53 protein-coding genes (2 of these 53 cut by a window edge) are annotated in these 57,671 nt (G+C 45.8%); 14 read left to right on the top strand and 39 right to left on the bottom strand.

Features of this window, described 5'->3' with window-relative positions:
• The 5 genes from AAC052_RS20575 to AAC052_RS20595 form a co-directional block, all read left to right on the top strand.
• A protein-coding gene (locus AAC052_RS20575; protein ID WP_339815305.1) for an FtsX-like permease family protein crosses the window boundary here: on the top strand, window positions 1-745 show its 3' portion. Its footprint begins 470 nt before the window's first position; 745 of the gene's 1,215 nt are visible here — the last part of the coding sequence; its start codon lies off the left edge, out of view; its stop codon occupies window positions 743-745.
• 16 nt (window positions 746-761) lie between these two features.
• The gene (locus AAC052_RS20580; protein ID WP_339815306.1) at window positions 762-1,973 is read left to right on the top strand and encodes an FtsX-like permease family protein; all 1,212 of its coding nucleotides are present in this window, start codon (window positions 762-764) and stop codon (window positions 1,971-1,973) included.
• Between the two features lie 19 nt (window positions 1,974-1,992).
• Window positions 1,993-2,676, top strand: a complete 684-nt coding sequence (locus AAC052_RS20585; RefSeq protein WP_317490864.1) for an ABC transporter ATP-binding protein — start codon at window positions 1,993-1,995, stop codon at window positions 2,674-2,676.
• Window positions 2,663-3,817 (top strand): hypothetical protein, encoded by a 1,155-nt coding sequence (locus AAC052_RS20590; RefSeq protein ID WP_339815307.1) that lies wholly within the window; start codon window positions 2,663-2,665, stop codon window positions 3,815-3,817. Before AAC052_RS20585 ends, AAC052_RS20590 begins: the two co-directional genes overlap by 14 nt.
• A 200-nt stretch (window positions 3,818-4,017) precedes the next feature.
• Window positions 4,018-5,355, top strand: a complete 1,338-nt coding sequence (locus AAC052_RS20595; RefSeq protein WP_317490866.1) for a YihY/virulence factor BrkB family protein — start codon at window positions 4,018-4,020, stop codon at window positions 5,353-5,355.
• On the opposite strand, the gene AAC052_RS20600 is transcribed toward AAC052_RS20595, so the two are convergent.
• The 3 genes from AAC052_RS20600 to AAC052_RS20610 form a co-directional block, all read right to left on the bottom strand.
• The gene (locus AAC052_RS20600) at window positions 5,346-6,389 is read right to left on the bottom strand and encodes a hypothetical protein (RefSeq protein WP_339815308.1); all 1,044 of its coding nucleotides are present in this window, start codon (window positions 6,387-6,389) and stop codon (window positions 5,346-5,348) included. The two genes, AAC052_RS20595 and AAC052_RS20600, sit on opposite strands and share 10 nt — an antisense overlap.
• Window positions 6,390-6,411: 22 nt before the next feature.
• Window positions 6,412-6,918 (bottom strand): thioesterase, encoded by a 507-nt coding sequence (locus AAC052_RS20605; protein WP_317490868.1) that lies wholly within the window; start codon window positions 6,916-6,918, stop codon window positions 6,412-6,414.
• 80 nt (window positions 6,919-6,998) lie between these two features.
• Window positions 6,999-8,822 (bottom strand): sodium/sugar symporter, encoded by a 1,824-nt coding sequence (locus AAC052_RS20610; protein WP_317490869.1) that lies wholly within the window; start codon window positions 8,820-8,822, stop codon window positions 6,999-7,001.
• Between the two features lie 605 nt (window positions 8,823-9,427).
• Between AAC052_RS20610 and AAC052_RS20615 the strand changes: the two genes are divergently transcribed.
• Window positions 9,428-10,021 carry a hypothetical protein gene (locus AAC052_RS20615; RefSeq protein WP_339815309.1) on the top strand — a complete coding sequence of 198 codons (594 nt, stop codon included), beginning with the start codon at window positions 9,428-9,430 and terminating at the stop codon, window positions 10,019-10,021.
• Between the two features lie 303 nt (window positions 10,022-10,324).
• Here the strand turns inward: AAC052_RS20615 and AAC052_RS20620 are convergent, their stop codons facing one another.
• The 3 genes from AAC052_RS20620 to AAC052_RS20630 are packed head-to-tail and all read right to left on the bottom strand — an operon-like array spanning window position 10,325 to window position 14,505.
• A complete protein-coding gene (locus AAC052_RS20620; protein ID WP_339815311.1) occupies window positions 10,325-11,824 on the bottom strand; it encodes a TolC family protein in 1,500 nt (499 codons plus the stop codon).
• The gene (locus AAC052_RS20625; protein WP_339815312.1) at window positions 11,817-13,157 is read right to left on the bottom strand and encodes an ABC transporter permease; all 1,341 of its coding nucleotides are present in this window, start codon (window positions 13,155-13,157) and stop codon (window positions 11,817-11,819) included. Before AAC052_RS20625 ends, AAC052_RS20620 begins: the two co-directional genes overlap by 8 nt.
• Window position 13,158: 1 nt before the next feature.
• Window positions 13,159-14,505, bottom strand: a complete 1,347-nt coding sequence (locus tag AAC052_RS20630; protein WP_317490876.1) for an efflux RND transporter periplasmic adaptor subunit — start codon at window positions 14,503-14,505, stop codon at window positions 13,159-13,161.
• A 309-nt stretch (window positions 14,506-14,814) separates the two neighbouring features.
• On the opposite strand from AAC052_RS20630, the gene AAC052_RS20635 reads away from it, so the two are divergent.
• Window positions 14,815-15,264: a DinB family protein gene (locus AAC052_RS20635; protein ID WP_317490877.1), complete on the top strand. Its 450-nt coding sequence runs from the start codon at window positions 14,815-14,817 to the stop codon at window positions 15,262-15,264.
• Between the two features lie 274 nt (window positions 15,265-15,538).
• On the opposite strand, the gene AAC052_RS20640 is transcribed toward AAC052_RS20635, so the two are convergent.
• A complete protein-coding gene (locus AAC052_RS20640; RefSeq protein ID WP_339815313.1) occupies window positions 15,539-17,461 on the bottom strand; it encodes a PAS domain-containing protein in 1,923 nt (640 codons plus the stop codon).
• A gap of 332 nt (window positions 17,462-17,793) precedes the next feature.
• Between AAC052_RS20640 and AAC052_RS20645 the strand changes: the two genes are divergently transcribed.
• From AAC052_RS20645 to AAC052_RS20660, 4 genes are all read left to right on the top strand, one after another.
• Window positions 17,794-18,717 carry an ATP-binding cassette domain-containing protein gene (locus AAC052_RS20645; protein ID WP_317490880.1) on the top strand — a complete coding sequence of 308 codons (924 nt, stop codon included), beginning with the start codon at window positions 17,794-17,796 and terminating at the stop codon, window positions 18,715-18,717.
• 103 nt (window positions 18,718-18,820) lie between these two features.
• Window positions 18,821-19,546 (top strand): ABC transporter permease, encoded by a 726-nt coding sequence (locus tag AAC052_RS20650; protein ID WP_317490881.1) that lies wholly within the window; start codon window positions 18,821-18,823, stop codon window positions 19,544-19,546.
• A 12-nt stretch (window positions 19,547-19,558) separates the two neighbouring features.
• Window positions 19,559-21,076 carry a Gldg family protein gene (locus tag AAC052_RS20655; RefSeq protein ID WP_339815314.1) on the top strand — a complete coding sequence of 506 codons (1,518 nt, stop codon included), beginning with the start codon at window positions 19,559-19,561 and terminating at the stop codon, window positions 21,074-21,076.
• A 47-nt stretch (window positions 21,077-21,123) separates the two neighbouring features.
• Window positions 21,124-22,032, top strand: a complete 909-nt coding sequence (locus AAC052_RS20660) for a DUF4340 domain-containing protein (RefSeq protein WP_339815315.1) — start codon at window positions 21,124-21,126, stop codon at window positions 22,030-22,032.
• Window positions 22,033-22,050: 18 nt separating this feature from the next.
• Here the strand turns inward: AAC052_RS20660 and AAC052_RS20665 are convergent, their stop codons facing one another.
• Window positions 22,051-23,661: a hypothetical protein gene (locus AAC052_RS20665; RefSeq protein ID WP_339815316.1), complete on the bottom strand. Its 1,611-nt coding sequence runs from the start codon at window positions 23,659-23,661 to the stop codon at window positions 22,051-22,053.
• Window positions 23,662-23,783: 122 nt separating this feature from the next.
• Between AAC052_RS20665 and AAC052_RS20670 the strand changes: the two genes are divergently transcribed.
• Window positions 23,784-24,818, top strand: a complete 1,035-nt coding sequence (locus tag AAC052_RS20670) for an endonuclease/exonuclease/phosphatase family protein (protein WP_339815317.1) — start codon at window positions 23,784-23,786, stop codon at window positions 24,816-24,818.
• Between the two features lie 12 nt (window positions 24,819-24,830).
• Here the strand turns inward: AAC052_RS20670 and AAC052_RS20675 are convergent, their stop codons facing one another.
• The 8 genes from AAC052_RS20675 to AAC052_RS20710 form a co-directional block, all read right to left on the bottom strand.
• Window positions 24,831-25,361, bottom strand: a complete 531-nt coding sequence (locus tag AAC052_RS20675; protein ID WP_317490886.1) for a hypothetical protein — start codon at window positions 25,359-25,361, stop codon at window positions 24,831-24,833.
• Between the two features lie 57 nt (window positions 25,362-25,418).
• A complete protein-coding gene (locus AAC052_RS20680; RefSeq protein WP_339815318.1) occupies window positions 25,419-25,913 on the bottom strand; it encodes a hypothetical protein in 495 nt (164 codons plus the stop codon).
• Window positions 25,913-26,995 carry an SGNH/GDSL hydrolase family protein gene (locus AAC052_RS20685; protein ID WP_339815319.1) on the bottom strand — a complete coding sequence of 361 codons (1,083 nt, stop codon included), beginning with the start codon at window positions 26,993-26,995 and terminating at the stop codon, window positions 25,913-25,915. The genes AAC052_RS20680 and AAC052_RS20685 overlap by 1 nt, the downstream gene beginning before the upstream one ends.
• 158 nt (window positions 26,996-27,153) lie before the next feature.
• Window positions 27,154-27,522, bottom strand: coding sequence for a DMT family protein (locus AAC052_RS20690; protein ID WP_317490889.1), 369 nt, complete (start codon window positions 27,520-27,522; stop codon window positions 27,154-27,156).
• A gap of 34 nt (window positions 27,523-27,556) precedes the next feature.
• On the bottom strand, window positions 27,557-28,039 hold the full coding sequence (locus AAC052_RS20695) for a TspO/MBR family protein (RefSeq protein WP_339815320.1): 483 nt from the start codon (window positions 28,037-28,039) through the stop codon (window positions 27,557-27,559).
• Window positions 28,040-28,077: 38 nt separating this feature from the next.
• A complete protein-coding gene (locus tag AAC052_RS20700; RefSeq protein ID WP_317490891.1) occupies window positions 28,078-28,638 on the bottom strand; it encodes a YceI family protein in 561 nt (186 codons plus the stop codon).
• Window positions 28,635-29,534, bottom strand: a complete 900-nt coding sequence (locus AAC052_RS20705) for a DUF5777 family beta-barrel protein (protein WP_339815321.1) — start codon at window positions 29,532-29,534, stop codon at window positions 28,635-28,637. Before AAC052_RS20705 ends, AAC052_RS20700 begins: the two co-directional genes overlap by 4 nt.
• A 9-nt stretch (window positions 29,535-29,543) precedes the next feature.
• Entirely contained in the window at window positions 29,544-29,930 is a 387-nt protein-coding gene (locus tag AAC052_RS20710) for a hypothetical protein (protein ID WP_339815322.1), read from the bottom strand.
• A 350-nt stretch (window positions 29,931-30,280) separates the two neighbouring features.
• On the opposite strand from AAC052_RS20710, the gene AAC052_RS20715 reads away from it, so the two are divergent.
• Window positions 30,281-31,870: a T9SS type A sorting domain-containing protein gene (locus AAC052_RS20715; protein ID WP_339815323.1), complete on the top strand. Its 1,590-nt coding sequence runs from the start codon at window positions 30,281-30,283 to the stop codon at window positions 31,868-31,870.
• A 61-nt stretch (window positions 31,871-31,931) separates the two neighbouring features.
• On the opposite strand, the gene AAC052_RS20720 is transcribed toward AAC052_RS20715, so the two are convergent.
• The 3 genes from AAC052_RS20720 to AAC052_RS20730 all read right to left on the bottom strand — a co-directional run bounded on the left by AAC052_RS20720 (window position 31,932) and on the right by AAC052_RS20730 (window position 35,574).
• Window positions 31,932-33,209, bottom strand: coding sequence for an amidohydrolase family protein (locus AAC052_RS20720; protein ID WP_339815324.1), 1,278 nt, complete (start codon window positions 33,207-33,209; stop codon window positions 31,932-31,934).
• Window positions 33,210-33,270: 61 nt separating this feature from the next.
• The gene (locus AAC052_RS20725) at window positions 33,271-34,857 is read right to left on the bottom strand and encodes a DUF6377 domain-containing protein (protein ID WP_339815325.1); all 1,587 of its coding nucleotides are present in this window, start codon (window positions 34,855-34,857) and stop codon (window positions 33,271-33,273) included.
• 270 nt (window positions 34,858-35,127) lie between these two features.
• A complete protein-coding gene (locus AAC052_RS20730) occupies window positions 35,128-35,574 on the bottom strand; it encodes a hypothetical protein (protein ID WP_317490900.1) in 447 nt (148 codons plus the stop codon).
• 725 nt (window positions 35,575-36,299) lie between these two features.
• Here AAC052_RS20730 and tnpA point away from each other — a divergent pair.
• Window positions 36,300-36,752 carry an IS200/IS605 family transposase gene (gene tnpA, locus AAC052_RS20735; protein ID WP_339815326.1) on the top strand — a complete coding sequence of 151 codons (453 nt, stop codon included), beginning with the start codon at window positions 36,300-36,302 and terminating at the stop codon, window positions 36,750-36,752.
• A gap of 302 nt (window positions 36,753-37,054) precedes the next feature.
• Here tnpA and AAC052_RS20740 read toward each other — a convergent pair whose 3' ends face one another.
• The 20 genes from AAC052_RS20740 to AAC052_RS20835 form a co-directional block, all read right to left on the bottom strand.
• The gene (locus AAC052_RS20740; RefSeq protein WP_339815327.1) at window positions 37,055-38,008 is read right to left on the bottom strand and encodes a glycosyl hydrolase family 18 protein; all 954 of its coding nucleotides are present in this window, start codon (window positions 38,006-38,008) and stop codon (window positions 37,055-37,057) included.
• A 111-nt stretch (window positions 38,009-38,119) separates the two neighbouring features.
• A complete protein-coding gene (locus AAC052_RS20745) occupies window positions 38,120-38,536 on the bottom strand; it encodes an SRPBCC domain-containing protein (RefSeq protein ID WP_339815329.1) in 417 nt (138 codons plus the stop codon).
• A 15-nt stretch (window positions 38,537-38,551) separates the two neighbouring features.
• On the bottom strand, window positions 38,552-38,974 hold the full coding sequence (locus tag AAC052_RS20750; protein ID WP_339815330.1) for an SRPBCC domain-containing protein: 423 nt from the start codon (window positions 38,972-38,974) through the stop codon (window positions 38,552-38,554).
• A gap of 44 nt (window positions 38,975-39,018) precedes the next feature.
• Window positions 39,019-39,723 (bottom strand): YafY family protein, encoded by a 705-nt coding sequence (locus AAC052_RS20755; protein ID WP_339815332.1) that lies wholly within the window; start codon window positions 39,721-39,723, stop codon window positions 39,019-39,021.
• A 76-nt stretch (window positions 39,724-39,799) separates the two neighbouring features.
• Window positions 39,800-41,452: a glucose-6-phosphate isomerase gene (gene pgi / locus AAC052_RS20760; protein ID WP_339815334.1), complete on the bottom strand. Its 1,653-nt coding sequence runs from the start codon at window positions 41,450-41,452 to the stop codon at window positions 39,800-39,802.
• 196 nt (window positions 41,453-41,648) lie between these two features.
• Entirely contained in the window at window positions 41,649-42,815 is a 1,167-nt protein-coding gene (locus AAC052_RS20765) for a histidinol-phosphate transaminase (RefSeq protein ID WP_339815335.1), read from the bottom strand.
• A gap of 223 nt (window positions 42,816-43,038) precedes the next feature.
• A complete protein-coding gene (locus AAC052_RS20770; protein WP_339815336.1) occupies window positions 43,039-44,466 on the bottom strand; it encodes an amidohydrolase in 1,428 nt (475 codons plus the stop codon).
• Window positions 44,467-45,037: 571 nt separating this feature from the next.
• Window positions 45,038-45,310, bottom strand: coding sequence for a YtxH domain-containing protein (locus AAC052_RS20775; RefSeq protein ID WP_317490908.1), 273 nt, complete (start codon window positions 45,308-45,310; stop codon window positions 45,038-45,040).
• 136 nt (window positions 45,311-45,446) lie between these two features.
• Window positions 45,447-47,966, bottom strand: coding sequence for an FtsX-like permease family protein (locus tag AAC052_RS20780; RefSeq protein WP_339815337.1), 2,520 nt, complete (start codon window positions 47,964-47,966; stop codon window positions 45,447-45,449).
• A 114-nt stretch (window positions 47,967-48,080) separates the two neighbouring features.
• On the bottom strand, window positions 48,081-49,310 hold the full coding sequence (locus tag AAC052_RS20785; RefSeq protein WP_339815338.1) for a DUF6596 domain-containing protein: 1,230 nt from the start codon (window positions 49,308-49,310) through the stop codon (window positions 48,081-48,083).
• Between the two features lie 84 nt (window positions 49,311-49,394).
• Window positions 49,395-49,748, bottom strand: coding sequence for a YciI family protein (locus AAC052_RS20790; RefSeq protein WP_317490911.1), 354 nt, complete (start codon window positions 49,746-49,748; stop codon window positions 49,395-49,397).
• Window positions 49,749-49,905: 157 nt separating this feature from the next.
• A complete protein-coding gene (locus AAC052_RS20795; protein ID WP_339815340.1) occupies window positions 49,906-50,577 on the bottom strand; it encodes a DUF4276 family protein in 672 nt (223 codons plus the stop codon).
• Complete coding sequence (locus AAC052_RS20800) at window positions 50,574-51,677, bottom strand: AAA family ATPase (protein WP_339815341.1); 1,104 nt, start codon at window positions 51,675-51,677, stop codon at window positions 50,574-50,576. Before AAC052_RS20800 ends, AAC052_RS20795 begins: the two co-directional genes overlap by 4 nt.
• A gap of 101 nt (window positions 51,678-51,778) precedes the next feature.
• Entirely contained in the window at window positions 51,779-52,138 is a 360-nt protein-coding gene (locus AAC052_RS20805) for a DHCW motif cupin fold protein (protein WP_339815342.1), read from the bottom strand.
• 4 nt (window positions 52,139-52,142) lie between these two features.
• Complete coding sequence (locus tag AAC052_RS20810) at window positions 52,143-52,439, bottom strand: RNA polymerase alpha subunit C-terminal domain-containing protein (RefSeq protein WP_317490913.1); 297 nt, start codon at window positions 52,437-52,439, stop codon at window positions 52,143-52,145.
• Window positions 52,440-52,505: 66 nt separating this feature from the next.
• Complete coding sequence (locus AAC052_RS20815) at window positions 52,506-52,736, bottom strand: DUF4177 domain-containing protein (protein WP_339815343.1); 231 nt, start codon at window positions 52,734-52,736, stop codon at window positions 52,506-52,508.
• Window position 52,737: 1 nt separating this feature from the next.
• Entirely contained in the window at window positions 52,738-53,829 is a 1,092-nt protein-coding gene (locus AAC052_RS20820; RefSeq protein ID WP_339815344.1) for a Gfo/Idh/MocA family oxidoreductase, read from the bottom strand.
• Window positions 53,826-54,743 (bottom strand): aldo/keto reductase, encoded by a 918-nt coding sequence (locus tag AAC052_RS20825; protein WP_339815345.1) that lies wholly within the window; start codon window positions 54,741-54,743, stop codon window positions 53,826-53,828. Before AAC052_RS20825 ends, AAC052_RS20820 begins: the two co-directional genes overlap by 4 nt.
• A gap of 148 nt (window positions 54,744-54,891) precedes the next feature.
• Window positions 54,892-57,330 carry an ABC transporter permease gene (locus AAC052_RS20830; RefSeq protein WP_339815346.1) on the bottom strand — a complete coding sequence of 813 codons (2,439 nt, stop codon included), beginning with the start codon at window positions 57,328-57,330 and terminating at the stop codon, window positions 54,892-54,894.
• A 167-nt stretch (window positions 57,331-57,497) separates the two neighbouring features.
• Window positions 57,498-57,671 carry the 3' portion of a carboxypeptidase-like regulatory domain-containing protein gene (locus AAC052_RS20835; protein ID WP_339815347.1) on the bottom strand. The gene runs 549 nt beyond the window's last position, so only the last 174 of its 723 coding nucleotides appear in the window; its start codon lies beyond the right edge, outside the window; its stop codon occupies window positions 57,498-57,500.

Genomic DNA, 57,671 nt, shown 5'->3' on the forward strand with positions numbered 1-57,671 from the left:
ACCTGGCGACACGCTTGTGCTGATTAGTCAGGGCTATCATGGGGCAAATGCAGCTGGCAAATACCGGATAGTAGGCACATTGAAGTTTCCGACACAGGAAATGAGTGCACAAGCCGCCTATATCATGCTTAGCGATGCTCAGTACTTTTTCAATATGCCCAACAGGGCTACATCCCTGGCTTTGCTGCTCGACAATTCCGAAGCAGTGCCGTTGGTGAAAGCTGACTTGACCTCTAAGCTTGACACGGCCGTGTATGAGGTGATGGACTGGAAAGAGCTGATGCCAGAGCTCGTTCAGAGCATTGAAGTTGATTACGCCAGCGGACGCATCATGTTATACGTGCTCTATGCTATCATCGCCTTTGGCATTTTCGGCACCTTTCTCATGATGACCAACGAACGGCAGTATGAATTTGGCGTCATGCTGTCAATTGGCATGAAACGCCGGCTGATGCAGGGAATGCTACTTTTGGAAATCATTATGCTGGCGGTGCTGGGTGTGGTAATGGGAATTATTGCGGCGAGCCCCATTCTGGCTTATTTCTATCTTAACCCCATTCATGTGGGTGGGGAGATGGCTCAGGCGTACGAGAAAATAGGGATGGAACCCATTCTGCCATTTTCGCTTGCGCCGGAGGTTTTTGTCAATCAGGCCCAGGTGGTGCTAGTGATGACGATTCTCATGGCGATCTATCCTCTTTGGATTGTAGGTAAGCTTAAGGTAATCAAGGCACTTCGCAGTTAACTTAAATTGAAGAAGTATGATTTTTAATATTTCATGGAAAAATATCTGGCGCAACAAACTCCGCAGCGGAGTGGTTATCGGTGCCATGATCCTGGGGGTGTGGGCACTGCTTTTTTTGTTTGCCTTTTCCGACAGCATCACCAACAATTTGGTCGGCAATTCAATCAAGTACGACTATAGCCATGTCCAGCTACACAACAAGGCCTACAAGAATGATCCGACTTTCAATAACAGCATAAATGGGCCAAACGAAGTAGAAACTGTGCTTGCTGGAATGCCGCAAGTGGCTTCGTACTCCGAAAGACTGATCGTTTCCGGCATAGTTGGTTCAGCTAATTCCACTCAGGGGGCGATGATTTATGGCATTGATCCGGAGGCTGAAGCGAGTGTCACTTACCTGGATGATCAGCTGGCCGAGGGCACTTATTTTACAGAAATAAAACGGAACCCAATTGTGTTGAGCCAGCACATGGCTGAGAAGTTAAAGGTAAGACTGGGCTCCAAGGTGGTGCTTACTTTTCAGGACAGTCACAACAATATCACGGCTGGCTCCTTCAGGATCGAGGGCATCATCAAAGCGAAATCGCCACGAATCAATGAGGGAGTGGTATTTGTGAGAAAGGGAGACCTCGAAAAGCTAACAGACTGGGTACAACCGCAAGAAATAGGGATAGTGCTTCAGGATATTCAGGAAGTGGAACTGGTGAAGGCTGCTTTACAAACTTCGCTGCCAGCCCTCGAGGTGGCTTCGTACAAAGACCTTGCCCCCGACCTGGAGGTGATGACCCAGCAAACAAAAATTTCCAAAACGGTGCTGATGGTTATCATTATGCTGGCGCTGGTTTTCGGCATCATCAACACCATGCTCATGGCTGTGCTTGAGCGAACCAAAGAAATAGGTATGCTCATGGCCATTGGGATGAAGCGTATTCGTGTGTTCACCATGATCATGACAGAGACAATTTTGATCTCACTGGCGGGTGCGCCGCTGGGAATGCTCATGGGGTATTTGACCATTGTTTACTTTAGCTCCCATGGGTTTGATTTCTCGGCCTACGCCGCTTCTTTCGAGCAGTATGGCATCGACTCAATTATTTACCTTTCTCTGGATGCCAGCAATTATTTCATGCTCGCTTTCACTGTGGTGATTACGGCGGTGCTTGGGGCTGTTTACCCGGCCCGCAAAGCCACGAAACTGAAACCAGTAGAAGCATTAAGAAAACTTTAACATTCAATTTTTTTTAGAAATGATAGTTATCAACGCTAAAAACATCAGCAAAACATATAACCCCGACAAGGTGCCGGTTCACGCTTTGAATCACGTAGATCTTGAAATAAAGAAGGGGGAGTTTACGGCTATTGTAGGTCCGTCGGGATCAGGTAAATCTACCCTACTTAACATCATTGGAGGGCTTGATGTGCCCACCGAAGGAACCATAGAGTTGGGAGGGGAGGATATTTCGAAATTCAGCGACAATGAGCTCATTGACTTCAGGTTACAGCACATCGGCTTTGTATTCCAGGCATACAACCTCATTCCGGTGCTTACGGCTGAGGAAAATGTAGAGTTCATTATGCTGCTGCAAAAGCAGACCGAGAAGGATAGAAAAGCAAGGACTGTGGAACTCTTAACAAAAGTTGGGCTGAAAGACCAAATGAACCGCCGACCCTCCGAACTTTCAGGTGGGCAGCAGCAGCGGGTGGCGGTTGCCAGGGCCTTGGCGTCGAGGCCCGAGTTCATTCTGGCCGATGAGCCAACGGCCAATCTTGACTCACACTCTACCGCTACTTTGCTCGACATGATGGCCAATATGAATGAGAAAGAGGGTGCCACCTTCGTTTTTTCTACCCACGACCAGCGAGTGATTGACAAAGCCAGACGGGTGATCACGCTTGAAGATGGAAAAATAGTTTCGGATGAAGTTCGCTAAGTACGCAGGGCTGGTTATTCTGCTGGCAGGTGGGTTTAGCTCGCAGGCTCAGGACGAAGCTCCCAAGTTAACTCTCAAGGGCTATGTGAAAGACTTATTTACCGCTAATTTCTCCACGCCCAACGACGCCAGGTTTGACAACCTTATTCACAACAGGCTCAACCTAAAGTGGTATCTGAATGAACACCTGACCGGTGCTTTGGAGGTGCGAAATCGCTTTTTTATTGGCAATAGCCTGGGCCTAATTCCTAACTACGGCTCCTATGTGGATGTAAACAACGACTACGTGGACATGTCGGTGCTGCCAATTAATAATGACAAAGCGGTGCTGCACATGATGATTGACCGTGCGTACCTGCAATGGAACAAAAACAACCTGGAGGTTACAGTCGGCCGACAGCGCATCAACTGGGGGCAAAACCTGGTCTGGAACCCCAACGATATTTTCAATGCCTACTCCTTCTTTGATTTCGACTATGAGGAAAGGCCTGGTAGCGATGCGTTGAGGGTGCAGTATTATACTGGGGTTGCTTCCAGCGTGGAGGGAACCATCAAAGCTGCGGATTCGTGGAGCAAAGTTGTAGCTGCTGGCATCTGGCGTACGAATAAATGGAACTACGATTTTCAAGGGTTTGCCGGAAAAATGAAAGAGCATGCTGTGGTGGGAGGCGGCTGGGCTGGCAGTATTAAAAATGCCGGATTCAAGGGTGAAATGACCTGGTTCAGTGAGGCGGCCGGGCGCAAGGCTCAGTTCATTACTTCAAGCTCAATCGACTACTCTTTTGCGAATTCATTCTATGTCAATGGTTCGTTCTTATTCAATTCGAGCGGTGTAAGCGAGCCCGATCAAAGTGCTTTGGGCGCCTTTTCACTTAATAAATTGGATGTGCGGAGCCTGTCTCCTTACCGGTGGTCGGTGTTCGGCCAGGCCAGCTATCCGTTCCATCCGCTGGTCAGTGGTGGTCTTTCTGTGATGGTTTTTCCGTCAGACATGGGATGTTTCACGAGCCCTTTTGTCACCTACTCAGTGGTTCCTAACCTTGACCTCGACCTGCTCGGTCAATTTTTTCTTGGCGACATAGGAGAGGGGTATACGCTGCTGGCCAAGGTAGCCTACACCCGTGTTAAATGGAGCTTTTAACCTTGCTGTAGGGGGTTCGGAGTTGAGGGATGTTTTAATAGTGTAAAGAGTAAGAATCGACGTAAAGAAAGTCAAATCTTTTGCCCAGGTATGAATTTATATTTGGGTTCAGGTACTAAGGAGCTTCGGCTCCTTTTTTTATTTCCTTTATTGAGTATTTTTATCTTTGCTCAAAATAGCCTAACCACTAAAGTCCTTTTATGGCGTCGTTGAAAGAGAAAATTACAAATATTACTCAATTCATAGAAACTGACATCTGGCGAATTAAACTTGATTCGCTTCCGAAAGGCAGAAGGTTTTTTTACCGACAGATTAGGGTACTTGTGCTGGCAGGCAAAGGATTTATAAGAGACGAGGTTGGCGTTAAATCCTCAGCGTTGACCTATTTCACTTTGCTGTCCATTGTTCCGGTTATTGCCCTTGCATTTGGCATTAGTAAAGGATTTGGGTTCGATATTCAAAATTCTATCAGCACGTTGCTGGCTGGGCAAGAGCAAGCGACTGAGTTTGCCTTTGAAGCAGCAGAAAATATGCTGAAAAACGCCAAAGGAGGAGTGGTGGCAGGGGTAGGTTTGATTGTGCTGCTTTACACGGTTTTACGGTTGCTTAATAGCGTAGAGGAGACTTTTAACGATATTTGGGAGATCAAAAAGCAGCGTTCTTTACAACGAAAGATATCCGAGTACACAGCCATACTGCTTATTTCGCCAATCCTGGTTTTCTTTTCCAGTTCTCTCACAGTTTTAGCCAGCTCTGAGGTGCAAACTCTCACTCAGCAGATTGAGCTTTTGGATTTGTTCGCCCCTCTTATCTTGTTTCTGCTTAAATTTTTGCCTTATACACTCATTTGGCTTCTATTAATTCTTCTTTACCTGATCATGCCTAATACCGGTGTAAAGGTAAAGTCGGCTGTTATCGCCGGCGTCGTTGCAGGAACTGCCTTTCAACTGCTTCAATGGGGGTATATAGAATTTCAGGTGGGTGTTTCAAAGTACAACGACATCTATGGTGGTTTAGCCGCCCTTCCTTTGTTTCTGATATGGGCCCAGGCCAGCTGGATGATTGTGTTGTTTGGAGCTGAGCTTTCATTTGCCCACCAAAATGCGGCGAGGTATGAATTCTCTAATGAGCATTTGCAACCTAGTACCCGTCACAAGGAATTCATTGCTCTGCTTGTTGTAAGGCTATTAATTCTCAGGTTTAAAAATGGAGAGCCAGGCCTCACGGTTGGGGAAATTACAGACAGATTGCTTGTTCCTTTCAGGTTTGCCAATGTGATTGTCAGAGAGTTAGTAGAGGTGAAAATCCTTTCTGAGATTAATAATGGAGAACGGGAAGACAGCACCTACCAGCCGGCAATGGACATTGATTTAATTACTGCCTATCTGGTGATTGACCGCCTTGAAAACAGAGGTCTGAACAATATCTGTATTCTCAATGATGATGAGGCTACACTTATGTTACAGACGATTGATACAATGGAAGCTGACATGGACAAGTCAATGGTGAACAGGCCCCTTGGCGAGCTTCATTTGTAGTATTCGTATTCCAGATAAGTACAGATGTAGTTGGGGTTTTGCTCCTGATTGAACTCGATCGCATCAAGAAGCTTTTTTTTGTCATAGGTGAATTCTCCACTTTGGGTGATGTTACCTGCCGCTGCCTTCATGTAATACGAAATCAATTTTCCGCTATCATTGAAATTCTCTTCATAGACCCGGGTGGTGTCTCCCGTGGTTTCATCGATATGGAAGTCTGAAATATGGCTGGGAGTTCCGTCGCCATAGAAGGAGTTGACCTTCTCCCTGATAACGAGCCGGTCTTTGTTCAGCAGGCGAGCATGGGCAATCTTGTTGTGCTTATTGTATTCGTACTCCATCGATACCTCGTCCTCAATAATGCTTGCAGTGGAGCTTGACATGTAGATGCGATCACCAAACTCATTGTACTGGATCACTTGGGTAGCCACTTCATCGCCCGACACCACATTAAACCGTGTAAACGTTTCTTCCTGCAACACCTCGTCTTTGTACGAGTAGGTGGCCACGGTGTGGGTTCTGTCCAGATTATCTCTTTCCTCTATTTTAATAGGGAAACCGTCAGGGTTCAGCGTGACAATCTTTCGCATTTCACTTCTTACCTGTCCGCTTTCAAGGAAGTCTGTTGTGAGCGTATCATACCCTAACTTGTCGTAATACTTAGTCTGAATGACAATATTGTTTAGGTTATACAGGTTTTGATAGGTTTTGTCACCTTCCGGTCCATAGAAATAGTGGGTTCTGCTTCTTAGCTCACCTGAATATTCATAGGCCGCCTGTTTCAGCAGCCTTCCTTCTTCGTCAAACTCCCTTTCTTCCAGCACCGTGCTGCGACTTCTGGGCTCTGTAGACTCACAGTCGTAAAGGTAGGTGGTGATTTTTCGAATATCCAGCGAGGCTATTTCCCTTTGATATTTCAGAACCTCCTTTTTCTCAGGAGAAAGCCTTGGATCAATCGCCTCATCACCCTGTGTGGAGAGGCCACCACAGGAGAATAAAAGTGGAAAGAGAACAAGCGGGAAAGAATGGCGCATTATGCTGGCTAACCTCATAAAATTACTTAGAACGTTGTTTAAAAGACCAGGTAAAGTGAAACACAGAAACGATTGTGCCGTCCGGCAAAGTGCCGGTGGTTTTGGCAGTCACAGTTTGAGGCTGCCCCGTGCTTATGGCTAGCTCAACTGCTTCAAATATTCTCTGACCATCCTCACAGGTGAAGGTGGTTTTTCCAGTCGCTCTTTTTGGGAATTCTGCTTTCAAATCAACAATTATGGTGGCCACACTCGGGCTCCTGTCCGTTATCGCCAAAAGGGCAATGGACGCTGTGGAAAGCTCTGCAGCCATGCTTTGAACAGCAAAATATATAGATTTGAAAGGGTTTTTGTTAAGCCATTTGAAAGGGATAGTAGTAACCGCCCTTTCTTTGCTCAGTTCCTTTAGTCTCATTCCGGCCATCCACCCTGCAGGGACGTTGCCAAATGTGTAGACCCAGAAAAGAAATGGGTTCAGCATCTTCTGTCTGAACTTTTCTTGTTTCTCCGTAAGTGTACTTGTGCTGCCCATGTTGCCTGCCTTTGAATGCAACCCAAATTAACAAAAAAGGCCCGGATATTTCCGAGCCTTCAGGTCTTATTGAGTGGGCACTACCACCATATAATGTAGATGAGAGTCACCAGCACAACGATGATGAGCGCCATGGTATTAAACTGTTTCGACGATCGATAAACCTTTTTAGATATATCAATGGCTTTTTTGTCGTAGTCTATTCCTTGAGACAGGAACAGTGCAACAGCCACAAACATCAGGCTCATCAGGTGAATAAGCGTTTTTCCGATATGAGTATCCATGCTCAGGATCGTTCCATCAAACATTTCGTGGTTTCCACCCTCCATAATGATAAAAAGGAAAAGGCAGCCAACAATGATGAGGAAATTCTGATTTCTCCATTTGAAGTCCGCTTTGTCGATCCACGAGATGATGATCATTGCAAAGCAAAGGACAATGAACACAAAACCCATGCGGTCAATAAATGGCACTTCGGGTACGAAGAAATAGAAAAAGGCATTGATAGGTATTGAAAGCACAGCGACCCACAGAGCTGCGTTGGAAGTTGACTTGCTCCAGAACATTCCAAATAGGAAGATGACAGTGACGGCGGGGGTCACAAAGCCCGAAAACTCCTGGATATACTGAAACATCTGATCGAAGCCTTCCAGTGCGGGCGTTACAAGGCACGCAATTGCCAAAGCAACGAAGCTGGTAATACGACCGATTTTCACAAGGTTGGTTTCAGTAGAATTCTTATTGATGAACTTATGGTAAATGTCCATCGTGAAAATCGTCGCCGTTGAGTTCATCATAGAAGCCAACGATGAAATAATGGCACCAATTAAAGCGGCAAATGTTACTCCCTTCAGTCCGGCTGGCACGAGAGACAACATAGCCGGATAAGACTTGTCAGGCTTCATGAGCCCGTCGCTCATCATAGCATTAATGATGTTGGCGTCTCCTGTTTTATCTACAAGGTAAAATGCTGCAACACCCGGGATCACCACAAAGATGGGCATGATCACTTTCAGGAAGGCTGCGAATGCCACGCCTTTACGTGCTTCAGTAAGGTTCTTGGCTGCAAGGGCTCTTTGGGTAATATACTGGTTGCATCCCCAATAGGCCAGGTTAGCAATCCACATGCCTCCGATAAGTACCGAAATTCCGGGCAAATCCATATAGGACGACTTGGATTCACCATTGATCATATAAGTGGAGTCCACATCAAAAACCATATCAAACTTACCAGGTACTTCCCTGATGAGGGTGAGGAAGCCACTAAAAGCACCTTCGCCGCCACTTACTAAATTAAGGGCGACTCCTGATACGAGAATACCACCGATGACAAGGAATATCACCTGAATAATGTCGGTGTAGGCTACGGCTTTTAATCCCCCGTAAATAGAATAAAGGAGAGCAAATGTGCCAAGACCCAGTATGCCATACAGGAATGGAATGCCAATAACAGTATTAAGTGCAAGCGCCCCCAGGAACATCACCGTTGTTAGGTTGACAAAAACATAGAGAAGGAGCCAGAATACAGCCAAACTAGTTCTTACCCTGCCATCATATCTCAGCAAAAGAAACTGAGGCATAGTGAAAATCTTCTTATTTAAATAGATGGGCAACAGGTATTTGGCCACCAGCAGCAGCGTTACTGCAGCCATTAATTCATAGGCTGCAATGGCCATTCCTATGGCAAACCCCGATCCGGACATACCAATGATTTGCTCTGCCGAAATGTTGGAGGCGATTAAAGAAGCGCCTATTGCATACCAGGGAAGTGATTTTCCTGCCAGGAAATAGTCGGTTGAATCTTGCTCAACGCCTTCCTTTTTTCTGGAGACCCACCAGGCAATGCCTATGATGATAAGAGCATAAATACAAAATACAACAATGTCAATTGACGAAAAGCTCATAACAGCAATGTGGTTTAAGTGGCTGGATTTTCACTAATTGGGCAGCATAATACGCATTTGCGGGCTTATCACAAAGCAACTTTAGTTTAAATAGGCGTTGGGAATGGACTGAAGCAGGATGGAAGACAACTTAGAATTATACAAGTTATTGATGTTAAGCCCGAAACACTGCAACTCACTTCAGGCGTCTTGAGCACTGTGAAAGCCAATTGTTGTATTGGGTTTCATGCGCCCCTTTGCTTCAGCTTGGGTAAAACACAGCCAAAAGTTCACCAAGGGTGTCCGTTTGTGACCACAAGTGTGTACGGATTTGAAAAAGGTTTACAATCGACATGAACGGGGTATTTCTTTTTTAAGTGGTGGAGAGGGTTTTTTTACTTCTTTTTTGTAACCCTCGGGGTGGTGGTTTATTATCAGCGCTTGAGGCGTAACGATTGTTTTTTTGAAAATGTATTAATAAACAATTGCTTCTATTGATAAGAAACTAATCCAGCTACCTTCTTTACTCCTTTGGTAGTTTTATTTTCAAAATATCTTTCACCTTTTCTCAGAACTTGGCCGAAACCTTGCCCGTACAACATCACAAGGTTTAAAACTCGAATATTATGAAAAAAGTTATGTCAACAGCAGCAATGCTGGTAATGGTTACCAGTATGGCTTTAGCTTCCAAAAATACTAATGAAGCTACTAAATCATCACAAGTAAAAATCACTCAAAGCACGGCGATGGGTATTTATAATCTGCGTTTCGACGCCGACAGCCCAGGCCAGGTAACAATCAAAATCGCCAACGAAAAAGGCAATACCCTGATGAAGGAAAAGATTGCTTACACTACTTCATTTGAGCGCCCCTACAATTTGCAGGATTTGCCCGACGGAACTTACCGTATGACGGTTGAGCGGGACGGCAAGGTGATTGAAGAAACTATTCAGCATGTGAAGAACAGGTCGGCAGTAAGGGCAATTTACGCCGTAGATGTTGAGGAGATATCAAGCGGCAAATATCAGTTGGTGGTGAAGAAGACAGGTCATCAGGCAGTAAAAGTTAAGATTGCTGACAAGAATGGGGTCATCTTCTTTAATGGCGCCATTGACGAGATGGGTAGCTTCAGCAAAACATTCGACCTAAGCAACATAGTTGCCAGCGACGTGAAGATGGAAGTTACGATGGGAGACAAAACAATTGTAAGGAGTTTATAATATTTTTCTTGATACTGGTGAAAGCCAGCTTACTTTAGCCACTCAAAAGCAAAGAATTTTTTTAACTGAAGATATTGCCGGAGGCGAAGGCCTCCGGTTTTTTATTTTACGTCAGGAGTGTATAGTAGTCTGTTCTCCTGAAAATCGTTTAAGCGTATATTTCGTCAAGTCATCAAAGGGCTTGACCGTAACTCGTTAGTGTGAGAGAAGGCCCGTATTTTGCGCTGCTGTGCTAACAGAATTTAACAACTGAGGCAACAATACTTGCTTCTCTGTCAGGATGAAAAAAATCACGTCTGCCTGTCAATATTCTGTTACCTCCTGCTCAAGCTCTGGATTGTAAAGAAGCGTTTTGTTTTCGAAATCGTACAAAGTCAACCTGCGAAGATCATAGTAAGCCCTCCAATAGGCTTGCAGAGCATCGGTGTAACTGCGGCGGGCAGTGTCCTTTTCCGTGAGTGCGATGTTCAGGTTGGTGATGTCAATCTTTCCGATCAGGTAACGATTTTGAGCCACATCATACCGCTTCTGTGCTACTTCAGCGGCTGTTTTGGTAATCTCCAACTGTAGCTGCAACATGTCAAATTGCCGCACTTGGGTAATAATCTCCTGATCAAAATTCAATTCCTCCTGGGCAATTGTGTATTGGGTCAGCTGTTCGTTGGCCAATGCGGTTTGCAGCCGGGATTTATTTCTGCCCCAGCTCACAATTGGGACACTAAACTGAATACTGGCGATGCCCTGGTTGTTGGGATTGGCGCTAATATCGGAAAGGCTGGAAGAAGTGCCATTTACTCCGTAGGAGGCTGCCATGTTTACCTGGTATCGTTGCCCTTTTGCCCGGGCCACTGCTTGTTCCGCAATTAACCTATCTCGTTCAAAAGAAATATACTGGGACCTGTTTTGCTTGGCATACCTCAAAGCATCCTCCTCGCTGATTTCGAAAATTGGAATGTCTTCTGGTAACGTTAGCTCAATTTCCGCAGAACTACTCAATTCATTTAACCCTATATAGTTTCTAAGACGTAACACGTTATTGCGGAAATCTAATTTAGCCTGCGCTACTTCCTGGCGGGAGCGAAGCAACTGGAGTTGCACCTGAAGCAATTTATCTTCCGACGTTGTTCCGATGTTGTACCGCCCTTGTTCAATCTGATAAATAGTGTCGTTGTTAGCCAGGTTGAACTGAGCTATCTGAAGATTGATTTGGGCGGTAAGTACTCCAAAATATCTGTCAACGGCAATTCTGGACACAAACTCCATATCCTCAACATAACTCCTTTTGCTTTGCTCGTAAATTATGGGCTGCACTTTCTTATCCCACCTTAAAGGATTGAAGGCGAAAAGAGGCTGCTGCAATTGGAGATTGAACAATGTGCTTTGCCATGTGGTGGCCGGGTCACCAGGGTTAGGAATAAAATTATGAAATTGAAAGAGATTGGTGTTAACAGAGATATTGCCGCCTGTAGCAGCAATAGGCTGCTGAAGACCCAGGGCAGCATTCGAGTAAGTTTGGTTCAATGTTCGGTAAACGACAGATCCATCTGGCTGCTGCACGCCTGTAATTTGGTTGGAATAGCCAGGAGCATTTCCAGTAAGCGTTACCTGGGGGTTGTAGTTAGATTTGAAAGTCCGGTATTGCCAGTAGCTGTTGTTCCTTTGTGTCTCGGCCTGCTTGGCTGCTGGAGATTGGTCTTTTGCACGCTGGATAATTTCCTGGAGATTGAAATTATAGTCCTGGGCTTTGATCTGGATGCACAGGAATACCAGGAGTGAGATAGACACACACAATTTTCTATTCATATCTTAAAGAAGTTATTGGGTCTTGGCTGGCAGCTTTCTGTGCGGGCGCAATCCCAAACACAAGACCTACTGTAGCAGCAACACCGAAAGAAACGATGACAGAAGAAAAAGTAATGATGGTGGGGAAGTCCCCAAAACTGGATATGCTTAGAGCGAGACTAATGCCGAGCACCACGCCGACTATGCCGCCGCTGACACTGATCATCATCGCTTCGAATAAAAATTGAGTGACGATGTCGGTTTTCTGTGCGCCTATGGAAAGACGAAGCCCAATTTCTTTGATCCTCTCCATAACAGATGCCAGCATGATGTTCATAATGCCAATGCCTCCAACCAGCAGCGAAATTCCTGCAATGGCTCCAAGCACAATATTGAAGATGTTTTGTGTTCGCTGCTGTTGTTTAAGCAATAACTCCGGAATGGTGATTTCGTAGTCGATCACTCCGAAGTGTCTCCTTTCTATCATTCTGGAGATGATTTCTGCTGTACTTTGCATTTTTGAAGCATCTTTTACCTGAATGACGAGCTTGTCGATTTGATGATAATTACTAGGCTGCTGATCGGAGCTGCTGCCATCGTCATTGTTGTTTCGATTAGCGGCCTTTAGAATAGCTTCGGTTATCAACTCTCTGTTTCTGTACCTGATCAGGAACGTCTTAATAGGGACGTATACATCCATGTTGTAGTCTCGAATACCGAGCTTGGCTATATTTTTTTCAGAGATAAGGCGCTCGTCCAGCACCCCAACTACCTCCAGCCACTGGTTGCCAACTTTGATGGTTTTTCCAATTGGGTCTTCTTTGCTAAAAAACCTCCCCTTGATGCTTTTGCCAATGATGCACACAGGAAGACCTCCCTCAATCTGACTTTCACTGAACATACTGCCTTGATTCAGGGCAAAAGCTCCAATATCAAAATAGGAAGGCATTACGCCGACGAGTTTGGCTGATCTTCGAAAACCGTCTTTGATGATGACAGTCTCCATCACGCATTCCGGACTCACAGCCTGGATGTCTGGTATCGTCTCAAAAATGCTTTGCGCATCAGCCATTCTAAGACCCGGGGAGAATTTCTTCTTTTCTTCCCCCTTGGCATTGGCGGCGTCTATTTTCTTTTCTTCCTGTTCTACTACCGGCTCAATGATGATGTTGTTAACGCCCACCATTTTTATTTGCTCAAGGATCTCTTTTTCTGCGCCGTTTCCTATGGCCAGCATGGCAATGACAGCGGCTACTCCGAAAATGATCCCCAGTGCGGTTAGCAGTGAACGCAATTGATTGGCCAAAACTGCCTCCAGGGCAATTTGGAAGTTGGCCAGCAGCTTCTTGTTCATCTTATTGATTTGGGTTGTTGGCTAGAGGTTTTCCTGAGCCGGGTTGTGTGGCCGACGATCCAGTCACTTCAGCTACTTCGTTTTTCTCGCCCTGGTTTCGCTTACCATTTAACGATTCGAGGAGCTTGATTTCGCCTTCATCCATATTGGCAGGAAGGGAAAGGTATACCTTTTCGGTGCCCGAAAGGCCCTGCTTGATAATGGCTTCATTGGCATTGGATAATCCCATTTCGACCTCCTGCTTGGTGCCGTCGCTTAGTATTACATACTGAATGGAGTCGTTGCGTGAATGGATGGCCTCAAGGGGGACAAAAACTACCGAATCGAGCTCGCTAACAACTATGTTGTTGCTGGTTGTCATGGAAGGCCTCAGAGACGGATCCCTTTCGTTGACATTGATGGTTACTTCAAAAACTTTGGCGTCCGAATTCGGGTTTTGCTGACCAATATTGGCGACTTTCATTACCTCACCGCTCAACTCCTTGTCGGGGTAGGCATCGAGGCCAATTTTAACTTTTTGCCCCGGGGCCACTCGCCGGATATCTACTTCATTGACATAAGTCACCGACATCATCTGTGTCAAATCGGGCAGTGTAGCCACAACTGGATTCCAGGCACCTATTTGCGAACCTGCTGCGATTTTGTTGCCATCCCAGTTTTTTGTGTAAATAACCATTCCATCCTGAGGGGCGAGTATGTTGAAGTCTTCAAGCAGAGACTTCATAGAATTATAGTCAGACTGTTCTTTTCTCAAAGTGGCGCCTACTTCCTGCATTTTGGCCACCGACTGCTGAATTTTTAATTGATAGTTTTCCACCGTCTGATCTAGCTCCCTTTGAGCTTTCTCCATGGCTATTTGGTTTTGCTTTACCGTTGCAGGTGGCTCGAACTGCGACTGATCAAGCACTAATTGTTTTTCCTGCAGGGCATATCTTAAGTTAATTATTTTTTCCCTTTCAGCTCTCAGGTTGATCGCTGTATCAAGCCTTGTTTGTTCATACTGCGATTGCGCCTTTTCCAGGTTGTTTGCTGCATCCGAAAGCCTGGTATGAAGCTCAGATTTGTCAATAGATGCTACAAAGTCCCCCTTCTTAACCACGGTTCCTTCATCAACCAGGCTTTCTATCTTTAGGTTGTAAATTCTATAATTTTGAGCTCTTGTGGGACCCAAAATTCTTACCGAACGCAGGGCGCTGAGCTCGCCAGTGGTGGTTACGTCAACCACAAATTTTCCTTTGCTCACATTTACGATAATGTCGTTCTCCTCGCTGCCCTTGCTCTGGCTGAAATACAAAACAGCAACGAGTAGTATGAGAATAGAAGCAGGCAGAATGTATCTTTTTTTCATGATGGTTAAGTTCAATTAGCATACACATTTAACAGAAGTATGAATTTGCACAAAAATCATACTAAAAAAATCAAAAGAGGTAATTAACTTCTTTTATAACTCAAATTGCGGTACGGTTGGTATACTTTAGAAAAAATTATTAGTTACAAATATACCTAACAATTTAGTTGATGTATTTACCTGACGACACTTTATTTAGCCGAAAGTCAAGTAATCGCTCCTGTTTTTAGGTTATTTTGCCTATTTCAGGCTGATTGTTGGCAGTTATTGGGCGCATCTTACTATCTTCGTGTACGCAAAAAGCTTTTTATGTCGTCTCATATTCTTATCTCCAGTCTCGAATTCAATCAGAAAAAAATAGAATCATTGCTGGCGGATCTCACAGTTGATGAAACACTGGCGTTCACTCACGATAACATCAACAATATTCACTGGATCGTGGGCCATATTGCTTCTCAAAGAGATACTTTGCTGGAAGACCTGACAGGCGAGATGACTTTTCCGCAGGAACTCAAGCAGTACTATGGCAAGACTGGTGATCCCCGAAAAATGCCGAAGACTATTGACTGGTTGAAGTGCCTTGATATTCTCAAGGAACAGTTCAATGACATCTCCGCCTGGGTTTTAGAATGGGATAGCCAGGGACGCCTCGATAGAGAAAAGGGTGATGTGATAGTAAAATACCTTAGCCACGAGGCATATCACATTGGGCAGGTAAGCCTGATTAGGAAGATGCTCGGTAAGACTGCGGCTAAATAGCTGCCAAGTCTATTCGCAACAAGTCCCCTAAGCTTTGTGGGCCGTAGAAATAGTCAACATCTGGGATCAAGCGGGAAAATCTGGGGAGGTCGCCCTTTAAATCCAATATCCCAAGTGGTCATAAAAAAGCAAAAGATCCAAGCCTAACTGACTGGAGAAGCCCGGCCTGGCGAGACGCATTGAACCAGTTTTACTTTTTTATTTAACAACAAACGAAACATTCGATCCCCAGAAATACAGATTGATCCAACATCTGACTTTGCACAAGCCTGGGCTATTTGCTATTCGTAATATCCACAAAAACTGTTAATCTGCATTCCTCACCATTGAGCATGACCTGTTCAACCGAAAAAAGTATCAGCCTTTTTTGTCCTTGTTTTGTGCTGATTGAGAGTTTGCTTTCTCTGGACTTTGATGGCTCACCCTTTCGGCTAAATATTTTTTTGATTTCGGCCAGGGGCACACCGTTGAGTGTTAGAATTGGCTTGCCTGTATATTCTTCGTAGCTGTAGCCCAGCAATTCTTCCGCATTCTTGTTGATCTCGAGACAGATGGCGTCTTTGTTGCTTGTAATGCATAGCGCTACTGGGCTTGCATGGAAGGCGTCTAAAAACCTTTCTTCACTGTCACGCAAGTGCTTTTTGATATTGCTTAGTTCTGTCCTGTCGCTAATGGTGAGAAAGTAAACCAGGTTTCCCTCACGGTCTGCAAATGAGCCGCCATTGTACCTGAAAATTTTTGCCCAGCGATTTTTAATGCTTCGCACTCTAACTTCCAGCCCATCCACATTTTCATTGTTCAACAGCCTCGGTAGTGGCCATTTGCTGACGGGCAAATACTTTCCATTTAGCTGCTCCACCCTAAAGTACTTAAGCAATTCGGTAAAATTTTGGGGAGGACTTTGCAAAGACATGAAATCATGCATTTTGATCGCTGCTGCGTTCCAGTAAAGAAGCCTGCCCCCTTTGTTGGCAATTACCAAACCTTCCGATATATTATCAATTATGCTTTTTAGGCGACCTTCGCTATTGAGAAGTGCTTGAAAATTGTTCCGACGCAGAGTGATATCAATTACCGACCCGCTAAGCTTTTCTGTTCTGGTTTCGGAGCTCTTCACATAAGTTCCTTTTAGTGCAAGCCAATGGACGGATTGGTCAGGCCAAATTACCCTTGCTTCAAAGTCGAAGGAGCCATCTGCTTTGGCCGCTTCGAAAACTTCTTTCGCAGCCAACCGGTCTTTCACGTGGATATGTTGAAGCAAAGTCGGTAAATCCCACTGAGCAAGCTCTTCACTGTACCCAAAACTTTGATCATGAATTCGATTCCTTACCGACTTGCCAGATATGAGATCAATTTCCCAAACACCTATTTTTGAGTCTTCAATAGCATTCAAGTAGAGGTTCGTAAATTTGGCATCCAATCCACCGAAAGGCGTAGGTTCGGTAACCTCTTTAATATTGTCGACAATGCCCCCAATTGAGGGGTCGTTAAGCAGATTGACGACGGTTGAATCATAAAGATGGTAGCTACCGTCTTTGTGAATAATTCTTGAACGATGTCCTTTTATCGGAATGCCCGGGTTGAGAATCGCTTTCTCCATCACTTTTTGATTGCCAGGTACGTCGTCCGGATGAAGGCTTGAATACATGTCGAGCAGCATCGTCTCTTCTGGCGTATAGCCAAGGATATTCTCAACAGAGGGCGACACATAAATTGGTTTGCCTTCAGGAGAAAAAACAATGACTGCATCGCCGCTTGTCTCCAGAAGGGCCTGAAAGTTCATTTGAACTTTTGTGGGCTCACTGTCGCTAGCATCGTTTTCACTTATCAAATAAAGGAAGGCACCAATTAAGTTTCCCTTTCTATCAAGCGCTGGCTCAAGACGAATGCTATAGTGAGTATCTTTGATACTTATACCACTTATTTCATCTTGTTCGCTAAGTGCCTGTTCGAAAAGCGAGGAAGTGGCTTCTTTATTTTTTGCGAAAAGCGAATTGATAACTGAAAGCCCTCTCCTTGGTGCTATACCCGTAATTTGTGAAAAATAGCTCTCAAAATGGGGATTAAACTTTTGAATAGAATAGTCCTTGTCTATCAACGCTACTCCATGATAGGGGTTGGACATGGTGGCCTTAATGCTTTCATTAATTTCTGTTTCTTTGCCAGTGTTGGTGGGCGTTCCTCTGCTTCTTTTCATGAAAGTTGAATTTACAAAAAGGCCTGCTTTAGTGAAATTCACTACAGTCAAGCGTAAGAGTTAACAACTTATTAATTAATAGCTGGCGAAAAAGAAAGCAGGCTGATTTTCGACTCCCGCTATCGTCTGAATTAACAACGCAATATCAGTAATGGGTCTTTTACATGTGCCATATTTTTTTAATATTTTTTAACAATTAGCCTTTGATATAAACTTGACAAAAACTTTAGGCTTTTATAAAATTGCCACCGTTTCCTAGAATTCTTTGGAATTGTACACGTAAACTGGTAGTTGTTGAAAACTTCTTAATTGTTTTTTAAGACAGAAAAATCATGTCAATAGTTGTCGAGAACCTGACCAAGAAATATGGAGAGCAGAAGGCAGTTAATGATATCTCCTTCAAAATTAATACCGGTGAAGTAGTTGGTTTTTTGGGGCCAAATGGTGCTGGGAAAAGCACTACCATGAAGATGATTACCTGCTACATGGCACCCACGAGTGGCGATGTCAGGCTGGACGAGTTGAGCATCCTTAATGAGCAGGAGGACATAAAGAAGAAGATAGGCTACCTGCCCGAAAATAATCCACTCTACACTGACATGGCGATTGTGGACTACCTGCGGTTTTGCGCCGAAATACAGGGGGTGAGCAAGGCAAAAATACCCTCCAGAATAGGCGATATGATAGACATGTGCGGTTTGGAAAGAGAGCGTCACAAGAAAATAAGTGAGCTCTCTAAAGGGTACCGACAAAGGGTAGGGCTTGCACAGGCCATGATTCACGACCCGGAAATTTTGATACTGGATGAGCCAACCACCGGCCTCGACCCCAACCAAATCATAGAGATCAGGAAGTTGATCAAAAAGCTGGGCAAGGAAAAAACGGTGATTCTTAGCTCTCATATCCTTTCGGAAGTAGAGGCCACCTGCGACCGCATTCTGATTATTAACAGGGGCAGGATTGTGGCAGACGGCACCTCCGACACATTGAGAAGTCAGGCCGAGGGCAAAGAACTGCTGACTGTTAAAATTGAGGCTGCCGATGCTGACGTCAAAAAGGCGCTGCTTGGGCTGGCATCAGTAGAAACTGTCGAGCCAGTGGAGGGAAAAGCCGGCTTCTTCTCAGTTCGGAGTAAGCCTGATGTTTCGTCCAGAAAAGAGGTGTTTGACCTGTGTGTATCGAAAAAATGGTACTTGTTGGAAATGACAGGTCACGAAACCAAACTGGAAGACGTGTTCAGAGAGCTGACCAACTGATTTGGCTGCATCAACACCGAACTGCGGCAAGCCCGGCAAACACAACATGACTTTACACCTCAGAAACCGAATATCGTTTTAATAATAACCAACAACGACTGATATGAACAAGATTTGGATCATTGCCAGAAGAGAGTTGGCCTCCTATTTCGATTCTTTGATCGCTTATGTAATGATCATTATTTTTCTGGGAATGAGCGGGTTTTTTACCTGGCTTTTCGGAAGCAACATATTTATGATCAACCAGGCCAGCTTACAGGTTTTCTTCGGAATTTCGTTCTGGACCTTATTCTTCTTTATCCCGGCCATCACTATGAGGACCCTGGCAGAAGAAAATAAAAGTGGAACCATTGAGCTCCTGTCGACAAAGGCCGTGTCCGATTTCCAAATTGTTGTAGGTAAATTTCTCGGCTGCCTTTTGCTGGTGGCTATCGCCCTGCTGTGCACGCTGCCTTACTACATAACTGTGTCGCAGCTGGGTAATGTGGATCACGGCGGCATTATCGGAGGCTACCTTGGGCTCATTTTGCTGTCGGCAGCCTATATTGGTATCGGGCTATTTGCCAGCAGCACCACAAGTAATCAGATCGTCGCCTTTCTAATGGCACTTTTTATTGGAATTTTCTTTCAGATCTTATTCGATGTGCTTGGATCCAGTTTTAGGGGGGCTGTGGGTGGAGTATTCTATTACCTGAGCATGCAAACCCACTTCGATTCTATGAGCAGAGGAGTAATCGATTCTCGTGATCTGATCTACTTTGGCTCTCTTATAGCTATCTCTTTATTGCTTTCCCAGGCAATGCTTTCACGTCGCAATTGGCAATCTTAAACAACTACTGACATGAAGGGAAGAAACGTAATTATTCAATTGGCTATCGTGACCGGCATTCTTGTGGTAGTCAACTTGCTGTCGAGTAAACTGTACTTCAGAGGTGATTTTACCGAAGACCAGCGGTACACACTCAGCACGGCCACTAAAGATATATTGGAAGATTTGCCTGAGGTGGTCACTGTGAAAGCCTATTTTTCGGAAGACTTGCCCACGCAGCTTGTGAGCACCCGTCAGGATTTTGAAGATTTGCTGTTGGAATACGAGAACAGGTCGGACGGCTATCTGGTCTACGAGTTTTTGAACCCAAACGAAAATGAGCAGAAAGAGCAGGAAGCGCAACAAGCCGGTGTGAATCCGGTAATGGTAAATGTGCGGGAAAAGGATCAGATGAAACAAATGAGGGCTTACCTCGGAGCCATCATTCAGATGGGCGACCGCAAGGAGATTATTCCTTTGATACAGCCTGGAGCAGCCATGGAATACGCCCTTACTACGGCTATTAAAAAAATAGCCATAGCCGACAAACCTAAGATTGGTTTGATACAGGGGCATGGAGAGGCACCTTTGGAGGAAATGATTGAGCTATACCAACAGCTGTCGGTGCTCTATGAGATAGAGCCTTTTGGTCTTTCTGATTCGGCCGCAGTACCGCAGTACTACAGGTCGCTGGCATGGATCAATCCAAAAGATACCATTCCGCAGGCAGATTTCGCCAAGCTCGATAAGTACCTGGCCAATGGTGGTGCCATGTTCGTCGCCTACAGTAACCTGAACGGCGACTTAAGCCAGGCGTATTTGTCGACTGCGAACGACATAGGCGTAAGCAGCTGGCTTTCAAGGCTGGGCATTCAAATGGGAAGGGAGTTTGTGGTAGATGCGGAGAATGCGCCGGTCTCAGTACGGCAGCAAATGGGGCAGTTTACAATGAACCGGCAAATTGCCTTTCCTTACTTTCCTATCATTAAAAACTTCTCCGACCATCCTGCTTCCAAAGGACTTGAATCAGTCTTTCTGCCTTTTGCCAGCACGATTAACTTTACTAAGACTGATACCACCTTTCGTTCAACCAGCCTGCTCATGACTTCCGAGCTTTCCGGCCTGGTTAGTCCGCCGACTACTGTCGACATACAAAGACAGTGGACGGAGAATGATTTTCAAAACAGCTCGCTGCCAGTGGCAATGGCTGTTGAAGGCCCCCTGAGTGGTACTGCATCTTCGAAGATGGTGGTGGTGTCGAATGGTCAATTTATTATCAATGGGCCGCAAGGGCAGCAGCAACAGCTCAATGCCGACAATGTGAGCTTTGCTTCCAATGCCATCGACTGGCTGTCGGACGACACGGGTTTGATTGACCTTCGAACCAAGGGAGTAACGGCCAGGCCACTGGTTCAGCTGGAGGATAGCACAAAGGAGCTTCTAAAATATGGCAATGTGCTGCTTCCAATACTGCTGCTGCTCATTTATGCTTTTGTGCGGAAGCAAAGAAACAACCGCAAGCGGCAACAGTGGGCAGCCGGCAATTATTAGATTCATTGAGTAGTATTTGTTCGTAAAGCGGAAAAATCACACGAATTATGAAAAGTACATTGAAACTATTGGGTGTTCTTGGGATACTCATTGCTCTTTACTTTGTGGTTCAGTTCACAACAGACAGGGGTAGAAGTAAGTCGTTTAGGTCGGAGCTGGTGAAGATTGATACTGCTGCCGTAACAAAACTGCAGATCGAAGCCAACGGTGATCAACTCGTGGTGGAAAAGGGGGAGAACCAGTGGAGAGTGAATACACCGGCAGGAAAGAATGTGGCCGCAACGTCTTCGAGCGTTAAAGGTATTTTAAATAGCCTGATGTCAGTGAAGCCAAGCAGGCTGGTAGCCAAAGATGAGTCGAAGTGGAAAGACTACCAGGTCGATAGCGCCGGCACGAGGGTAGAAGTTTTTGAAGGAGGTGAGAAAACACTTGACCTGGTTGTGGGAAGGTTCAATATGGAAGGGCAGCGGCAGTTCAGTACCTACGTCAGGCTGTTTGAGGAGCCGGAAGTTTATTCAGCGGCCAACTTTATGGGTGCCAGTCTTTCGACCAATTCTGCCTCGTATCGCAACCAGCAGCTAGCCAGGTTTACCAGAGACAGCGTCTATCAGGTGACATTTGAGTATCCGGATTCAGCCTTCACACTCAGTAAAACAGATGGCAAATGGTTGTTGGGCGGTCAACCTGCCGACTCAGCCAACACCGCCAAATACCTGCAAGGCATTGCCTACCTGTCCAATCGAAACTTTGCTGATGATTTTAACCCAGTTGGAAGCCCGCTGTTTAGCGTGACTTACCTTGTTAAAAGTGGTAATCCGCTTAAAGTGGAGGGCTACCTGCCCAATGGTGAGTTGGTGGTGCATTCTGACTTCAATGCAGAAGAGTACTTTAAGGATGCCAGCTTGAAGGACAAAATATTCAAAGGGTCGGCCTATTTTTTGAGTAAGGAAGAGTAGGGCTTGGGCAGCCTGTCGCTACTCTGGCTTTTCGAACGGGTTGATGCATTGTTTGATACCTGAAAGGAGGGAGTGCCACCAAAAAGCAAAAATTGATTTTTCCATTTCCCGGGAAGCCGATATTTTCCCTACTAGTGGGGCTTCCATTTTGTCTACCCTTTTTAAAACCAATTTATTGAACAGCCAGAGCTTGATGTCTTGAAAAACGTTGTCGGAATTGTCTCTGGCTTGTTGTGTTCCGCTTACTACGAGGTTTTGGTACAGGAGGCTGATGTCTCCCCATGCGTTCGTGCGGTTGTGGCTGAAATTGAATTTGAGCTCCTCCAGTTCTCCTGATTCTACCGAGATGAAAGCCACATTTGTCAATATTCTGTTGAAGGTGGCGATTTTCATTGGAGCGAGCGAGCCTTGCACGTGGTAGAGCGAGTCAGGATTCATGGGAATCCTGATCTCCGTTTGCAATAATCCCTGATCGAAGAGAAAAGTGCGAGCCTTTAGAACTGCATATTCCGGGCTGTTTGATCTAATGTTAGTGATGGTTGCGTTCAAGCGATCAAATGATATTTCCCCTTCCGCTGTACCATTTTCACTAAATTCCTGGTAAACTACTCTGCTATCTGAGATCACAATTGAGTCGATATTGAAGGGAAGTGGTGAGGACAGAAGAGACTCGTGTGGTAAAGGCTTGGCAGGTTCGTTTTCCGGACGGCCGAGTCGTTTGTCCCGGTAGAAGTTGCCAACTAACGAGTCGAAGCGCAGCGAGGTGATAGACAGTTGTTCGTTGTTGATTAGTTGGGAGAAAGATAGTCCGTCGGCCATAATTAGTTTGCAGTCGACGTCATTTCTGCCGGTCTGATGACCTTTTTTGAGTGCAAACTCATATTTTGGGTATTGCGGGATCAGATGAAACCCCGAAAGCGCCAGGCTTTCGGCTGCCCAGTCCAGGTTTGCGGAGTCCAACTCTAATTTATAAAGACCGTCAGGTGTTAGATAGCGGAATACTGTAAGCTTTACTGTGCCATCGCTGATTGGCTCTTTTTGCCCGTCAATAAGGTATGGAGATAGGTTTTGAAGTTCTGCGCTGATAGTGCCATGGCCGATTTCCTTTGAGGAAGAATCACTGACTGCCTCAAATAGAAAAAACTCGTTTGAAAGAAGGCTTAGTTGCTTGATCTCAACCTTCATATCTGCGCCTTCGCTACTCCCATTTAGTCGAATGACTTCACTGCTGTCTCTGCCGTTGACAAGATTTGCTCTAATGACAAGCGAGTCCAGCGTAAGTTGGCCGACGACAATTTTATTTTTGAAAATGAGATCTATTAGAGATATACCTTGGACAGAAATTTGGGCGGCTGAAATATTGGGGGCCAGTAAATTATCCTTGATGAGGAAGGGCTTGGGTTGAAGGGAGTCTCTCGGAGATATTGTTAACGCCTGAATAGTAATTCCTGGCGGTAAAATAGTTGTTTTGAGGCTTTGGTATTCGATAGTGTAGCTATCCTCTGTTAGTCGAGCAAAATGAATGTTTAATTTTTCAGCGAGGAAGCTACCGCCATAAAACTGCACCAAAATGACCATAGTCAACAATATGGCTGCACCAATGGCAGCAATCTTCAGCGTAATCTTCATAAAGGAGCTTGATATTGACAACGGATTGTTGGGGGTAAGGAATATCTTAATAGTTTAGGAGAGTAGAACGGTAAGTATCCAATTCATTGAATATCCTAAAGATAGCCTTTTCGGCGCTATTGATGATAACCTCACTTTTCACCAGCTTTCAATTGGTGAGGAGAGATGACTGGTATTTTCGCATTTTCGATTTTCCGCATGTTCAGCTAACTGTCTTGAATGTAGTTTTTTTGACTGGCCATCTTATTCTGGCGGACTATGGAAACTGGATAGACGTGAGCATTGGGGCGGCTGGCTTAATTGCCTTTTTTTATCAGCTGGCAATCATTTATCCGTATACGCCGGCAAGTAGCAAACAGGTGCAAGATACCAATCCGGCTGTTTCTTCAACGTCTATTTCGTTGCTGGAGGCCAATGTATTAATGTATAACTCCAACTATGAGGGGTTTGTTAGTTTGGTTAAAAATTATCGGCCTGACATTTTAGTTACACTCGAAACCGACGAGAAATGGAGAAATGGGCTGAAGGAGCTAGAGTCTCTTTATGAACAGCACATCCTTCTTCCGCTGGACAATACCTATGGTATCTGTTTTTATAGCAATGTGGCGTTTAAGGATGCAGTTGTTAAACACCGTATAAGCAAAGAAGTACCATCTATTGAAATGACGCTGGACCTTGAGGGAGGCCAACAAGTAAAGCTATTTGTCGTTCATCCGGAACCGCCAAGCCCAACAGAAAAGGACTTGTCGACGCCCAGGGATGCGGAATTGGTTTTGGTAGGCAGAATGGCAAAAGAGTGTACGCTACCGGTGATCATCACAGGAGATCTTAACGATGTGGCCTGGTCACACACCTCACGTCTGTTTCAGCGGATCGGGGGCTTGCTTGATCCCAGGGTAGGGCGGGGCTTTTTCAATACCTTTCATGCCCAATACCCTCTGTTTCGCTGGCCTTTAGATCATGTGTTCGTATCCCGCCATTTCACTGTTGACAGGATTCAGCGACTACCAACCTTCGGTTCGGATCATTTTCCTATTTTGATTCAACTGAGCATACCTTTGCACGCACCCGATAACGAGACTGCCCCGGTAGCTAGTAAAGAAGATAAAAAGGAGGCTGGACAGACGGTGGCGGCAGCAAAGGCCGACGAAAACTAAAAGCCATAATGTCTAGTTGGCACCACTCATGCCAGATGGTACTGCATCCTGCTGATGCACGCCCTTGTATTTCACCTGCCTTGTGTAGGTATCAATAGTATCTTTGGAGGCTTGATCGATGTGGTAGTACTCATAAGTCACGTCTACGTCCAGTTCATATTTTCGTGCGGATTTTTTTGTCCCTTTGATGGAACCCTCTTTTAAAGCAACATCCGACGTGTACCCGCAATAACAATAGTAAAGAAAGAGTGTTTTCAAATTCTTTAGCTCGTCACCAGTATATTCAAAGCTTTCTCCCGGATTTTCCAACTCCACAAAGAAATCTTCCGAGTATTCATCATCAGCAATAGATTTGTCGTCTTCTCTGACGTAATGACGATGGAAGACCACGTTGTCACCTGAGAATGCATAGGGGAACTCACCAGTGAGTTTGGCATCAACGAAGAAGTCAAGGCTCTCTTCTGCTGGATTGATGCCTTCTTCTTGTCCGCAGCCAGAGAACATGAAAGCATAGAGAATTACTAACACACCAAAAGCACGCATAAGTCTGTTTTTTTATTAAAGACATCACAATGGCGGACTTAGTTGGAAAGAATGAAGTCAATACCTCCAAAATAGGCGATCCCAGACTGTTTTGAACAGCCGAAATGGCTCTTTGCCGAGGTTGTTGGTTTTCGTTTGAAGGAAATCCTCTATTTCAGGTATGTTGGTGATGAAAAGTGGCGACAATTCAGCGACTCTTCCATCTTCTGTGTAAAGCAAAAGGCCAAACTTAGCCAGGAAGTTTAATGGAACTACTTGCTTTTTAAACCCCTTAAGCTGGCTGTAGTTAAGGGTTTTCTCCTTGCCCCAGAACGGGTACTTTATGGTGACCTTTTCCTCGTCAAGAGTGATTTTTGCCAAAATCGGATAGAGCGATGAGAAAACCTGATAGTTGCCCAGCAGCATGACGAAAAGAACCAAAAGTGTCATGCCAGTAGAAGCATAGTCTTTTGCCAGTGACACTATGAGGCTCATGGCTATGATCACCAGCGGCGCCATCAGGAGAACCATTTTCATCCAAATAACTTTGAAAATGTCTCGCTTTACATCCATTACCATTTAAGTTTTTCTCTTATAAATGACGTCAGACTTTCTGCCATCCTTTTGTTGTCAGCCACCCTTGGGTGCCCTCCCTTTTCGATGAAGGGGAAGAAATGGGTATAAATTAAAGAATCACCCAAACCATCCACAGCCTCCTGCACATAGCCAGGCCATGCTGAGCCCTCTTTGGTGGCATCCATGCTGCCCAGTGCACAGATAATCGGGGTGTCGGGGTACACATTTCTGACCAGACTGATAAACTCCTGATAAGAGGCAATGATTTTTTCTTCGCCTGGTGCGGCTTCTCCCAGCCGGAGACTGAACGACGGCTGCTCGGGCATATTGACTAACCAGGAGTCATTTTGAAAGAGGTTAACCACAACAAGGTCGGGCGTTATTCTTGAAAAGTCCCATCTGCTTGCTGAGTCTTTTGGGTTTAGCCTGGGAAAAACCTCGGGCATGATGATAGTTGGGTCCCAGCTGATCATAATGCCAATGCCGCTGCGGCAGGTGCAAACATAGTCAGCATTGAAATTCCGTGACGTTATGGCTCCGTACGTTGGGTAATTGTTGGTGTAGGTACTGTCAGGCGAATCGCCACCCGTGAGATCTTCGATGGCATAGCCAGCAGTGATGGAGTTGCCAATGAACTCAATAGTTCTTGAGTTTTTGGGAGTCGGCAGCAACTCCCCTGTAACTTTAAACCCGTGAATGGTGGTGCTTCCCTTGTCCCATTCATTTCTTTTTACCAGCGAAATGGTGTGCTCTCCCTCTTCCAGGTCTTTGGCAAGCGTATACCACTTTGTTGCGCTGTCTAGCCTGATATACCTGATACTGTCTTTGTCGATCACAATATTGAAGTAGTTGTTACCTCGTTCGTCCGCAAGCTCAACCCTCAGGCCCGTGCCGTTAATCGTTAGTGTGGCCTCGGAGCCCGACCAGAATAGAACAGGTGCCTTGGGGTTTCCAAAATCGATTCGGCCGGTGTAGTTGATTTGCTGATTGTCGGCCTCAAGCTTAAGCTTTTCCGGCTGAGAGCAACCCGTTAAAATCGAAATTATCAACAGGAGAGGTAGGACCAGGTGGTTTTTCATCGCATGCTTTTTAACTCAATGAAGGAGGCAGACAGGGCATTGATTCCAAGCCCATATATTTACCCATGGCATGTCACTAAAATGCCAGTATAAACTTCTAAAAATATTGGCAGATAAAATAATCGATTTTGCCATAAGCAAAGCGTTTCCATCCTGGGCTATTTCTTAAACAAAAAATATACTGCTGCCACCAGGCAGGCGAATCCGGCCAGGTGGTTCCATCGAAGCGTCTCTGTTTTAAAAACAAGCAAGGTGAAGGCGGTAAACACAATTAGTGTGATCACCTCCTGAATGACTTTGAGCTGCATGAGCGAAAAAGGGCCTCCGTTCTCCCGGAAGCCGATGCGGTTGGCAGGTACCTGAAACATGTATTCAAATAAGGCAATGCCCCAGCTAATCAAAACGATAGCCACAAGTCCAAGGCTTTCGAACCACTTCAGTTCCCTGAACTTGAGGTGGCCATACCAGGCAAGTGTCATGAATACGTTGGAAGTAATGAGCAGAAGAATGGTGTAAACCGCTTTCATACGTGAAGATTAAGCGGTAAATATACTGAAAGGGCTAATTCAATATAACGATGGATGCATTTAGCAAGGCTGCAAACGAAACCCAAATAAGATAGGGAACCAGTAGCCAGGCAGCAGTTTTGCTAATGAGGTAAAATCGATTGATAGTAAGCAGGATGGCAACCCATAGCACCACAATTTCAACTAGTGCAGCAGTAGGGTTTCTTAGACCAAAAAACAAAACAGACCAGAGGCTATTTAGAAGCAACTGACCCACGAAAAGGCCCAGTGCCAGTTTTACTCCGATCGATTCTTTCGCCCCGGACCAAACAAGACCTGCGGCCACGCCCATCATTGCGTAAAGCAGCGTCCACACAGGGGCAAACAACCAATTGGGCGGATTGAAAGGCGGCTTGTTTAAGGTAGTGTACCAGGTAGATACTGATGATGAGGTTGCAATACCAGACAGTCCGCCTACCGCCAAACAAACTATCACTGAAACTGCGACCCTGATAATAATTGTTTTGTTACTAGCCATCTTGTTATAACTCTCAATTGGCCAATAAGTTTGGCGATCTATTTTTTGTAAGGCACCAGGTCCGATTTAATGGTCACTTCAATTTCCTCGGCTATGTTTTGAAACACGATCTGAGGAATTTCGATGTCATGATCCACTAATTTGACCATGAAAACTGACTCAAGACGAACGACGCTTCCTTCGACGAAGAGTTTTGCCGGTATTGACCTTTCTTGCGGCACGCCGTGTACGTCCAGTACGCCCCTGGCGGTCACCTCATAAACCCCATTTTTGGTAAAATCAAAATTGCCAACGATCGATCCTTTGAAAGTGCCATAGGGATGCTTTTCACTCTCCATATAGTTTTCGTTGAAGTGCTCCTTCATCAGGTCTTTGGCGAACTCGAATGTTTTAATCGGCACTCTGAAGGAAAAGGTTTTGTCGGCCACATTGACCAAACCTTGAGCCGAAGTGGTAGTCGCTGTGATGTCTTCTATCAGTGCGTCGGAGAAGAAGCGTACGTTGGAGCTTTCCAGCATATAAATCTGAGCTCTGGCCGTTCCTGCATATACGAAAAGAGCGAGGAGCACTGTAAAGGTTAATTTCGATGTCTTTTTCATTCCATTCTCGATTTCTTGGACAGTGTAAACTCTCTTGTGACATTAAAACCAAAATGTATGCCACCATTGCCCCATGCGTCGGTGTTTTCGGCAATGAATCCTTTTTCCATCATAGCCAAAGAGTTGGTGAGGTGCAGTTGGAAGACGTGTCCACCTGTTTCGATGTCGAAACCGATAGAGAAGGAGTCGTTGTAGTTAGCTACGTTAGGCGCATTTTTGTCAGCGACTCTCAGAATGTATTCACCATTTAAGGCTGTTCTGCGAGAGAGTTTGATTCTGCCTCCAAAGCCAACAGCGGGAATGTCGTTGAGATCAGTAGTGCCATCTACCAGATTGAAATGCACCCATGTAGGGACAACCTCTGCCGAAAACCTATCGCTGAATTTGCGGGCAAGCACAAGCTGATGCACAAAGGCGATGCGTGAGCTAAAGTAATTGGTGCGGTCGGGCAACTCCCACCTCAAACCATTTACCGACATATTGCTGACCCAAACGGCACTAAGGGGCATTACTTTTTTGCCAGTTGACTGGCTGAGGATGGCGGCTTTCACAAAGCCGTCGTAAGTCTTCTCGTAGGTTGACCGCCCCACACCAACCATGAGCCATTTGGTCAGCCCAAAGTCGAAACCAAACCGAACCGACGACTGGTCGAGGCCCCACAGGTTGTAGGCACCCCCATTGAGTGGGCCAAAACGATGCGAGATCCTGAACTCCATGGCTCCTGGGGCTACTCTTTCGGGCGAATGGAGATTGATGACTCTGGAGGATTTGAAAGTGGCTGTTGTATAGTCGATGGTTTCGCTTTCCATCGAGTTGAGCAGGTCATCCAGGTCTTGTGCAAGTGATGGTGCGATGGTAAAAACTGCCAAAAGCGTGAAAATAGAAAATCTCTTCATGAGTGCGTGTTAATTATTGAGGGTTCCTTCACTGATCCATTTTTCTATCAGGCTGATTTGGCAGGATGAAAGTTTGCTGCCACTCTGGGGCATTTGCGGATACCCGGATTTGTGCTTGATGGTACCCAGCAGGCTGCCATTGTCGGCCCTGACTTTTACGTTTTGGTAGGTATCGAGCTTTACTCCACCGCCGAGATTGGACGCTGCACTTGCTGAATGACAGGAGAGGCAACGGGCAGAGATAATGGGTTGAATCGACGCTGAATAAGTAATGGTAGTAGAGCCGTCGCAGTTGGTGCCGTTTCCAGTTTCTTCCGAGTAAAGGTCTTGTTCATTGTCCCACTTGCACGAGGCTAAGGCAAAACACAGTAACATTGGTAAAAGCAGTCTTTTCATGGAGGTCTTTTTGGTTGAAGGGTTGACTGACGGTTTTTTTACAAATAAGTAATATTCATACGACTTACTTATATGAGATACGAAGTAAATGTCGGATTGGTGGCCTTCCCTAAAAAATTAATGCCATACCGGCAGATTCGAAGGGACACAAGAGGTCGTCTGCTACTGAAACGACATTCGAGCGAGCCATCAAACATTGGCCGGGGGATTAGGCAAACAGCCATCTTCCGGTTCCGAGACGATTAAATTCCTTGAAGAAACCTTAGTTTTTTGAAAAGATTGGGAGAAAATATAATGTTGTTTTTCATATATTTATGAAGTAAACACCCATTTTCAGAGAGTTTTTTTCAATGAAAAGTATCTTGCTTGTTTTCAGTCTCGCTATAAGCATTTCTGCAAGTGCGCAAAGTGACATAAGGTTTGTGGCGGATCCAGGCCAGGCCAGCAGTCGATTTACGTCGCAAACTGGACTCATCCGAGGGGGGCAAATCACGAAAAATCAGACAAGTCGGCTTTACTTGCCAACGGGTGAGTATCAGGTTCATTGGCGTAGAAGTCAGAGTCAGCAATACGATAGCATTTATACAGGCAGGGGATGGAAAGCGAGCCAAGTTGATTTATGGGAAGGATATTCCTTGGATGAGCGAAGTCAATTTACTGCGACTACAGTAGATAAGAGAATCAACAGCGTTAACTGGATTGATGATGGTAAAGCTTACCAGCTTACCAGACAGGCGACTGGAAAGTATAGTTTTTCGATGCTTCAGCCAATTGAGTTAGCCGATGGTGGGATTTGTGGATTTGAAGCTATGGTAAACAGGGGAGCACCATTACAGCCAGCACGCTTGGCATATACTTCTTGTCAGCTTATTGAATTTCAATTAGTAACTGATCTTGCACTCAATGCCTCTCCAGAGCAATTTGCAGTCGCTGAAGCGAAAATGATCGAGTGGTTTGCTATTGTCCAAACTTACTTTATAAGCTTTGATATTGACTTTAAGTTAAGGATCAAACAGCTCGTAATTCCTATTGATGAAAGCCCATTTCCAGCAAGAGATGACCCAAGTGTCAAAAGTTTTGGCGACATCAACTTTCATTTGCGAAACTGGTTGGAGGAAAAGGGAATTTCAGCCAGCCTGTTCGATTTCACCATGGGTATCACCCAGTTCAATTATCCAACGGGTAATTTTATAGGGCATCTCTTCGCTGGGCCAGAAAACTCACTTGGCATAGTGCTAATAGAGGAACAGTCATCACTCTCTTACACTGTGGCGACTATTGTTCATGAAGTCGGTCATGGATTTGGTGCCGGGCATGACCCGACGACAGGTTACATCATGTCGGCAGATTTGAGTGGAGGCTCCTGGAGTAGCAAGAGTAAGTATGAGATCAATGAATATATGTCTACAGAGGAGGTGTTGGCCCATCTTAATGAATGTCCTCGTCTGGTGTTTTCGGCTGAAATCGACGAGAAAAAAGTTAACCTGACCTGGGAAACCGACTATGAATACAATGTCAGCTATTACGTCTTGGTTTTGGCTGATAATGGTATTCTTGATACTATTCCAGCGATCGGTAAAGAAAGTGAACCGGTCAGTTACCAGTTTGTTCACGAAAACCCTGGGAACGAAAGAAACATTTACCGTATCTATCAGTTTTCAGTTTTTGACGAGCAGCTTACGTCGGCTAATATAGCTGTTGACCTGTCGGGGGCAAAGGGGCAAGATGGAACTACCTATGGCCCCAACCCATTTAACGAACATTTGTATGTAGACCTGGCCGACCCGACAGATGAGCTCATTATCTATGATATATCCGGCAGGATTTATTTCCAGGGGCACTTATCAGAAACCTCATTTGATTTGGCCACTGGGGTATGGAAGAAGGGGCTTTATTTTGTTAGAGTGAACAATGAAGTTTTTAAGGTCATCAAAGAATAGACTTTTTGAAGTATTATCGAGTGCTTGAGGAAAATACGATGGCGTCAGGGGCCTGTCAGGTTTATTTCACTTCCTCTCCTGCAATCCAAACCCCTGAAATGCTCTTGCTGTTCTTAATGTCCTTCAGTGGATTGGCATCCAGCACCACAAAATCCGCCCAGTAGCCAGTCACAAGCTTGCCAACATCTTTGAGATCGAGGCACTTGGCTGCGTCGCTGGTGGCCGACACAATGATTTGCATGGGACTTAGCCCAGCATCAGCCATCATGGCCATTTCCAGATGCTCGAAGTAGCCGATAAAGCGGGTGGGGATGCCACTGTCGGTGCCGAAGGCAATGGTGACGCCGTTGTCAGAAAGTGTCTTCAAATTGGCCATGGCGGTAGGTAACTGCTGCTTGTAGGTTTGGGCGCTAGGGTTGTTTCTTATTTGCGCCTGCCTGGCAGGATCAAGCAGTGGTTCAACAACGCTGGTGTTATACGTGCGCAAAAAGAATGGATCCGAAAAAAAGGCTGCCGTGTCCTCATAAACATAAGTGGAAAGCTCCCTGGTGAGGGTAGGGCAGTAGCAAACTTTCTTTTCTCTGAGCAGGCCAATGAGCTCATCATCTACCGGAAGATCACGAACGCTGTGAGCGAGGAAGTCAGAACCAGCTCTTAGTAGCTTCTTGGCGTCGTCGAGGTAGTACATATGAGTGGCTATTTTGTAACCAAGCTCATGAGAGCGGTTGATCACTGCCTGATAGACCTCCTCAGTCATTTTTGCGCTGCTGCCAAGGTTATCGTCCACCCTTATTTTCATAAAGTCGACGCCCATGGCATCATTTTGATCTACTACGGCAACAGCCTCTTCTGGAGTATTGCCGGAAATTACCTCGCCAGCCATGTACAAACGGGCTCTTTGCGTGGCTGTCGTATCTGCTACTGCCCTCAATGCTACCGCTTCTCCTTTGTCGGCCCCCAGACTGACCACTGTGGTGACGCCATATCTGGCAAAAAGGCTGAGGTTATCGATCACATTTTGCTTTGAGTAATGCCCACCTTCTATGCCTTTTACATCACCAACGTGGCCATGTGCATTGATAAGACCGGGGATGATGGTCTTGCCCGAAAGGTCATTCACTGTGATGTTGTCGGGCAAAGTCACCTCATTCTTTGTCCCCATTGCCGCAATGCGGCCATCGGCTACCAGCAGCACACCATTTTGGATAGGCGCAGCGCCAGTTCCATCAATAATAGTGGCTCCGGTGAAGGCTGTATAAACTTTGTTGTCGGTTTGCTGCGGTGTTGAGCAGGAAATAAACCCCATAAGGGCAAGAACCAGGCAGAGGCGAGTTTTCATATGTTAAATGTAATAAATTTCATAGCCAGGGACAGCAGGATGGCCTATTCTGCTGATGATACTATATCTCTATGATGGATTCTTCAAAAGTTTCGGGGTCGATAGCCTTGTTCTTAAGTCGTGTTTTGTAAGTGTAAATGGTATTGATCGAATAGTTCAATAGCCTGGCTATCTGATTATTGTCATTGATCCCTAGTCGCATAAGAGCGTATATGCGGATTTCAGGTGTGAGTAACTTCATATTCGAATCCAGCTGCTCATCTTTTTTCAGCAGGCCATTCAGCTTGTCAATAAAATCAGGGAAGAGGTTGAGAAACATATCATCGAAATTCTTGTAAAGTAGCTCCCGCTCTTTGAAGGAATTAATGTTGTCGGTGATTTCTGAGAGGTCGTCGAACTTTCGTTGACTCAGTTTTCGATTGATGGATGTTACCAGTTTTTCAGTTTTGAAAAGGTGCTCCGAAATCAGGTTAAAAAACTGTCCAATATAGGCCTCTTTGATTTTGTTGGATTCTTCCAGCTTGCGATTGGTATTGAAAAGTGACTCATTGGCGGTGTCGAGGTTTCGTTTTGATATCCTAAGTTTGCTAAGTTGTCTGAAAATGATAAACAAGAAAAGCCCCAGCGCAATTACCAGCAGGGTGATAATATAGGAGTAGTTGATGACCCTTGTGTTTCTGCTTTCCAGCTCCTGGTACTGCTTTCCCTCGATAATTGGAAGTATGTCGGACACCTCTACTTTTCGAAGCCGGGAAGAGTAGAAGTTGGCATCATCAAGGGCTTGCTTTATAAACAGGGATGACCGACGCAAGTCGCCCTTCCTGAAAAGACTTTCCGCCAACTCCCTCATGGAAACGTTCTCCTTCACGGCACCTCTTATATCATTTATGGCTGAGAGGGCTTTGTAGTAGATGGCTTTTTCCGGGAATTTCTCATCAAAAACGACCCCCATATCATACGATCTCATGGCTAACTGATGGTGAGTCAATTTAAAGTTTTTGACCATTGAGAGGTAGACTCTTTCTGTTTCTTCGAAGTCGCCGTCCGCCTGACTGATCTGGATGCGAATAAAATGAGAGCGAAGAGAGGACGGCGAATGAAGCGCCAATTCCCTGTTCATATAGTCTCTGCTTCTTTGCTGGTAGATTTTGGCGTAATAAAAATCCTTTACGAAGTAGGCCATAAAATCGTAGAGCCTTGTGGTGACGGAATAGAACTCACTTCGGATGCTATCGGGAACGTTGGTGAGGTCTACCGCCTCCAGGGTGTCGGCAGCCTCCTTCAGCAGTCCGCCCGACTCCAGCACAAAAGCTGTTTTGATGCGAGAGGTTTGAATACATTCAAAAGATCCGATTTGATAGGCGAGGTCAGAGAGCTTGAGTGAATAAAAAAATGCGGAATCGTACTGGAACGACTTGTATTGATCCACTATGTGCCAGCATGCTCTGTATTTGTCCGTGAGGCTGGTTGACTTACTGAGAGAGGACTTATACGCATCTAAGGTGGCTAACTTCTTTTGTATGTAGGTTTCCTTTTCCGCAATTTCTCCCTCAAGCACTGTTAATATACTATCGGTATTCAAAAGAGTAACCTCTTGAGAGAAAGCAAAATAAGGAACTAAAAGGGCAAAAAAGAGGTGCTTTTTCATTGAGTTAACCCGGCATAAAAGGCGGTTGAATTTCCCGTTCGGTGAGTGCTTGTTTTGGGGTTAAGGCCATAACGGCACCAGCACCTGACAAGATATTTCTCCTCCTTTAGAAAATTAACTCATTTTAAGCTTTTTTCAGCACAAAAAAAGACCGGAGACATAAAACCCCCGGTCAACCCTACAAACCTTTCGGGTGCTTGCCCGAAATGATGTGGAATGATACTTTGTAATTGATCGTTGCGACGAAGCAACAGAAAAATGTTTTGTGGCCTAGCTGGCCATTTTCGGCATTCTTTCTATTTGAGATTTATCTGAAACAGTATAGTTAATCAATATCGTTTTGTCTGAACACTGGAGAATGGCATCGTCTTTTAAAATTGCTTCGCTGATGAACCTGGCTGCTCCGATAATTACCTGAGAGCCTCCTTCTACCGAGATGAACTTCACTTCCTTGCAATTGAGCTTACTGAAGTCCAGGCGGCAATTGCCAGATGCATTTTTTACTGTGAGTTTCCGGCAGATGCCGTTAAATGAAACAGCGCCAGTGCCTGCGATATCAAATTCGATAGCTCCCTTTGGGTTGTAAATCATGCCAGCCAAATCGAACTGGCCGTTAGCGATGAATTCTACGTCGCCAAAATTTCCTATGAGAAGGTCGCTGCTTTTGCTGTCACCTTCGAACTTCATTGTTCTGCTGTTTGAGTAGGGTTGTATCATAATGTATCAGTTTACCGGTGCTGGAGTGGGCAGTAAAGTCAAAGAAGTTAGTGAACTTCGATGCCTCAACGTATTGTAATTTACCACACCCCCTTGAGTGTTATGAAATTACCGAAGCAAGAGGGAAAGGGGAAAAAGTGATTGAGGAATATAGAAATATTTAGCATTTCAATGTTTTAAAGTGTTGATTATGAGTTGAATAATATATTTGTTACTGGTATCGTGTATAGATTAAATATAGCGAAGTAAGTGAAGGTTTGGGAGGAGGTATGCAGAGGGGCCAACGTGGGAGGGGAGTTTAGCAGTGTTCTGCTTTTAGCCTCCGGCAATGGTTGCTTGTTAAGATTGTCGGTACCCCTCTGAGATGAAGGCTCAAGCCTGTCAATGTAGTTGAGAAGTTGTACATTTTTTTCTCTTTGCGAAAGGCTGTCACCCTTCGCAAGATTATGCCGCCCCTTCAGGGCTCTGAAGTAATCGTATACAAGCCCTGAAAGGGTGAAATACCTGCAGGATTGGGTGTAGCCCAATCCTGATGATAATAGCTGTTAGCCGTTAGTTTTTTATATTTTTATTTTACGAAGGGCCGCCACCCTTCTTCGCAAGAATATACCGCCCCTTCAGGGCTCTGATGCATCCGTATCCAAGCCCTGAAAGGGCGGTATACCCACAGGATTGGGTGAAAGCCCAATCCTTAAAATGAAAGTCTTAAAAAAACGAAATTAGCTATGCCGCAATCTCTTGTAAAAAACTATGTTCATATCGTCTTTAGTACGAAGTACCGTGAGCCATTGATACACGCACCTTTTGAGGAGGAATTACATAGCTACATGGGTGGGATTTGTAACGACCTTGAGTGTATACCGATCAAAATAGGGGGATATGTTGACCATGTTCATATTCTTTGTTTGCTATCAAAAAAGATAGCTTTGATGAAGTTGCTCGAAGAGGTGAAATCTCATTCTTCAAAATGGATGAAGACCAAGCACGAGTCTCTGGCAAATTTTTACTGGCAGGATGGATATGCCGCATTTTCAGTCAACCCAAAACAAGTAGATAGGGTTATTGCCTACATTGCTGGCCAACATAAGCACCATAGTAAAAATGGGTTCATGAATGAATTCAGGAACCTGATGCTACAGAATCAAATGGAATTTGACGAAAGATATGTTTGGGATTAGGCTTGATGTTTTCTCTTTGCCTTGCGAAGGGCTGCCACCCTTCGCATGTGTATGCCGCCCCTTCAGGGCTCTGAGGCAGTCGTATGTAAGCCCTGAAAGGGCGAAATACGTACAGGATTGGGTGAAGCCCGATCCTGATGATGATACCATTAATTTTTATGTTTTTATTTTACCAAGGGCTGCCCACCCTTCGCATGCGTATCCCGCCCCTTCAGTGCTCTGAAGTGATCGTATACAAGCCCTGAGCCGGGCACCCCTGAAAGGGCGAAATACCTGCAGGATTGGGTGTAGCCCGATCCTGACTATTTAGCCTGATTAATTGCTTTCAACAAAGACTTCGACCCCTTGGCATCACCTTGAATCTGCCAGATCATGATGCCGGAAGCTTTTTCTTTGGCAAGGGCCACTTTCCTTTTTATAGTGGGGATGCCGTTGTAATAGAGAATCTTCCCATCAGGCATTGTCCATTCATCTTTGAGCTCTGAGCCGTTGAAGGTCTCGACAATCTTGCCATAGCTCATGCTGATGGCTTTGGAAGTCAGTTCAGGGCCGTAGCCGTAGCCATAAAAAGGAACACCAAGTGTCATCTTGCTTTTCGGCACCTGGCGATCTTCACCAAAATACGTGAGGTCGTCCACAGCGTGCTCATACAAGGCATGAGGGCCAGGTTTCTCTGGCCGCCAGGGGCCCGTGCGGTCGTAGCTCATCACGTTTACAAAGTCGAACTGCGCAATGGCTTTGTCGGTAAGCTGGTCTTTGTAATACACGGCAATGGCTGCTGTCATGAGTTTGTTTTGTGCCCTGAGCGCTACACCGAGTTCTGTCACAAACACCTCATAGTTTTCATCTATGTTGGCACTTTCGAGGTCGACGTCCAATCCGTCCAGTCCATATTTGGTTACCTGCATCACGAGTGACTCAATGAATTTGCTTCTCTGTCCATCTTCAAGCAGTGCCTGGTATTGCGGCTGATGACTGCCGCCACCAATAGAAAAGAGCACTTTTACATCGTGCCTATGAGCTGCTTTGACGAACAAAGCCAAGCCCGATAGGTCATCGACAAAGTTTCCCTCGGTGTCTGGATTTAGAAACCATAAGTTTACATGCGTAAGCTGTTTGAAAGGGACATTTTTCACTTCTCCTGTTTGGGCTGCTTTGAGCGAATAGTAGCCAACTACCCTGAAGTCATTTTGAGCGTTGGAGATTGTGCTGAGGAGCAAGAACGGTAGAAAGAAGGCAAATGAAGTTACTCGCATGGCAAGAGGAGGTTGTTTTTCCGAAGGTAGGGTTTCCCTTTGAATGAATGTGCTTACAATACGTCAATGGTAAGGTGAGCAAAGGGAATGGTGAATTGCTAAAACGAGAAATCACAGAGACGCAACACAGTCACCTACTTTTTCAATAATACTGATCCAGTGGGCCTTCATTTCTGCTCTCTGGTTTTCATCTGTCAGGTGATCCTGATGAAACGAAAGCGCTGCTTTATCTCCTGCCGGAATAACCCGGATCTGCAGCATAGAAAAATGCTCCCAGTCAGGTTTCTTCCATTTCATTCTAAGGTGGGAGCCTTCCTGTAAAGTGGTGATAAGGCCTTCCATACCTTCCTTGCTATTGAACGGTGTATGATAAGGAAGGTCAACCGCTACGTTACCAAACCAAAGCTCAACGCCTTTTTTGGATAAAGCAAACGCCCAGAGCTTATCCCTGTCGACTGCAAACGTCTTCCGAACGCCGACCTGAAAACCGACTCCTTTTGTTTGTCCGATTGGTTTGTGGTCTTTCATACTTCGGTAACCAAACTAACTGGCCAGCAAGCTCTCAACTCTTGGAGACAATATATTCTTCCATTTTGACTGGGAGTGCTTGAACCGCTCATTTTCTTCCATAAAGTTTTCAATGGTAATGCTGAGCTCGGTTTCGTTGCCAACCTCAGATAGCTCATAGGAAATGTGAATGTAATTCTGTGGCACATTGGCCAGTCCTGCGTTTGGATCGAAAGTCGAAAACTTAACCCGGACGTCTTTCTCGTATTCGAGGATATCGCCGGATCTGAAAGTTGCGCATGTTTCAAGGGAACTGGCCGCCTCTTCCGAGTTCCGTTCAGCGATTTCGCAGTTGTGAGCATACTGCTCGATCAGGGTAGGGCAGACGAGCGACTGCCAAACATTTGAAACAGTGTTCTGGATACGATAAGTTCTTTTAATGGTAAGGCTATGGTTCATTTCTTTGCTATTTGTATTCAAAGAAATACCTGCTACTGACAACCCTATGTCATCGAATTTGAAAAATTTTCAGGAAGATCTTTTATATAGTCGTCAAGGTTGATGTGATCCTGCTTTTTAAAGGGTTTTGCCGTGCATTCAAGCTTCTTTATCCGTACCACACGGAAGTCCCGGTAGTCGTTTCTTTTCCAGCACCAGGCAATCATGTGCCAGTCGAACATGTAGAACAAAAGACCGACCGGCTCCACCTCTCTGGTGCTGGTTTCAAGCCCTTTGTTTTCATATGTCATTTTAAGCACTTGCTTACTGCTGATGGCCGTTTGAATGATAGTGAGATACTGCGCATCAAGCATGTCATGGTGCCACTTAAGCACCCGGGTTTGCTCATGCAGGTGATCCACGCCTTCCTTTTGGCTTCCCTTAAGTACAGCCTTTACTTTCTCGACAGCCGTTTTGCTGTGGCTTATAATGGACTTGTCGGTAAACTGATCGGCCAGCGAGGCCATGAGTATCAGGGCGTTTGCTTCTTCATTGGTGAAGGAAACGGGAGGGAGGAAATAGCCATCAGTGATGAAGTACCCTTTGTTGGGTTCGAAACCCAGGGGCAGGCCCATATCGGAAATTGCCCGCAAGTCACGGAAAACCGTGCGTTCGCTTTTGTCAAATTTCTCCGCCAGCTGCCGTAGCGAGGTGTATTTTCTGGATTGGATATAAGTAACTACCCCAAATAGCCGGTCTATTCTGTTCATGTCAACGAAAAAGTGAATGACAATTTAGGGACTTACCTCGCCTCAGGCAACGCTTTGTGTCGGTGACTTTTGAAGTTTACTCCTTCAGCCCTTTGTAAGCATTGATCAGTCCGTTGGTAGACGAATCGTGGCTGGTGACTGCACTACCGTTGAGTAGCTCAGGAAGTATTTGATTGGCTAGCTGCTTGCCAAGCTCCACACCCCACTGATCGAAGCTGTAGACGTTCCAGATAATGCCTTGCACAAAGATTTTGTGCTCATAAAGCGCTATCAGCGAACCAAGTGCTCTTGGGGTAAGTTTTTTCATCAAGAAGCTGTTGGTAGGTCGGTTGCCTCTGAAAATCTTGTAGGGTGTTAGCGCATCAATGTCTTCATCCGATTTGCCGGCCTTTTTCAATTCAGCAATGACCTCTTCTCTGGTTTTTCCAATCATCAGTGCCTCTGTTTGAGCAAAGAAGTTGGAGAGGAGCTTTTCCTGATGGTCTCCCAAAGGGTTTTGGCTGTTGGCCGAAGCAATGAAGTCGCAAGGAATCAACTTTGTGCCCTGGTGGTAAAGCTGATAAAAAGCATGCTGGCCATTGGTGCCCGGCTCACCCCACACAATGGTACCAGTTTCGTAATTGACGTCTTTTTCATCACGCCCCACTGACTTGCCGTTGCTCTCCATTTCACCCTGCTGCAGGAACTGTGCAAAGCGGTGCATGTACTGGTCGTAGCAGAGGATGGCCTGGCTTTCAGCCTCAAAGAAGTTGTTGTACCACACGCCAACCAGCGCCAATATCGTTGGAAGGTTTTCTCCGTGGGATGTGTTCAGGAAGTGGTTGTCCATGGCATGGGCACCGTCGTGCAGCTCCATGAAGTTGTCGAACCCGATGGCGCAGGCGATTGACATCCCAATCGCTGACCAAAGAGAATATCGGCCACCTACCCAGTCCCAGAACTTGAACATGTTCTCTTCGGCAATGCCAAACTGCACCACCTTCTCCGTGTTGGTAGAAAGGGCGATGAAGTGGTTGCGAACATATTTCTCGTCCTTACAGGCAGCCAACAACCAATCTCTCGCCGACTCGGCATTGGTCATGGTCTCCTGCGTGGTAAAGGTTTTGGATGCGATAATAAACAAGGTAGTTTCCGGATCTACCTTTTTGAGCGTCTGCAGCAAATGAGTACCATCCACATTCGATACGTAGTGACTTTCGATGCCCTCTACCTGATAGGGCTTGAGCGATTCGGTAACCATGTATGGCCCCAGGTCAGAGCCTCCTATGCCGATATTGACAACATGCCTGATAGCCTTGCCAGAAAACCCTTTCAATTCACCAGTATGCAGTTTTTCCGTGAAAGCCTTCATCTTTGCCAGCTCTGCGTTCACGTCTTCCATCACGTTGTGCCCGTCAACAATAATGGGTGTGTTGCTACGGTTGCGCAGGGCTACGTGAAGTACTGAGCGACTTTCGGTTACATTGATGCACTCGCCTGAATACATCTGCTTCTTGGCCTCCTGCAGTTTCACCTGCTCTGCAAGTTCCAACAGCAGGTTAAGCGTTTCTTCGGTGATGATATTCTTTGAGAAATCAAAAAGAAGGTCTTCGAACTTTAAATGGAATTTATCGAAACGGGAAGGATCCTTTTTGAAAAGATCCTTCATGTGCACTTTTTCCATTTGACTGAAATGTGTCTTTAGCTTCTTCCACGCTTCAGTACTGGTAGGGTTTATCTTAGGGAGCATCTTTTGTCAATAGTCAAAAAAACAGAGGCAAACATTGCGATAATTCCAGTGATTTTCAACTACTGTCACCATCGTGTCTGGCACAAAGTGCCTTTATGGGTCATCGAAAACGTTTGAAATGTCTTAAAAAAAACTGAAAAAAGATTGAGTGTATCGGGACAGATTGCCCGCCACACAGTTATATGCAATTTTTCAGCTAAACAACCTGAGCCAGGGCCTTGTTGAAAGCTTCCATTTCGTCTTTGCGCCCAATGCTCACCCGGCACCAGTCCTGATTTTTGAAGTTCCAGGATCTCACCAGCACGCCTTTTTCTTTCATGCGGCTGAGGAAGGTGCTGCCATTCATGTCAATGGGGAACATAGCAAAGTTGGTGAAAGAAGGGATGACGTTGGCACCAACTGCCTTCAAGCCTTTGTATAAAAGTTGTTTGGATTCTTCTGTTTGCTGAACGCTCATGCTTAGGAATGCCTTGTCGTCCACCGAAGCTGTCGCTGCCAGAACGGCTGGCCTGGATAGGTCAAACCCGCCGGTGGAGAATGGTTTCATTTTGGCCAGCAGGTCTGGTTTGGCTACACAATAGCCCACTCGTAAACCAGCGAAACCATGCACTTTGGAGAAGGTTTTGCAAACAATGACATTCTTGCCTTGCTGCACGCAGGAAATCGTACTCGCTTTCAACCCTTCAGGGTGATAGTCGATATAAGCCTCGTCCACAAAAACAGGGGCCTTGTCACTTACGGAATTACAAAAATCCCTCATCTCCTTACCCGATACCTGAGTTCCGGTTGGGTTCATCGGGTTCACTGTATACACCAGAGAAGTTTTGCCGTTAACTGCATCGGCCATTTTGCCCAACTGTTGTTTCAATCCACTGTCCACCTCAACTTTCACCAGCTTGCCACCCACACCTTCGGCGTATTTTGGCAGGCTGTCGAAAGTAGGATCGGAAATGACAATCTCACCACCCTTCATGCCGAAAGCGACACCAGCAGCCATTAGCAGTTGAGTGGATCCCGATCCAAGTAGAATAAAGTCTTCGGATACACCCTCGTAAGCAGCTATTTTTCTTTGTAGTTCTGCCCTTTCGTCAAAAGGATACATATAGCTGTCCTTCAGGGAATTGGTAATAGCAGCAATTGCCTTTTCCGATGGCCCAAATGGATTCTCGTTAGCGAAAAGCCTCGCTTTAACTCCTTCCTGTCCCTCGAAATAGTAAAAAGCCCTTTCTTCGTCGGTCATGGAAAGGAACTCGGCGTTGTGAGAAGGAGGCTTGGCAAAAAGGGAGGGTAAATTAACAAAAGCAGCAGAAGCAGCCAGCGTGCCAGCTTTCAACGCTTGACGGCGGGTGAGGGAAGTTTTCATAGGTAGTGTTGTTTGATACAATTTAAACAAATGTTTTGAACATGTCACGACGGATTTTACCTATGAGAGCAAAAAGGGACAAACAAAAATGGATGTCTCAAAAAATGGAAGGCGACGTCATTTTGAGTGACGAAGAACGAGAAATCTCACAGACCTGGCAGTAAGTCAGGGGGATTTCTCCCTCACGGTCGAAATGACGTCTTTTTTGGCAGCCTTTTTTGTTTTACTCTTTCCCTATCGGCGGAGGACCTTCGATCATCGGGGTATACACGTGATCGCCTTTTCTTTCTTTGAACTCATTCTTCATGGCTTCTACCTTTTTTGGGTCTTCGAACAAATCAATGGCAGACATAGAAAGCGCCTTGGCCGCATGAATCATACCCTTGTGCCCAATGGACATGCCCCCGCAGGCCACTACCGCCCATGAATGCCATGGTGTGCCATCAGGCGCCGTAGCCACGCTAAGCCGGGCAACTGGCACTACCCAGCTTACATCACCTACGTCGGTAGAGCCGCCACCCGGATGTTCGAGTGTTTCTTCCATGGGCTCAATTTTACTGTTCAGGCCAATTTGTGGTTTCCCCGTTGCTTCCTGAATCTTTTTGGCATAGTCTGTTTCGTCGGCTGTGTAGGTAATAGGGCCTAGCAGTTCCAGGTTCTTTTGTATGATAGCGCCCCCGCTGCGGTTGACCAGCACCTCGTAGATACCCGACACCAGATTGATCTTGTAGTCAACATTCGCAAGAATAGCAGCACCCTCAGCCATGGCTCTTACCCGCTGGTATACCTCGTTCATTCCTTCCCTTTTGTCGTCACGCACCCTCACCCAAATGCGGGAGTAGTCGGGTACTACGTTCACCACCTGACCACCGTCCTGAATGTGATAGTGGATGCGCACTGTGGGTTTGATGTGCTCCCGGTAAGAGTTAATCCCATGGGCATACAGCTCCAGGGCGTCGGAGGCGCTGCGACCGTTCCAGGGGTCGCCGGAGGCATGTGCAGCCTGACCAAAGAACTCAACTGTAAAGTCGACAAGGGCCAGACCGCTCTGCACGGCGGTTTTGGTTTCAGCACCCGGGTGCCAATCGAGGCAGGCATCGAGGTCATCGAAAAGCCCCGCCTTGGCCATCCATATTTTGCCGAAGAATTTCTCTTCAGCGGGTGTGCCGAAAAATTTGATGGTGCCTTTCAGCTTACCTTGTGCCATTAGGTCTTTCACTGCTATGGCAGCGCCCAGGCTCGCTGTCCCAAACAGGTTATGTCCGCAGCCATGGCCTGGTTTGCCGTCATGCAAAGGGCTTTTATAGGGCACAGTGTTCTGCGAGAGCCCTGGCAGTGCGTCAAATTCACCAAGAATACCGATGACGGGACTGCCGCTACCGTAGGTAGCGATGAAGGCAGTCGGAATGCCAGCCACACCACGTTCGACAGTGAAACCGTTGGCTTCCGCATAGTCGGCCAGCAGGTCAGCGGAGACGGTTTCCTGAAAGGCGATTTCTTCAGCTGCCCATATTTTGTCGCTGATAGTGGTCAGCTCGGAAGTGCGGCCTTCGATGTCTTTGATGGCGGTGGCTTTGGTTGCACTGATTTTTTGTGCCTGGGCGTTGACGCCAACAGCGCAGGCTAGTATTACTAGTAATCTTTTGATCATAGAAGAGAAGTTTAATATTGGAAACAGAAAAGTAAAATGGGCGTTCGGGAGTCAATTAAGGAAAAAAAGCGGAAGGCAGGAAGAGGAGTGCTGTGAAAGGCTAATCCAGTTCAGGTTAAGACCTTTAGCAGGTATGTGACAAGCCCTTATGCGACCAGGTGACAAGCGCCTATGACATAGGTAGTAAAGGCGTTATTCCTTTCTGGATAAGTGCAGTACAGGGGCTTGATAGCGGCTTAACAGGAGGCTGCGGTGCGCACCACACATAGGTAGTGCTGGGCAGAATAAGTAGTGCGTGGTGGGCGGCATAACTAGTGATTGGTGGGCAGCAAGCTGGTTCACAAATATCGTAGCCACGAAACCGGGTGCGAAGGCGGTTCCTTACAGAAAGCCATTTGTTAGTTACTAATTATACGAAATTTGGAAGAAAAGGAGTTGGGTGATACAATTGAAAGCGGTGAAATTTAATGACCGATGCCGGTGGTACCTCCCAAAACAAAACTTCCCGAAAGTTTTTCCAATGACGGCTACTTTCGGGAAGTTGGATTGATATTTTATACCTGATTTAGACTTAACTGTCTCTGCCGACCAGTTTAGCATCTTCTAACTTAGAAGCTCCATTTTTCGAAAGTCGCATGGCCTCTTTGCCAACGGTCTCTATTTTCTGAGACACATTATCAATAACCTTATTGAACTTGGATTCTACCTCATCAAAATAATCATCTCCCTTTTTGCTGATCTTCTTTCTTGTCGCAGCACCTTTAGCAGGGGCAAAAAGTATTCCTAAGGCAGCTCCAATAGATGCACTTACCAATACACTAACTAATACTTTTCCAGAGTTCATAATTTTACGGTTTTGTTACAAATAATTTATTAAAATAGACTGGTTGTATTATAGTTAACGAGAAAAAAGGCCTTTTTGTTACAATTTGAGCAGATTTGCCTGGCGACGATGGCTCATTCCGTGCAACGTCAGCGACTTAATTGGCGTCCAGGGAGTCGAGGGGACTCTTTATCGCCGTTTGCCAGCATTTCTCAGCAATGACCAGCGTGGAAATGAAAAGAATAAAAAGTACCGGGAAAAGTATCAACGTGGGGTCGAGCCCGATCCTGAAAGGGTAATCGTCCAACCACTCTTTGGCACTGAACCATACGATGGGGTTGGAGATGAGGTAGGCGATGAGAATAAGTTTCAGAAAATCGTAGAGCAGCAGCAGCATAATATTGTGGGTGGGGGCGCCAAGAATTTTTCTGATACCAATTTCCTTTGTTCGTTTCTGCGTCACATAAGAGGCTAGCCCAAACATGCCCATATTGGCAATGACTATTGCGATAATGGCGAAAAAGAAGAACATTTTCAGCATGCCTTCCTCCAGGGCCAATCTGTTTTCGAAGCCTCTGCTCAGGAAGAAGAAATTGGGGAAATATGTCCCGATTTGAAATTTCATTTCCTGCAAGAAGGTTGATATGTTCTCACTTTGATTGGGCTGGTAGAATAAGACAAAATCCATGTACGTCCTGTGCCGGAAGCCTGTTACATAAATGGACGGAGGAGAATCAGGCTGTTGGTTTTTGACCACGCCGACCACCATATGGTAGCCGCCCCGGGAGTCAATGGTTTGCTGCACTGCCATCTCCGGGTCGCCGAAACCTAATGCTTTGGCGGCCGATTCATTCACAATCAAAGAGTTGAAATCGTCACCCATATTTCTGAAGTTGCGCCCAGCCCGAAAAACTGCTGAAGAGTCTTTCCAATACTGCTGATCGATCACATATAAATTATAGGTGGTGTCTTTTAGCCCGGGAAAGAGCTTTACATAGATGCCATCTTCCTGTTTTTCTACGGGTGCCAGGCCCGAAATAGCCTGCATTGTTTTGATTTTTCCCTGATAGAGGTTCGAAATGCCAATGCCCCTGATGCCCTCACCCTTGTTGTGAAGTATAAAACGATCGACCTGATTGGTGAACTCTTCATTGGCACCCGGCAGACCGGGAAATACGCCGCTCATTTTGATCTCACGGGAGGTGCCGCCGCTTCTCTCCATATAGTCCAGTTGCAGATAAACGATGTAAACAGCCGACAGAAAGATGATGGAAGACGTCAATTGGAAGATCAGCAGGGAGCGGATAATGCTGCTTCCTTTGCCAAGGTTGCCTGAATTGAGCACACTTGTTTTGCCCCGAAGAGAATCGATGGGGTTGAGTGATGAGAGGTGAAAAGCAGGGTAGGCGCTTGATAACAGGGTGCTCACCAGAATAAGCACAATTAGAAAGAGAATAAAGACTGCCATGTTGGAATACCCTACTGGGGGGTAGCTGATTTTGGTGTACATCACGATCAGCTTGGTGCCAAACAGAAAGAAAAAGATACTGAGCACGCCTGCAAGGGTGTTGGTGAGCAATGCCTCACCCACAAAGGTGAGGGTGAGCTGGGTGGGAGTTATCCCAAGAAGCTTTCTTACGCCGATCTCTTTGGCTCTTTCTATGCTATTAATGATGGCGTTGTTAACGTAGTTGGTGCAGGCAAGCACAACAATGATGACAGCAATCACAGAAAGAAAGATGAGCAAGGTAGGACTGATGCCGTTTTCGGGCTCATTGGAGATGTCCGTCGTCAGGTGAATGTCTTCAATAGGGCGGAGCGAAATTCCTTTTTCGTAAGTGTCCATTTGTGCAGAAGACACCGGGGAAGTGGCCGCCTTTTCAACAGCCGAAATATCAAAATCTGGTGACACGAGGACGTAGGTATAAATGACCTCCGAGTGCTGCATGCCAGGGTTGTTCATGCCGGTGGCTGGAGAGCTTAAAGAGGCCAGCAGGTCAAATTTGAGGTGGGTCTTCACAGGCCTATCGTCGAATACCCCGCCGATAACGTACGTTTGTTCGAAAAACCCAGCGGCTGCGGACACAAACTCCTGGCCAATAATGGAGGTGTTTTCTTCGATTTGCTTGGGAAAGATACTTTTTGCCAGCGTTGCCGAGAGCAGTAGGGTGTTGGGGGCTGTAAGCACCGAATCCTGATTTCCCTGAAGTAGCTTCAACGAAAGAACGTTCAGTATGGATTGGTCGGCGTAGTAGGCTTTTTCAACAAAAACACTCAAGGCAAGAGAATCATGTTTTTGGTATTTGAAGAAAGCGCTGCCGTATTCAGAGAAAGGTAGCAAGCGGACATAGTCATTTACTCCTTCATAAAGCTCAGCAAGATGAGGGCCGACTACCGGCGCAGTGACGGCATCTCTGACCGTAATTTCACCTCTTGTGGAGGTAGTTGTCTCCACACGAAACACATTTTTCCTGCCCGGCAGCTGGTCGTAGAAGAGGTGAGACTGGATATAATTAAACAGGAAAATGCAGGCAGCCATGCCCAGTGTAAGCCCCAGAATATTCAGGTAAGCCGCACCTTTGTTGCGCAAAATGTTCCTTACAGAAATAAGGAGAAAGTTCTTAATCATTACGGCAAGCAGTAGGTAAAGTGCCTTCTGCGACAAACTGCGTGCCATGCGGACGAATGCTTGAATAAGCCGCCTGGGAGTAGATTGATAAGGTTGTGGGATGTGGTTTTTGTTCAGATATGTACAAAAATTGTACGGTGGTGTAGTTCAAAAATCGGCTATTTACCTAAGCAAATCAATGCTCCTTTGAATCGTTTGTCTGTCGGTCGATGTTTTGGCGAGGGCAAGTGCCTGTTCAAGGTAGTATGTCGCTTGAGTGTTGTCGATGTCTTTGTAAAGCTCGCCCAACAACGTGAAATAGAAGTGATTGTCAACCAATTTCAATTTCTCCGCTTCCACGATGGCTGCCTCTTTTCCCTGGACTTTGGCGAGGGCATAGGTCCTGTTCAGTGCAGCTATGGGTGAGTATTCTAATTGCAAAAGCTGGTTGTACAACAGCAGAATATTCTCCCACTTCTCTTTTGTGTCTTGTTTTATCGTATGCCAGTAGGCAATGCTTGCTTCAAAATGGTATTTGGAAACTCGGGTTCCTTGCGAGGCTTCTTTCAGGTAGATAGCGCCATTGGCGATCAGTTTCTGGTTCCAAAGTGATTCGTCCTGGTCTTGATAAAGCACAAGTTCACCATTTACTCCCTGGCGTGCCTGAAACCGACTGGAATGAAAACACATTAGCGCCATCAGCGCATTGACGGACGGCGTATTTGTTTGAGGACTACCTATGAGCAGCCGACAGAGCCTCATCGCCTCCTGGCAGAGCTCTTCCTGCACCACAGCTTCCTTGCTTTCCGAGTAGTAGCCCTCATTAAACAGGAGATACAAAGTGATGAGTACAGCATCTATCCGGTTGTTGATCTCGTTTTCTCCGGGGATCGCTATCGGTATCTTCTCTATTCTCAGCTTCTCTCTTGCCCTGAACAGTCGCTTGTTGGTGGTTTCTTTATTGGTTAAAAAGGCATTGGCGATTTCATCGATGCCAAACCCACAAAGGATTCGGAGTGCCAAACCAATTTGCGACTCCAGGGGAATAGCCGGATGGCAAATGGCAAACAACATTTGCAGCTGGCTGTCGCTAATGTTCTGCTCCGATAGGTCGATATCGATTTCTGCTGTTGTCAGCTCCTGGGGTGGCAAATTAGGTTTGACCTTATCCGTGAAAATATGCTGACGGGTGACGTGGTTTTTCGCTTTGTTTTTGGCCACTGCATACAACCAGGCGGTAGGGTTTTCAGGAATCTTGCTGTAGGTCCAGGTTTCTATGGCCAGCATAAAGGTTTCGCTGGCAATGTCCTCGGCCATTTCGATATGGTCGGCTCCAAAGCGCCTGCAAAGCACAGCGGTAATTTTGCTGAACTCAGTGCGGAACAGGTGAGGAATGAGCTCCTGGTGGGTCATTGATCAATAAGTGGGGTATAGAGCATGGTGTATCTACTAGGTGGTGCCCACAACCTTCGCTGGCGACACCACCAGGAACTAGTATTAATGAACCCCGTCGTTTTTGGCAATTCTCCGAACTTCCATGGTGTTGCCCTCGCCTTGCAGCACCGGGCATCCTTTCGCAAACTCTACTGCTTCCTCAACTGACTCTGCCCTGACGGTAATAAAGCCTCCGATGGTTTCTTTGATGTCGCCGAAGGGCCCGTTGGTAACAACCTTTTTTGAATTCACCACCCTGGCATTGTCGAATGGAAGACCTGTGCCACTAACAAATTTGTTTTGCGCCGCAATGCCGCCGATCCAGTCCATGGTTTGCTTCATCCACTCCTGCATTTGCTCGGCTGAAGCTACTTTGGCTCCGTCCTCATGCCTCATGATCAATACATACTCATCCATAATGTTAAATTTAATGTTTCGGAATAATTGATTTACACCCTCATATCAAATGAGTATCGATCAATTGGACAGGTTGTAAAAATTATTTTCAGGAAGTTAGGAAAGGCTATTAGTGTTTTGATTGACACATTTAATGTGCTATAGAGGTGAAGTAGATCTAAACATTCTCCAACTTAGTAATCCAGTCATCGAAATGCGGACAACGCTGCCTCAAAAATGGAAGTCCGATGTCGGCTGTAGCTGCAACACCGGCTGTAGTTTTTTGTCTCTTGTACAGGGGGATATGTTTAATAATTCTCTTCGATGGAGCTCCTTCCGGAGTCTCATTGATATCCTCTGGAGACATTTTTGACACTTCGATTGTGAGGTTCTCTATTTCCTTTGTCTTGTCAGTGAAAAAACTAAGTAAGGAATCTGGTTTTGACATTATGAGCGATTCATATTCATGTAGCTGGATGTATGGTATAAAGTTACGAAAGGCAATTCGATCACTAAATTTTCGTTCTAGAAGCAATACCTTTTCCCTTGCATTACTAATCGGTTTAATTTCCTCATCGTATATTGTATTGCCTTGTTTTGGAAAAGCATATAAATCAATCATTGTGGAAATGAATACGTCGCTATTCGCTTGGTAACGACTGGCTAATCGTTTGATGTGATTCTCAATTTTGTCAAAATTACCTCCTCCCCCTTGGGTTCCTAGTTTACGGTTTGTGAGCCACTGCTGAGCTTCGATATGGATCCCGTTGACAATAAAATGGTCATAAGCTACTTTTCTCAAAAAGCGTTCTTCAGTTTCGCCTTCTACAACAATGAAAATCGTTTTCATGGCTTTCCACCAATTATGTTTTGATGCCATAAATCAGAAAGGCTATAAATACCTGTCCATTCTTTCAGGTCATCTTCATTTAGCTGTTCGAATTCAGACTTACGGCCATTGCGAGTCACAACAACAATGTCTTCGGGCGCAAATTCATTGAGCATATCTGCGTCTTGCGTAGAAATGAAGACTTGACAATACTCAGACACCCCTTGGATTAAGTCACAGATTGTCTTGACAGCTGAAGGATGTAGCCCCAATTCAGGCTCATCAAGAAATATCACGTAGGGAAGCCTTTGAGGTGGTAGACAAAGGAGGGTTATCAGTGCCATTGCTCGTAACATTCCGTCGCTAGCCTGTGTCGCAACAAATGTTTCTCTTGAGTCTTTTTCTTTCCACCTCAGGTAAGTCTTGCCGTATTGATTAACCAAGACAAAGTCGTCGAAAAAGGGGATGACTTGTTGTATAACACTTATGATTTTTTGATAGATGGCTGGCTCTGTTTCCTTTAAGTCTAGCAGAACTGATGGCAAGTTTCTGCCATCCTCTTCGAGAAACCAATTATTATTAATATCCGATTTATTATTTCTAATAGGTGAGTTGAATGTTGTATTATGAAACTGATACGTAATAAGCTGTTGTAAAAGCTTTTTTACAGTTCCTTGAGTTCGGCCCGTAGACTCAGCATTTATTAAAGCAGATTCTTTGTGTCCAGCACCCAAATCGTACCAGTTTTGCGTTTGTTTTCTCCCATTTGCGGTATATCTAAATTGTTCTTCGGTAAATATGAATGTGTCGGAGGAAGCATGTGATAATTTGAACTTGTATTCATTCAATCCTACTGAAGTTTTTAGACTTACGTAACCAGACAATTGGGACGTGGTTTCAGGCCCATCGAAGAGAAATGCTGATGCACCTCCATTTAAACCTACATAGTCGGACAAATTGCCCGTACCACTTAGCATATTCGATAAGAACTTAAAAAAACTAATGAAATTAGATTTTCCGGCTCCATTTTGACCAATAAATACATTGATAGGTCTAGGCTTAAAGCCTAAAAGTGATTGAATACTTTTAAATCCCTTTATAGTGATACTATCAATTTCCAAGTTCCTCATTTTCTTGCAGAAGTATTCAGTAAAGGTAGGTCTTTAAAAGATGTTTTTCCTCAACTAAAAGCTTACTTTATTAGTTCTTCCTTGTGTCTCGATTAAGTATTATGCCTGTGATTTTCCGACCACAAAAAGTCACCATCTACAATCAATAGCTTCACCCCGCTTTTAGAAACTGAACGGTGGGAGCTTAACCCATCCGAAACCACATAGCTCGTTCCTTTATTCAAAATAAAGCTTTGACCATTCTCCATCTCGGTTTCAAATTCCCCCTCAATGCAGTAGACAATATGCCCCTTCTGGCACCAATGGTCGGCCAGGTAGCCTGCACCGTACTCAACGATGCGTACTCGCAATCCTGAAAATTGGAGGGTTTGCCAAAAGGAGATCCCAGTTTCGCCGGGGTGCTCGGTTTTGGGCACTGACGCCCAGTCGATGGTTTGGAAAGGTATGTTCATTGTATCATCTGGGTTTGAAAGACAGCCCGGCAGATGCAAGGGCTTGCTGCAACTTCGGCAGGGTGCTTGGCCCCATTCCGTGGAGCTGCATTATTTCTGTTTCGGTGTGCATGGCGAGCTCCCGCACCGTAGTGATGCCCTTGCCTTGCAGTGCACGCCTGGCTGGTGCCACCAGTGTGCTCAGGAAGTCATCCTCCGGCTTTTCTTCGCTGGCGCAAATAGGGCATACAGGGCAGTCGCTGCTTTTGTAGTATTGGTGCCCCTTTTTGCATATTCGGAGCGTTTTTTTGGGAGACGTCATGGAAGAGCAATGTGTAGTCTAAAGTCAGGAAAAAGGATTTACGTGATCCGATTTTGGTCAAACTGATCAAAGCACGTGGGGACGTCCACAGCTCTTCTCTCTTTTGAAGACCACGATAAATTCTTTCGTCCTTACATCATTAAATAAAAACCAGCTTTCAAGCACGGGCTCGAACTTCACCAAATCCCAGCCTTCAGCTCCCCACTCATCAAAGTTGCGGCTCAGCTCCGACTGAAAGTCCTTCTTTTTCAAATGGGCAACGCTTATGGTTACTATCTTATATTCAAATTTCTGCATATCATCCTATCGACACCCTTCCCCCGTCTTTTGCAGATCGGTAAATAGCCTCCACTACCCGAATATCTTTCAAGCCTTCTTCTCCAGGCACCATCACTGCCTGTTTCTTCATGATAGCCATGGCATCGTCGTCCATTTGCTTGGCTTGCTCGTTGTTGATCGGCTTGTTGAGCTTGATGCCGTCGCTGGTTACTCCATCAATGCCGCTGTAGGCGGAGAATGGCTCCAGCTTGTACCAGCCATTACTGCAATCGACCTGCATGGCATTCATGCCCCTGCCAAAGCTAGCCTCGCAGGCTGCTGTGGCTCCGCCTGGGAATTCAAGATCGAATACAATGGTTTCTTCCACTTCATGGTAAATCTCGGGCCTGGTTGTGGAGGCTTTGGCTGTGACAGCTATTGGCTCCAGCCCTGTGGCATATCGGGCAGCGTTGAGAGGGTAAACACCCATATCGTACATGACGCCGCCTCCCATTGCTTTGATCTGCTTCCAGTGGTCGGTGCGGCCTTCCCTGTAGCCGGCAGCAACGGTCACCTTTTGCACTTTGCCATAGGTTTGGTCTTTTTGGAACCTCATGATTTGAATTGTATTGGGCTCGTGTTGCATGCGGTAACCAATGCTCAGCTTCACTTTATTTTTGTTGGCGGCATCAATCATGCTCTGGCATTCGGCTTCACTCATTGCCATGGGCTTTTCACACCACACATGCTTGCCAGCATTGGCCGCTCTTATGCTATACTCGGCGTGCATAGAAGGAGGGAGGACAACATAAATCACGTCTATGTCCGGATTGTTGGCCAGTTGATCGTAGTTGTCGTAGTTGTAAACGTTTTTGTCCTTGATGTTGTACTTCTGCTGCCATTCAGGGATTTTGGATGGCGTGCCGGTGACAATGCCTGCGAGGTAGCAGTTTTTCGTTAGCTGAAGGGCCGGAGCGAGCAAGTCACGGCTGTAGTAGCCAAGCCCAACAAGGGCTACGCCCAGTTTATCTTTTTGGCGGGGAACGATGATGTTGGCAAAAGCATGAGAACTCAAAGCCAGGCCTGACAGGCCGACCAGCGATTGGCCAATAAATTTTCTTCTGTTACTCATAGGGCATTCTTTTTGAAATAGTCTTTCATTTTTATTCTTGTGGCCTGATCAGGTAGTTCACCGTAGCAAGCAGCCATATTCTCTTTTACATGTGCCACCTGTGTGGTGGCGGGAATGGTACAAGTAACGGCTGGGTTTGATAAGATGTATTTTAAGAAATATGCCGCCCAGCTGTTAATGCCATATTCCTTTGCCCAGGCAGGCAAAGAAACTCCCTGAATATAGTTAAAAAGCCCACCAGTTTCAAAGGGCTGATTGATAATGACGGCAACACCACGGTCAGCGGCAAGCGGAAGCAGGTATTCTTCGGCTGCTGTGTTGCGGACAGAAAGGTTGATTTGAATGAAATCCAGCTTTTCCCTTTTTATGACTTCAGCCAATTGTTTGTGGGCATGGTCGAGGTAATGAGTAACGCCGACATATTTGAGTTTGCCTTCTCCTTTCAAAGACCGAAGCGTTTCCAGGTGAGTGTCCAGGTCTACAAGGTTGTGCACCTGAAGCACTGAGGGCCATTTCCGAAAGTGGCCCAACGAGTTTTTGATCTGTCTTTTGCCAGCAGCCTTCCCCTGTGTCCAAACTTTGGTGGCTACCCAAAGCTTATCCGTAACTTCCAGCTCTGCCGCAAGCTCTCCAATCACTTGTTCTGACCGGCCGTACATAGGAGAGCTGTCAATCACCCTGCCTCCCTGGTTAGTGAATTCCATCAGCACGTTTCTCATTGGAGCCCTTTCATGTTCTGATTCGCCTACATTGAAGGTCAGCCAGGAGCCCATTCCTATGGCAGGTATTTGTTCTCCGGTTGATGGAATTGTTTTCATTAACATCTGGTTGCCAAAGGCGGAAACGAGGCCAGGGGTTAGATAGAGACCTGCCGCTGTAAGCAGGCTTTTCTTCAAAAATGATTCTCTTGTCATTAGTTTAAAAATGATGCGGTAATCGAATAACTAACTGTACAAGTAGAGAAGAGAAACTAATTTACTGATTTAGAGGCTTTGAAACAAAAACACCCTGATTGGCATTCAACCAATCAGGGTGTTCGTCAACAAAGTTCCTGTAAGTTAGCTATTCCGTTCTCAACGAACTGGAGGGGTTCATGGCTGCGGCTTTAAAAGAATGCACACTCATGGTTAGCCAGGCAATTACGAAAGACAGCCCGCCGGCAAGAGCAAATACGCCAGCACCGATCGTTGTGCGGTAGGCGAAGTCCTGTAGCCAGGCGTCCATGGCAAACCACGCCAGGGGTACAGTGATCACAAAGGCAATCAACACCAGCTTCATGAATTCCTTGCTGAGAAGTAAAATAATGGAGCCAATGGATGCGCCAAGCACTTTTCTGATGCCCACTTCTTTGGTGCGCTGTTCGGCGGTAAAGGCCGCAAGACCAAACAAGCCGAGGCAGGCAATGAAGATAGCCAGTCCTGCAAAAATCCCGAATATCTCCCCGATTTTTTCTTCTGCCTTGTATTCAGCGTTGAATTCCTCATCGTAAAAAGCGTATTCAAAAGGTTGCCCAGGGGCAAACTCATCCCATTTACTGTGAAGGAAGCTAATGGCCTCTGCATATTCAATGGTATTCAGCTTGAAAGTAATTCTGCTGGTGCTTTCGCCCAGGAAGATGACAGCTGGTCTTATGTCAGTTTTTAGTGATTCAAAGTGAAAATCCTTCACCACTCCAATCACTTTGAATACTTTGATTCTCAGGTCCTCCGGGTCACTGTCGTCCCCATCGAAAGTGCCCAATTCCTGCCCAATAGGGTCGTCAGCTATTCCAAATTGCTTGGCAGTGGCTTCGTTGATAATCACTCCTGTCGAATCTGCGCCAAAATCCTTTGAGAAGTTACGTCCTTCTAACAACTCCATACCCAGGGTCGGGATGTAGTCGTAGTCTACATAGAACATCGCCAGGGAAGTGGTGCTGTTGCTTTTGGGGTTTCTTCCAGGGAACATCGCACTATTGTTGCTGTTGGATCTGATTGGTAAAAAGCCACTAATTGATCCACTCTTGAAATAGCTGTTGGCAACAACTTCATTTTTGAAAGACTCTATTGACTTATCGAGCACGTAAGTGTTTTGCAGGACAATCAGCTGCTCACGATCGTAGCCCAGCTTCTTGGTTTGAATATAGTCAAGTTGATCGAAGACGATAAGTGTACCCACCACCAGGAAGATGGAGATGGAGAATTGCAGCACCACCAGCACGCTTCGAAGCGAGCCGCTCTTCATCCCAATGTTTAGCTTTCCTTTCAATACACTGGCCGGCTGGAAGGCGCTGAGAAAGAACGCAGGATAGCTGCCGGCTAATAAACCAACTACTATCAGGATTGCCACCAACGATACTGCTAATGTGGGCGTGGCAAGAATACTTAGACTGAATACTTTGCCGGTCAGCTCATTGAAGTAGGGCAAAGCAACTGCCAGCAGTCCGATAGCAACCACAAAGGAGATGCCCGTGATAATTAATGATTCCAGGAGAAACTGGCTAATCAGGTTATGTCTGTAAGCTCCCATTACTTTTCTGACTCCCACTTCCTTGGCTCTGTTGGCTGAGCGGGCAGTAGCCAGGTTCATGAAATTGACACAAGCTATTATCAGTATGAATGCTGCAACCGCCGAAAAGATGTAGACATATTTAATGTCGCCCGGAGGGCCCAATTGGGCATCTACCTGCGAATAAAGGTGGATGTCGGTGACGGGGGTCATATAATAGCCGATGTTATTACCGGCCTCAGCGAAGTCTTCCATAGAGGCGCCCATAAAGCGCTCCAGTTCCGGGCCAATGTATTTCTCTACCATCTCGGGGAACTTGGCTTCGAGGTTTTCCACCGAAGCACCTTCCGCCAGGCGGAAATAGGTCTGGAAGTTTTGGCTAAGCCAAATAGCATTTTTGGCCTCGTCAAGCGTTTCCATACTCGCAAGAATATCAAAGTGGAAATGAGTGTTTTGAGGCAAAGGTGCCATCACGCCGGTGATTTTATAATCCTGGTCGTTCGATATCTTAACCACTTTACCAAGCGCCTCTTCATCTCCAAAAAGCTTTTTGGAAAGGGCTTCAGTGATAACCAGAGTTTTCGGTTCTTTCAGTGCGGTGGCTGGGTCGCCTGATATCATGTTGATGCCGAAGAAATCGAATACATTGGCGTCAACGTACGACACACTTTCTTCTTTGTATACATCCTCGCCATATTTGACCAGAAAGTAGCCCCTTGTTCTGAACCGTACATAGTCTTCCACTTCTGGAAAGTCTTCCTTCATTTGTGGGCCCTGAGCGGCACTGATCACGGCAATATTGAATTCGTTGCCTCCAAACCGGCCAGTCATGTCCATCCGGTACATCCTTTCCGCATGTGGCAGGTGCTTGTCGAAACTGAGTTCATCCTGCACAAAAAAGATGATTAGCAGAAAGGAGCATATGCCAATGGCAAGCCCCAGTATGTTGATGAGAGAAAAAAACTTGCTTCTTCGCAGCGAGCGAAAAGCAATGCGTAAGTAGTTGGTTAGCATAGTAGTCCTATTTTGAGTTTGATAACATCAACGGAAAAGGCTTTCAGTAGGTTGTATTGCAAGGTAGCTTTCTTTACCATTGAATTGACTTACATCCATTTGACAGCATTGCTGTTGCCGTGGTTACATGGCAGATGCAAAATCGTGATGAAGGGTTGCGTCTGTGGTTAATTGTTAATTATCCGCTGCGTGGTATCGGCTTTTTGGATCAGCAGGGAGTCGGGAGGGGTGGTGTCGGGGAGCACGGGTGTGTCGTAGTACACCGGGGGAGGAGTGGGGAGGTCGTCTTTACTTTTATTTGGGTCAACCAGTGCATCCTTTACTTTTCTTAAAACATTAAG

The organism is uncultured Imperialibacter sp., assembly GCF_963974565.1.
GTDB classification, from domain to species: domain Bacteria; phylum Bacteroidota; class Bacteroidia; order Cytophagales; family Cyclobacteriaceae; genus Imperialibacter; species Imperialibacter roseus.

Bases quoted from the DNA above. Each gene is read 5' to 3' on its own strand.
- AAC052_RS20660 (WP_339815315.1), top strand. From the start codon at position 21,124: ATGAAAAGTACATTGAAACTATTGGGTGTTCTTGGGATACTCATTGCT.
- AAC052_RS20605 (WP_317490868.1), bottom strand. From the start codon at position 6,918: ATGGGCAGCACAAGTACACTTACGGAGAAACAAGAAAAGTTCAGACAG.
- AAC052_RS20615 (WP_339815309.1), top strand. From the start codon at position 9,428: ATGAAAAAAGTTATGTCAACAGCAGCAATGCTGGTAATGGTTACCAGT.
- AAC052_RS20805 (WP_339815342.1), bottom strand. From the start codon at position 52,138: ATGAACATACCTTTCCAAACCATCGACTGGGCGTCAGTGCCCAAAACC.
- AAC052_RS20745 (WP_339815329.1), bottom strand. From the start codon at position 38,536: ATGAAAGACCACAAACCAATCGGACAAACAAAAGGAGTCGGTTTTCAG.
- AAC052_RS20650 (WP_317490881.1), top strand. From the start codon at position 18,821: ATGAACAAGATTTGGATCATTGCCAGAAGAGAGTTGGCCTCCTATTTC.
- AAC052_RS20820 (WP_339815344.1), bottom strand. From the start codon at position 53,829: ATGAGTAACAGAAGAAAATTTATTGGCCAATCGCTGGTCGGCCTGTCA.
- AAC052_RS20780 (WP_339815337.1), bottom strand. From the start codon at position 47,966: ATGGCACGCAGTTTGTCGCAGAAGGCACTTTACCTACTGCTTGCCGTA.
- AAC052_RS20690 (WP_317490889.1), bottom strand. From the start codon at position 27,522: ATGAAAGCGGTTTACACCATTCTTCTGCTCATTACTTCCAACGTATTC.
- AAC052_RS20770 (WP_339815336.1), bottom strand. From the start codon at position 44,466: ATGATCAAAAGATTACTAGTAATACTAGCCTGCGCTGTTGGCGTCAAC.
- AAC052_RS20755 (WP_339815332.1), bottom strand. From the start codon at position 39,723: ATGAACAGAATAGACCGGCTATTTGGGGTAGTTACTTATATCCAATCC.
- AAC052_RS20585 (WP_317490864.1), top strand. From the start codon at position 1,993: ATGATAGTTATCAACGCTAAAAACATCAGCAAAACATATAACCCCGAC.
- AAC052_RS20730 (WP_317490900.1), bottom strand. From the start codon at position 35,574: ATGATACAACCCTACTCAAACAGCAGAACAATGAAGTTCGAAGGTGAC.
- AAC052_RS20625 (WP_339815312.1), bottom strand. From the start codon at position 13,157: ATGAACAAGAAGCTGCTGGCCAACTTCCAAATTGCCCTGGAGGCAGTT.
- AAC052_RS20785 (WP_339815338.1), bottom strand. From the start codon at position 49,310: ATGACCCACCAGGAGCTCATTCCTCACCTGTTCCGCACTGAGTTCAGC.
- AAC052_RS20830 (WP_339815346.1), bottom strand. From the start codon at position 57,330: ATGCTAACCAACTACTTACGCATTGCTTTTCGCTCGCTGCGAAGAAGC.
- AAC052_RS20685 (WP_339815319.1), bottom strand. From the start codon at position 26,995: ATGAAAAACCACCTGGTCCTACCTCTCCTGTTGATAATTTCGATTTTA.
- AAC052_RS20775 (WP_317490908.1), bottom strand. From the start codon at position 45,310: ATGAACTCTGGAAAAGTATTAGTTAGTGTATTGGTAAGTGCATCTATT.
- AAC052_RS20720 (WP_339815324.1), bottom strand. From the start codon at position 33,209: ATGAAAACTCGCCTCTGCCTGGTTCTTGCCCTTATGGGGTTTATTTCC.
- AAC052_RS20665 (WP_339815316.1), bottom strand. From the start codon at position 23,661: ATGAAGATTACGCTGAAGATTGCTGCCATTGGTGCAGCCATATTGTTG.
- AAC052_RS20790 (WP_317490911.1), bottom strand. From the start codon at position 49,748: ATGGATGAGTATGTATTGATCATGAGGCATGAGGACGGAGCCAAAGTA.
- AAC052_RS20620 (WP_339815311.1), bottom strand. From the start codon at position 11,824: ATGAATAGAAAATTGTGTGTGTCTATCTCACTCCTGGTATTCCTGTGC.
- AAC052_RS20655 (WP_339815314.1), top strand. From the start codon at position 19,559: ATGAAGGGAAGAAACGTAATTATTCAATTGGCTATCGTGACCGGCATT.
- AAC052_RS20645 (WP_317490880.1), top strand. From the start codon at position 17,794: ATGTCAATAGTTGTCGAGAACCTGACCAAGAAATATGGAGAGCAGAAG.
- AAC052_RS20725 (WP_339815325.1), bottom strand. From the start codon at position 34,857: ATGAAAAAGCACCTCTTTTTTGCCCTTTTAGTTCCTTATTTTGCTTTC.
- AAC052_RS20795 (WP_339815340.1), bottom strand. From the start codon at position 50,577: ATGAAAACGATTTTCATTGTTGTAGAAGGCGAAACTGAAGAACGCTTT.
- AAC052_RS20680 (WP_339815318.1), bottom strand. From the start codon at position 25,913: ATGGATGTAAAGCGAGACATTTTCAAAGTTATTTGGATGAAAATGGTT.
- AAC052_RS20635 (WP_317490877.1), top strand. From the start codon at position 14,815: ATGTCGTCTCATATTCTTATCTCCAGTCTCGAATTCAATCAGAAAAAA.
- AAC052_RS20750 (WP_339815330.1), bottom strand. From the start codon at position 38,974: ATGAACCATAGCCTTACCATTAAAAGAACTTATCGTATCCAGAACACT.
- AAC052_RS20695 (WP_339815320.1), bottom strand. From the start codon at position 28,039: ATGGCTAGTAACAAAACAATTATTATCAGGGTCGCAGTTTCAGTGATA.
- AAC052_RS20810 (WP_317490913.1), bottom strand. From the start codon at position 52,439: ATGACGTCTCCCAAAAAAACGCTCCGAATATGCAAAAAGGGGCACCAA.
- AAC052_RS20675 (WP_317490886.1), bottom strand. From the start codon at position 25,361: ATGCGTGCTTTTGGTGTGTTAGTAATTCTCTATGCTTTCATGTTCTCT.
- AAC052_RS20815 (WP_339815343.1), bottom strand. From the start codon at position 52,736: ATGCAGAAATTTGAATATAAGATAGTAACCATAAGCGTTGCCCATTTG.
- AAC052_RS20710 (WP_339815322.1), bottom strand. From the start codon at position 29,930: ATGAAAAGACTGCTTTTACCAATGTTACTGTGTTTTGCCTTAGCCTCG.
- pgi (WP_339815334.1), bottom strand. From the start codon at position 41,452: ATGCTCCCTAAGATAAACCCTACCAGTACTGAAGCGTGGAAGAAGCTA.
- AAC052_RS20705 (WP_339815321.1), bottom strand. From the start codon at position 29,534: ATGAAGAGATTTTCTATTTTCACGCTTTTGGCAGTTTTTACCATCGCA.
- AAC052_RS20610 (WP_317490869.1), bottom strand. From the start codon at position 8,822: ATGAGCTTTTCGTCAATTGACATTGTTGTATTTTGTATTTATGCTCTT.
- AAC052_RS20740 (WP_339815327.1), bottom strand. From the start codon at position 38,008: ATGCGAGTAACTTCATTTGCCTTCTTTCTACCGTTCTTGCTCCTCAGC.
- AAC052_RS20715 (WP_339815323.1), top strand. From the start codon at position 30,281: ATGAAAAGTATCTTGCTTGTTTTCAGTCTCGCTATAAGCATTTCTGCA.
- AAC052_RS20670 (WP_339815317.1), top strand. From the start codon at position 23,784: ATGATAACCTCACTTTTCACCAGCTTTCAATTGGTGAGGAGAGATGAC.
- tnpA (WP_339815326.1), top strand. From the start codon at position 36,300: ATGCCGCAATCTCTTGTAAAAAACTATGTTCATATCGTCTTTAGTACG.
- AAC052_RS20630 (WP_317490876.1), bottom strand. From the start codon at position 14,505: ATGAAAAAAAGATACATTCTGCCTGCTTCTATTCTCATACTACTCGTT.
- AAC052_RS20825 (WP_339815345.1), bottom strand. From the start codon at position 54,743: ATGACAAGAGAATCATTTTTGAAGAAAAGCCTGCTTACAGCGGCAGGT.
- AAC052_RS20765 (WP_339815335.1), bottom strand. From the start codon at position 42,815: ATGAAAACTTCCCTCACCCGCCGTCAAGCGTTGAAAGCTGGCACGCTG.
- AAC052_RS20640 (WP_339815313.1), bottom strand. From the start codon at position 17,461: ATGAAAAGAAGCAGAGGAACGCCCACCAACACTGGCAAAGAAACAGAA.
- AAC052_RS20590 (WP_339815307.1), top strand. From the start codon at position 2,663: ATGAAGTTCGCTAAGTACGCAGGGCTGGTTATTCTGCTGGCAGGTGGG.
- AAC052_RS20595 (WP_317490866.1), top strand. From the start codon at position 4,018: ATGGCGTCGTTGAAAGAGAAAATTACAAATATTACTCAATTCATAGAA.
- AAC052_RS20700 (WP_317490891.1), bottom strand. From the start codon at position 28,638: ATGAAAAAGACATCGAAATTAACCTTTACAGTGCTCCTCGCTCTTTTC.
- AAC052_RS20600 (WP_339815308.1), bottom strand. From the start codon at position 6,389: ATGCGCCATTCTTTCCCGCTTGTTCTCTTTCCACTTTTATTCTCCTGT.
- AAC052_RS20580 (WP_339815306.1), top strand. From the start codon at position 762: ATGATTTTTAATATTTCATGGAAAAATATCTGGCGCAACAAACTCCGC.